The sequence below is a fragment of the Rhodococcus sp. JCM 9793 genome, assembly GCF_055380405.1.
Genome location: NZ_AP043721.1, coordinates 5,627,787 through 5,685,457, shown reverse-complemented (window position 1 = coordinate 5,685,457; position 57,671 = coordinate 5,627,787). Strand labels below are relative to the sequence as shown.

Annotated in this window: 51 protein-coding genes and 2 pseudogenes (2 of these 53 cut by a window edge); 32 read left to right on the top strand and 21 right to left on the bottom strand. The window is 64.4% G+C overall.

The window, feature by feature from the left end; all coding sequences use genetic code 11:
- On the top strand, positions 1-1,193 hold the 3' portion of the coding sequence (locus ACZ46K_RS28435; protein ID WP_054805945.1) for an FMN-binding glutamate synthase family protein. 394 nt of this gene lie to the left of the window's left edge; 1,193 of the gene's 1,587 nt are visible here — the last part of the coding sequence; its start codon lies beyond the left edge, outside the window; the stop codon is at positions 1,191-1,193.
- 6 nt (positions 1,194-1,199) lie between these two features.
- Here ACZ46K_RS28435 and ACZ46K_RS28430 read toward each other — a convergent pair whose 3' ends face one another.
- Entirely contained in the window at positions 1,200-1,850 is a 651-nt protein-coding gene (locus ACZ46K_RS28430) for a class I SAM-dependent methyltransferase (RefSeq protein WP_464746058.1), read from the bottom strand.
- Positions 1,851-2,365: 515 nt separating this feature from the next.
- On the opposite strand from ACZ46K_RS28430, the gene ACZ46K_RS28425 reads away from it, so the two are divergent.
- Positions 2,366-4,204, top strand: a complete 1,839-nt coding sequence (locus tag ACZ46K_RS28425; RefSeq protein ID WP_464746056.1) for a zinc ribbon domain-containing protein — start codon at positions 2,366-2,368, stop codon at positions 4,202-4,204.
- 288 nt (positions 4,205-4,492) lie between these two features.
- Here the strand turns inward: ACZ46K_RS28425 and ACZ46K_RS28420 are convergent, their stop codons facing one another.
- The 3 genes and pseudogenes from ACZ46K_RS28420 to ACZ46K_RS28410 form a co-directional block, all read right to left on the bottom strand.
- Positions 4,493-5,047, bottom strand: a complete 555-nt coding sequence (locus ACZ46K_RS28420) for a hypothetical protein (RefSeq protein WP_464749520.1) — start codon at positions 5,045-5,047, stop codon at positions 4,493-4,495.
- A 49-nt stretch (positions 5,048-5,096) separates the two neighbouring features.
- Positions 5,097-5,477: pseudogene (locus ACZ46K_RS28415) on the bottom strand (LLM class flavin-dependent oxidoreductase); the annotation flags it as partial.
- Positions 5,474-5,842 carry a carboxymuconolactone decarboxylase family protein gene (locus ACZ46K_RS28410; protein ID WP_054807889.1) on the bottom strand — a complete coding sequence of 123 codons (369 nt, stop codon included), beginning with the start codon at positions 5,840-5,842 and terminating at the stop codon, positions 5,474-5,476. The gene ACZ46K_RS28410 and the pseudogene ACZ46K_RS28415, both read right to left, overlap by 4 nt.
- A gap of 83 nt (positions 5,843-5,925) precedes the next feature.
- Between ACZ46K_RS28410 and ACZ46K_RS28405 the strand changes: the two genes are divergently transcribed.
- A complete protein-coding gene (locus tag ACZ46K_RS28405) occupies positions 5,926-7,146 on the top strand; it encodes an RNA-guided endonuclease InsQ/TnpB family protein (protein WP_464746054.1) in 1,221 nt (406 codons plus the stop codon).
- Here the strand turns inward: ACZ46K_RS28405 and ACZ46K_RS28400 are convergent, their stop codons facing one another.
- The 6 genes from ACZ46K_RS28400 to ACZ46K_RS28375 all read right to left on the bottom strand — a co-directional run bounded on the left by ACZ46K_RS28400 (position 7,147) and on the right by ACZ46K_RS28375 (position 13,353).
- Positions 7,147-8,034 (bottom strand): NAD(P)-dependent oxidoreductase, encoded by an 888-nt coding sequence (locus tag ACZ46K_RS28400; protein WP_464746052.1) that lies wholly within the window; start codon positions 8,032-8,034, stop codon positions 7,147-7,149.
- Positions 8,031-8,780 carry an SDR family oxidoreductase gene (locus tag ACZ46K_RS28395; protein ID WP_054805628.1) on the bottom strand — a complete coding sequence of 250 codons (750 nt, stop codon included), beginning with the start codon at positions 8,778-8,780 and terminating at the stop codon, positions 8,031-8,033. Before ACZ46K_RS28395 ends, ACZ46K_RS28400 begins: the two co-directional genes overlap by 4 nt.
- Positions 8,781-8,821: 41 nt before the next feature.
- Positions 8,822-10,291 (bottom strand): aldehyde dehydrogenase, encoded by a 1,470-nt coding sequence (locus tag ACZ46K_RS28390; RefSeq protein ID WP_054805629.1) that lies wholly within the window; start codon positions 10,289-10,291, stop codon positions 8,822-8,824.
- A 188-nt stretch (positions 10,292-10,479) separates the two neighbouring features.
- Positions 10,480-11,310 (bottom strand): oxygenase MpaB family protein, encoded by an 831-nt coding sequence (locus tag ACZ46K_RS28385; protein ID WP_054805630.1) that lies wholly within the window; start codon positions 11,308-11,310, stop codon positions 10,480-10,482.
- Positions 11,311-11,388: 78 nt separating this feature from the next.
- Complete coding sequence (locus ACZ46K_RS28380; protein ID WP_054805631.1) at positions 11,389-12,186, bottom strand: FadR/GntR family transcriptional regulator; 798 nt, start codon at positions 12,184-12,186, stop codon at positions 11,389-11,391.
- Between the two features lie 90 nt (positions 12,187-12,276).
- Positions 12,277-13,353, bottom strand: coding sequence for an NADH:flavin oxidoreductase/NADH oxidase (locus ACZ46K_RS28375; protein WP_054809840.1), 1,077 nt, complete (start codon positions 13,351-13,353; stop codon positions 12,277-12,279).
- A gap of 164 nt (positions 13,354-13,517) precedes the next feature.
- Here ACZ46K_RS28375 and ACZ46K_RS28370 point away from each other — a divergent pair, with 164 nt between their 5' ends.
- From ACZ46K_RS28370 to ACZ46K_RS28360, 3 genes are read left to right on the top strand one after another with little or no spacing between them, the layout of a single operon-like run.
- Positions 13,518-14,504 carry an NAD(P)H-dependent flavin oxidoreductase gene (locus ACZ46K_RS28370; protein WP_054805632.1) on the top strand — a complete coding sequence of 329 codons (987 nt, stop codon included), beginning with the start codon at positions 13,518-13,520 and terminating at the stop codon, positions 14,502-14,504.
- An 11-nt stretch (positions 14,505-14,515) separates the two neighbouring features.
- The gene (locus tag ACZ46K_RS28365; protein WP_464746050.1) at positions 14,516-15,298 is read left to right on the top strand and encodes an enoyl-CoA hydratase/isomerase family protein; all 783 of its coding nucleotides are present in this window, start codon (positions 14,516-14,518) and stop codon (positions 15,296-15,298) included.
- A 27-nt stretch (positions 15,299-15,325) separates the two neighbouring features.
- Positions 15,326-17,635 carry an acyl-CoA dehydrogenase family protein gene (locus tag ACZ46K_RS28360; protein WP_464746048.1) on the top strand — a complete coding sequence of 770 codons (2,310 nt, stop codon included), beginning with the start codon at positions 15,326-15,328 and terminating at the stop codon, positions 17,633-17,635.
- Positions 17,636-17,719: 84 nt separating this feature from the next.
- Here ACZ46K_RS28360 and ACZ46K_RS28355 read toward each other — a convergent pair whose 3' ends face one another.
- Positions 17,720-20,167 (bottom strand): CaiB/BaiF CoA transferase family protein, encoded by a 2,448-nt coding sequence (locus ACZ46K_RS28355; protein WP_464746046.1) that lies wholly within the window; start codon positions 20,165-20,167, stop codon positions 17,720-17,722.
- A 191-nt stretch (positions 20,168-20,358) separates the two neighbouring features.
- Positions 20,359-21,255: an acyl-CoA thioesterase gene (locus ACZ46K_RS28350; RefSeq protein ID WP_054809841.1), complete on the bottom strand. Its 897-nt coding sequence runs from the start codon at positions 21,253-21,255 to the stop codon at positions 20,359-20,361.
- A 61-nt stretch (positions 21,256-21,316) separates the two neighbouring features.
- Here ACZ46K_RS28350 and ACZ46K_RS28345 point away from each other — a divergent pair, with 61 nt between their 5' ends.
- From ACZ46K_RS28345 to ACZ46K_RS28310, 8 genes and pseudogenes are all read left to right on the top strand, one after another.
- Positions 21,317-22,342 carry an aldo/keto reductase gene (locus ACZ46K_RS28345; RefSeq protein ID WP_054805641.1) on the top strand — a complete coding sequence of 342 codons (1,026 nt, stop codon included), beginning with the start codon at positions 21,317-21,319 and terminating at the stop codon, positions 22,340-22,342.
- Positions 22,343-22,369: 27 nt separating this feature from the next.
- Positions 22,370-22,765 carry a nuclear transport factor 2 family protein gene (locus tag ACZ46K_RS28340; RefSeq protein ID WP_054805635.1) on the top strand — a complete coding sequence of 132 codons (396 nt, stop codon included), beginning with the start codon at positions 22,370-22,372 and terminating at the stop codon, positions 22,763-22,765.
- A 104-nt stretch (positions 22,766-22,869) separates the two neighbouring features.
- Positions 22,870-24,027, top strand: a pseudogene (locus ACZ46K_RS28335) (acyl-CoA dehydrogenase family protein).
- 219 nt (positions 24,028-24,246) lie between these two features.
- On the top strand, positions 24,247-25,272 hold the full coding sequence (locus tag ACZ46K_RS28330) for a phosphotransferase family protein (protein ID WP_464746044.1): 1,026 nt from the start codon (positions 24,247-24,249) through the stop codon (positions 25,270-25,272).
- A 57-nt stretch (positions 25,273-25,329) separates the two neighbouring features.
- Positions 25,330-26,634, top strand: coding sequence for an acyl-CoA dehydrogenase family protein (locus ACZ46K_RS28325; protein WP_054809843.1), 1,305 nt, complete (start codon positions 25,330-25,332; stop codon positions 26,632-26,634).
- The gene (locus ACZ46K_RS28320; protein ID WP_054805638.1) at positions 26,631-27,377 is read left to right on the top strand and encodes an SDR family NAD(P)-dependent oxidoreductase; all 747 of its coding nucleotides are present in this window, start codon (positions 26,631-26,633) and stop codon (positions 27,375-27,377) included. Before ACZ46K_RS28325 ends, ACZ46K_RS28320 begins: the two co-directional genes overlap by 4 nt.
- A 57-nt stretch (positions 27,378-27,434) precedes the next feature.
- Entirely contained in the window at positions 27,435-28,415 is a 981-nt protein-coding gene (locus tag ACZ46K_RS28315; protein WP_054809844.1) for an NADPH:quinone oxidoreductase family protein, read from the top strand.
- Between the two features lie 43 nt (positions 28,416-28,458).
- On the top strand, positions 28,459-29,124 hold the full coding sequence (locus ACZ46K_RS28310) for a TetR/AcrR family transcriptional regulator (protein ID WP_464746042.1): 666 nt from the start codon (positions 28,459-28,461) through the stop codon (positions 29,122-29,124).
- A 78-nt stretch (positions 29,125-29,202) separates the two neighbouring features.
- Here the strand turns inward: ACZ46K_RS28310 and ACZ46K_RS28305 are convergent, their stop codons facing one another.
- Complete coding sequence (locus ACZ46K_RS28305; RefSeq protein ID WP_464746040.1) at positions 29,203-31,368, bottom strand: acyl-CoA dehydrogenase; 2,166 nt, start codon at positions 31,366-31,368, stop codon at positions 29,203-29,205.
- Positions 31,369-31,411: 43 nt separating this feature from the next.
- The gene (locus ACZ46K_RS28300) at positions 31,412-32,170 is read right to left on the bottom strand and encodes an SDR family NAD(P)-dependent oxidoreductase (RefSeq protein WP_440123243.1); all 759 of its coding nucleotides are present in this window, start codon (positions 32,168-32,170) and stop codon (positions 31,412-31,414) included.
- A gap of 223 nt (positions 32,171-32,393) precedes the next feature.
- On the opposite strand from ACZ46K_RS28300, the gene ACZ46K_RS28295 reads away from it, so the two are divergent.
- Together ACZ46K_RS28295 and ACZ46K_RS28290 are read left to right on the top strand one after the other, a co-directional pair.
- Positions 32,394-32,702 carry a hypothetical protein gene (locus tag ACZ46K_RS28295; RefSeq protein WP_054805460.1) on the top strand — a complete coding sequence of 103 codons (309 nt, stop codon included), beginning with the start codon at positions 32,394-32,396 and terminating at the stop codon, positions 32,700-32,702.
- Between the two features lie 41 nt (positions 32,703-32,743).
- Positions 32,744-34,255 (top strand): class I adenylate-forming enzyme family protein, encoded by a 1,512-nt coding sequence (locus ACZ46K_RS28290; protein ID WP_464746038.1) that lies wholly within the window; start codon positions 32,744-32,746, stop codon positions 34,253-34,255.
- A 50-nt stretch (positions 34,256-34,305) separates the two neighbouring features.
- On the opposite strand, the gene ACZ46K_RS28285 is transcribed toward ACZ46K_RS28290, so the two are convergent.
- Positions 34,306-35,109 (bottom strand): FadR/GntR family transcriptional regulator, encoded by an 804-nt coding sequence (locus ACZ46K_RS28285; protein ID WP_054805459.1) that lies wholly within the window; start codon positions 35,107-35,109, stop codon positions 34,306-34,308.
- Between the two features lie 187 nt (positions 35,110-35,296).
- Here ACZ46K_RS28285 and ACZ46K_RS28280 point away from each other — a divergent pair, with 187 nt between their 5' ends.
- The gene (locus ACZ46K_RS28280) at positions 35,297-36,577 is read left to right on the top strand and encodes an FAS1-like dehydratase domain-containing protein (protein WP_464746036.1); all 1,281 of its coding nucleotides are present in this window, start codon (positions 35,297-35,299) and stop codon (positions 36,575-36,577) included.
- 101 nt (positions 36,578-36,678) lie between these two features.
- On the top strand, positions 36,679-37,422 hold the full coding sequence (locus ACZ46K_RS28275; RefSeq protein WP_464746034.1) for an enoyl-CoA hydratase/isomerase family protein: 744 nt from the start codon (positions 36,679-36,681) through the stop codon (positions 37,420-37,422).
- 58 nt (positions 37,423-37,480) lie between these two features.
- Here the strand turns inward: ACZ46K_RS28275 and ACZ46K_RS28270 are convergent, their stop codons facing one another.
- Positions 37,481-38,281, bottom strand: coding sequence for a FadR/GntR family transcriptional regulator (locus ACZ46K_RS28270; RefSeq protein ID WP_054809760.1), 801 nt, complete (start codon positions 38,279-38,281; stop codon positions 37,481-37,483).
- A gap of 248 nt (positions 38,282-38,529) precedes the next feature.
- Here ACZ46K_RS28270 and ACZ46K_RS28265 point away from each other — a divergent pair, with 248 nt between their 5' ends.
- The 12 genes from ACZ46K_RS28265 (at position 38,530) to ACZ46K_RS28210 (ending at position 50,383) form a co-directional block, all read left to right on the top strand.
- Positions 38,530-39,723 (top strand): thiolase C-terminal domain-containing protein, encoded by a 1,194-nt coding sequence (locus tag ACZ46K_RS28265; RefSeq protein WP_054805457.1) that lies wholly within the window; start codon positions 38,530-38,532, stop codon positions 39,721-39,723.
- On the top strand, positions 39,720-40,151 hold the full coding sequence (locus ACZ46K_RS28260) for a Zn-ribbon domain-containing OB-fold protein (protein WP_054805456.1): 432 nt from the start codon (positions 39,720-39,722) through the stop codon (positions 40,149-40,151). Before ACZ46K_RS28265 ends, ACZ46K_RS28260 begins: the two co-directional genes overlap by 4 nt.
- A 264-nt stretch (positions 40,152-40,415) precedes the next feature.
- Positions 40,416-41,351: an ABC transporter permease gene (locus ACZ46K_RS28255; protein WP_464746031.1), complete on the top strand. Its 936-nt coding sequence runs from the start codon at positions 40,416-40,418 to the stop codon at positions 41,349-41,351.
- On the top strand, positions 41,348-42,238 hold the full coding sequence (locus ACZ46K_RS28250) for an ABC transporter permease (protein ID WP_054805454.1): 891 nt from the start codon (positions 41,348-41,350) through the stop codon (positions 42,236-42,238). The genes ACZ46K_RS28255 and ACZ46K_RS28250 overlap by 4 nt, the downstream gene beginning before the upstream one ends.
- Entirely contained in the window at positions 42,235-43,257 is a 1,023-nt protein-coding gene (locus ACZ46K_RS28245; protein ID WP_464746029.1) for an ABC transporter ATP-binding protein, read from the top strand. The genes ACZ46K_RS28250 and ACZ46K_RS28245 overlap by 4 nt, the downstream gene beginning before the upstream one ends.
- Positions 43,250-44,137, top strand: coding sequence for an ATP-binding cassette domain-containing protein (locus ACZ46K_RS28240; protein ID WP_464746027.1), 888 nt, complete (start codon positions 43,250-43,252; stop codon positions 44,135-44,137). The genes ACZ46K_RS28245 and ACZ46K_RS28240 overlap by 8 nt, the downstream gene beginning before the upstream one ends.
- Positions 44,138-44,154: 17 nt before the next feature.
- Entirely contained in the window at positions 44,155-44,583 is a 429-nt protein-coding gene (locus ACZ46K_RS28235; RefSeq protein ID WP_054805452.1) for an FAS1-like dehydratase domain-containing protein, read from the top strand.
- Entirely contained in the window at positions 44,580-45,032 is a 453-nt protein-coding gene (locus tag ACZ46K_RS28230; protein WP_054809766.1) for a MaoC/PaaZ C-terminal domain-containing protein, read from the top strand. The genes ACZ46K_RS28235 and ACZ46K_RS28230 overlap by 4 nt, the downstream gene beginning before the upstream one ends.
- Positions 45,033-45,184: 152 nt before the next feature.
- Complete coding sequence (locus ACZ46K_RS28225) at positions 45,185-46,741, top strand: ABC transporter substrate-binding protein (protein ID WP_464746025.1); 1,557 nt, start codon at positions 45,185-45,187, stop codon at positions 46,739-46,741.
- Positions 46,742-46,841: 100 nt separating this feature from the next.
- The gene (locus ACZ46K_RS28220) at positions 46,842-47,699 is read left to right on the top strand and encodes an SDR family NAD(P)-dependent oxidoreductase (RefSeq protein ID WP_054805449.1); all 858 of its coding nucleotides are present in this window, start codon (positions 46,842-46,844) and stop codon (positions 47,697-47,699) included.
- 50 nt (positions 47,700-47,749) lie between these two features.
- A complete protein-coding gene (locus tag ACZ46K_RS28215) occupies positions 47,750-48,559 on the top strand; it encodes an enoyl-CoA hydratase-related protein (protein ID WP_464746023.1) in 810 nt (269 codons plus the stop codon).
- A gap of 438 nt (positions 48,560-48,997) precedes the next feature.
- Positions 48,998-50,383, top strand: a complete 1,386-nt coding sequence (locus ACZ46K_RS28210) for an ABC transporter substrate-binding protein (RefSeq protein ID WP_464746021.1) — start codon at positions 48,998-49,000, stop codon at positions 50,381-50,383.
- 162 nt (positions 50,384-50,545) lie between these two features.
- Here ACZ46K_RS28210 and ACZ46K_RS28205 read toward each other — a convergent pair whose 3' ends face one another.
- The 4 genes from ACZ46K_RS28205 to ACZ46K_RS28190 all read right to left on the bottom strand — a co-directional run bounded on the left by ACZ46K_RS28205 (position 50,546) and on the right by ACZ46K_RS28190 (position 55,004).
- Complete coding sequence (locus ACZ46K_RS28205) at positions 50,546-52,054, bottom strand: AMP-binding protein (protein WP_464746019.1); 1,509 nt, start codon at positions 52,052-52,054, stop codon at positions 50,546-50,548.
- 95 nt (positions 52,055-52,149) lie between these two features.
- Positions 52,150-52,974, bottom strand: a complete 825-nt coding sequence (locus ACZ46K_RS28200; protein WP_464749497.1) for an alpha/beta fold hydrolase — start codon at positions 52,972-52,974, stop codon at positions 52,150-52,152.
- Positions 52,974-53,918, bottom strand: a complete 945-nt coding sequence (locus ACZ46K_RS28195; protein WP_054809774.1) for an LLM class F420-dependent oxidoreductase — start codon at positions 53,916-53,918, stop codon at positions 52,974-52,976. The genes ACZ46K_RS28200 and ACZ46K_RS28195 overlap by 1 nt, the downstream gene beginning before the upstream one ends.
- On the bottom strand, positions 53,919-55,004 hold the full coding sequence (locus ACZ46K_RS28190; RefSeq protein ID WP_464746017.1) for a DUF7065 domain-containing protein: 1,086 nt from the start codon (positions 55,002-55,004) through the stop codon (positions 53,919-53,921).
- Positions 55,005-55,123: 119 nt separating this feature from the next.
- Between ACZ46K_RS28190 and ACZ46K_RS28185 the strand changes: the two genes are divergently transcribed.
- Together ACZ46K_RS28185 and ACZ46K_RS28180 are read left to right on the top strand one after the other, a co-directional pair.
- Positions 55,124-56,518 (top strand): phosphotransferase family protein, encoded by a 1,395-nt coding sequence (locus tag ACZ46K_RS28185; protein WP_464746015.1) that lies wholly within the window; start codon positions 55,124-55,126, stop codon positions 56,516-56,518.
- A gap of 8 nt (positions 56,519-56,526) precedes the next feature.
- Entirely contained in the window at positions 56,527-57,270 is a 744-nt protein-coding gene (locus ACZ46K_RS28180) for an SDR family NAD(P)-dependent oxidoreductase (protein WP_464746013.1), read from the top strand.
- 51 nt (positions 57,271-57,321) lie between these two features.
- Here the strand turns inward: ACZ46K_RS28180 and ACZ46K_RS28175 are convergent, their stop codons facing one another.
- Positions 57,322-57,671 carry the final stretch of an NAD-dependent epimerase/dehydratase family protein gene (locus ACZ46K_RS28175; protein ID WP_464746011.1) on the bottom strand. The gene runs 550 nt beyond the window's last position, so only the last 350 of its 900 coding nucleotides appear in the window; its start codon lies off the right edge, out of view; the stop codon is at positions 57,322-57,324.

The following is a 57,671-nucleotide window of genomic DNA, read 5'->3' as shown; positions in this document are numbered from 1 at the left end:
CGGAACCGGCTGAGCCACCCCGCGTGTTGATCGGCGGACCGGACTGCACTCGCCCGTACTCGATGGCGTTGTTGAACGTGTCGTCGATGAGCTTCGGCGCATTGTCGGGCAATGCGTTGAAGGCGCTGAACAAGGCTGCAGCCCTCGGAGATTTCGCGCACGACACCGGTGAGGGCGGGCTGACGCCATATCACCTGTGTGGAGGCGACCTCGTGTGGGAGATCGGTTCGGGCTACTTCGGGACCCGCACACCGGACGGACGATTCGATCCGAAGCAGTTCGCCGACAATGCCTCGCACGAGTACGTCAAAGTCATCTCGGTGAAGTTGAGCCAGGGCGCCAAACCGGGATTGGGCGGTGTACTTCCCGCAGCGAAGGTCAGCGAAGAAATCGCCAGGTATCGCGAGGTCCCCGCGCACGTGAAATGCGTGAGTCCGTCGGCGCACTCGGCGTTCCGCACACCTCGCGAACTGGTGGAGTTCGTGTGCCGGCTACGGACACTCGCCGACGGGAAGCCCATCGGAATCAAACTGTGTGTCGGCTCTCGCACCGAATTTCTGGCGCTCTGCAAGGCGATGATCGACGTCGATGCCACCCCGGACGTCATCGTCGTCGACGGTGCCGAGGGCGGAACTGCTGCCGCGCCGCTGGAATACGAGGATCACGTCGGACTGCCGCTGACCGATGGGCTGATGACCGTCCACAACGCTCTCGTGGGTTGCGGCCTGCGAGATCGGATCAAGATCGGTGCGAGCGGGAAGGTGGCGGCGGGGAACGACATCGTCAAGCGGTTGATCCAAGGCGCGGACTTCACCAACGCGGCACGCGCGATGATGATGGCCATCGGCTGTATTCAGGCGCAACGATGCCACACCAACACCTGCCCGGTCGGCGTGGCAACGCAGGATCCGCTGCGAACTCGGGCGTTGGACGTGGCGGACAAGAGCATCCGGGCGTGGCGCTACCAGGAAGCAACCGTGCAGCAGGCGGTACAGATCATGGCGTCGCTGGGAGTGAGCGACCCCCGAGAGTTGACTCCGCACATGCTCAGGCGAAAGGTCGACGGCACACACGTGCGGTCGTACGCGGAGGTCTACGAATGGCTTTCGCCCGGTGTGCTGCTCGAAGATCCGCCCGAATCCTGGGCGGTCGACTGGGCAGCCGCGACCCCCGACTCGTTCCGACCGGTGTGAGGGCTCCTACGACCCGACGACGCCCCCGGTGCGTTCCAGTACCCGTAACGATCCGGTGGCCGAGACTTCGGTGAACTCGCCGCTGTCGAGCGCGCGGCAATAGATCTCGTACGGAGGTCGACCACCGTCGGCAGGGTCGGGGAACACGTCGTGGATGATCAGGGCGCCCCCGGGCTCCACCCACCGTGCCCAGCCCGAATAGTCGGCCTGCGCCGCTTCGCTGCTGTGCCCACCGTCGATGAAGACGAAGGCGAGCGGCGTCCGCCAGAACGCCGCGACCTGAGGGGACCTACCTACGATCGCGACGACGTGCGACTCGAGGTCACCATCGGAGAGTGTGTGCCGCAGTTTTCCGACCGTATCCAGCTTGCCGGTGTGCGGGTCGACCAGCGACGAATCGTGGTACTCCCAACCGGGCTGGTGCTCTTCGGAACCGTGGTGATGATCGACGGTGACGATGGTGCCGCCCGTCGCCTTCGCAGCTTCGCCCAGGTACACCGTGGAGCGGCCGCAGTAGGTGCCGATCTCGACGCCCACCCCGTCGCCGAGATAGCGAACAGCTGCGTCGTGCAACGCCGTGCCCTCGTCGATGGGCATGAAACCCGGTGTTGCTTCTGCGAGTTCGATCGCCTCGCGGGGGAGGGTGGTGCGAGTCATCGCGGTCGGTCTCCGTTCGTCGGACGAGCTGAGCGTTCGATGCGCCACATTACCGAGCATGCTCGGTGTGCGATACCGCCGTCATCGGATGACGGCACGCGATACTGCCGTCATCGGATGACGGCGAGGCTCACAACAGTCGACGAGAAATCTGATACTCCCTCACACTCACCGACACTTCCTTCCACCTCATCCGCCACGCGAGGAGACCGTGGAACACCTCGACATCCTGCATAGTGCAGATTCTCACGCACCGCGGCGCAGTCCCGAGTCACTGCTTGCTGTACCGGCTCCGATCTCCGCATCCTCGACGAAGCGAATCTTCGACCGGACCCGACAACCCCGAAACGACCCGCAGTGCACACCCCAGAACGATGCTGCGGCGCGGACCGAACAGAGCATGTCGGTGGCCCGCGTTATCGTCACCGCCGAGACCTGACACCGGCACCGCCGGAAAGGAACACCTGCGGCAGCCTCAACACTGACCGCAACCGGGGACGAAGAACAGGAGCGCGATGACCGGCACCGACCTGGCCGAGCGGCGCCAGTTCGCGTTCACCACCCGCCCCCATGCGGCGGTCGACGACACCAGCGGTGAACCGATCGGACGGGGCGACATCGATGTTCGCGTCGGGTGGCTACTCGACCTGATCACCGGCGCCGAAACAGAACTACTCACCAGGCTGTGGCACCCCGACACTTTCGACATTCTCGCCGCCGGCCGCGACAACCAGGGCCGGGCACTGCCGAAACACGGACACGTCGTCGCCGCCCGCCTCGGCTGGACCCCCACCTACCCCGGCGGGTGTTATGTGCCGTCGCGGGTGAGCCGGGTGGTCACCGCACACGCCACCGCGACGCTTCGGACCTTGACCTACCGCGACACGGCGATCGCGTCGCTGTCGGCCCGGTTCGATCCGGTCACGGGGCGTCTGCGTGCCCCGGCCGATGGTGAGCTGTCTGTGCCGTCGGGGTTCGCCCGCGGTGTGCGACGGCAATTGGTCGCCTGGATCGGCCGCTCGGACGCGGCTGTGGGTCAGGACATCTCGAGCGACGCATCGACGTCCCACGCGACGGCGACGGTGGAAACACAGTCCACGCGGCTGCGGATCACCGACATCCAGACCCCGCCGCAGGTCAGCCCGATGGCCCGCCTCGCCGCCGCCGACAAACAACTCGCCGAGCTCACCGTCACCGCCGACACGATGGTGTTGACCGTGAAGCTCCCGACCGCAGCGTCCCCCGCCAGGCGAGCGCACTGGCGGGCGGTGCGGTTGACCGCCGCGCTCCCACCGCACCTGCACGGCCGGCCGATTACTGCGTGGCATCTGCCGACTCTGACCCTCGACAGGCGGGGACTGTTGCTGCGCTGTGCTGCCACCGAAGCCGTCCCCGCCGGTGACCTGACCGGTGCCACAGTGGCGGTGGGGGTGGACTGGTCACCGGCCACCCTCGGCGCTGCCGCGATCGTCACCGACACCGGCGACGGGCTGGTCTCCGATTTTCGGGGTTACACCTACGACGACCGCGGACTGGGTATCAAGCTGGCCCGGTTGCAGACCGAAGGTCAATTCCTGCACCGGAGATCGGCTCGGCTCAGCACGCTCGCCGAGAATGCTCCGCCGCAGCTGCGGGCGGAGTTGGACGCGACGATCGCCGTGCTCGACGCGAACCGCGCTGCGGTCGGTGTCAAGCGCGGGAAGATCAATCGGGAGTTGGCGTTTCATTTCGCGCGTCAGGTCACCGACTACGCGGTCGCCGCCGATGCGACGGTGATCGCGGTCGAAGATCTCGCGAGTCTCGAACCGCGGGGGCGTGGCCGGGTGAACAACACTCGGGCGGCGCAGTCCGCGCGCCGTAAGGCCGCCGACGCGCTGACCCATACCGCCGCGGGGGTGGGTGCGGTGGTGGTGACGGTGCCGGCGAAGGGGTCGTCGGCATTATGTCCGGGCTGCAACGAGGAACTGGCCCGGCCGAAGGGGTATCACGATGCGTGGTGCGAGTCGTGTCGACTCGGTGGGAATCGTGATCATGTGGCGGGGGTGAACCTCGCCAAGCGTGCTCTCCTCGGCCGAGGTGCCTCGGTCCGCACCCGTGCTGGGGGTCTGGAGATCCGGACCACCGAGCATGCTCCGGTGCGCAAGTGCGGGGACAAGACCGGTCCGACACCGGGCAGGCCGCGGCATCGGCGTGTCCGCCGTAGTGTTCCGACCCCGTCGGCCTCTGAGGGGGTGAACAAGGTGAAGTCTTGTCCTGCATCTGAAGCGTCGGTGTGGGGCACGGTCGAGCCCGCGGTGTCGCAGGATGTTTCGGGTAGCCGTGAGGGACGTGGATCTGGACCGCCTGGCATGTAGGTGGCAGGAAGTATCAGGTTTACGTAGACGCTGTCGAGTTCACGTATCGCTGCACACGAACGTGTCACCATGGCAGCGAACATCCGGTCACCCCGTTCGGTCCGGGTGCCGAAGGCGCACCCGAATACAGCGATGAGCGGACCTTGCAGAGCGCCGAAGCGGTAGTCGTCCCAGCACTCGGAGAACGCATAGCGTTCCACGCCGCGCTCCACGAGCCTGCGGTGGTACGCGGTGACCAGATGGTGTTCGTGTCGCCGTGCAGCACCGTGAAACGCTCACTGCGAGCGGTCATCCACTGTTCGGTGGCATCGACACATGAGCGCAGGTGTCGCTGTCGCTGTCGTCGAGCAGGTCGCCCAGATCCGCGACGAAGGTATCCACCGCAGGCCCGTACAACTCTGAGAGCATGCGGGCTTGCGCCTCGTCGGGCCGTCCGAGCCATTCCAGGCCGAGCAGATCAGCGTCGTTCCACCGCGGGGCGTGCAGGTCGGCGAGATTGCGAACGGCGTCGAGTGCTTCTGCCGGTGTACATCCGCGGATCTGATCACCCTGCCGGGCGGGGGCGAGATCCTCGAGCAGGAGCGTGAAATTCCCGTCGTCGCCGAGTGCCGCGAAGTGACATCGGGGAGCACGGACGGAGACGGTCGCTGCGAGATCGGTGTAGAACCGGACTTCGCCGCGGTACGCGCCGGCGAGCATCGCGCGCATGCCGGTGTCGGCTGCGGGTAGCTTGGCGACGAGTCGTTCCGGCACCCCGTCGCCGGTGAGTTCGAGCCGGTGGCATGTGCCGATCTGCTCCGTCGGCGGTGCGACGCAGGTACGGGAACGTGCCGGCGGGGCCATCGTGGCCGACTGCCGCGTCGCCGCGGAACAGCGTGCGGAGAAGCCCGACGGTGTCGTCGAGCCGTGCCGACGACACCCTGGGAAGACCCATCAGGTCGAACAGGGCATCGAAGCCGCGGCCGAGCCCGAGGGCGTAGCGACCTCCACTGAGCCGGTGTGCGGTGGTAGCCATCGTCGCGGTCACCATCGGATGGCGGGTCTGGGGATTCGTCGCGGCGGTACCTATCCCGATCGATTCGCTGATGGCCGCGGCTGCTCCGGCGAGCACGCCCGCGTCCTTGGTGTCGAATCGTTCGGACAGGAATACCGCTCCGAGACCGAGTTGTTCGCCGTAGCGGATCTCCTGGAGTAATTCGCGTGGGTCGGGGGCGTGCCCGGCTAGCGCATAGAAGCCGAGTTCGGGGAACTCCGGTATGTCGGTCGTGGTCACGACCGCGTCGCGGCTCGGCGTTTGCCGAGCACACTCCCGACTGCGTTGTCCATCTTCGTTCCGAGTGGCCAACCCACATAGTGCGACAGGAACAATGCGATCTCTCGCAGCTGCTCCTCGTCGAGTTCTTCGTTCTGTAGGGCAGCACCGATCTGGATCTCGGCGACGTCGCTGAGCCCTTGCGCGGCGAGGGCGCCGAGCAGCAGCAACCGGCGGTCGCGGATGGTCAGGCCGGGGCGCGACCAGATGTCGGCGAACAGGTGGTCGGCGGTGGCAGCGAAATGTGCGCCCGGCCCGTCCTGGAATTCGAAGCCGTAGACCTTCCCCATCATCTCGAGTCCGCGCTGACGCTTGTCTTCGGTCACCGGGACCTCGCCAGGATGCCCCGTCGTTCACGGCAGGGAGGAATGGCGTTCGACATGTCGGACCCTTCTGTTGTCATAAGGAGATGAGGACCGCGTACAAGGTCCGGGCCTACCCGGACCCCGAACAGTCGGCGCTGCTGCGCCGCACATTCGGCTGCGTGCGCGTCGTGTGGAACAAGACCCTCGCCGACCGGCAACGCCGGTACACCACCGAACAGAAATCGACCTCGTACAAGGACACCGACGCCGCACTGTCCGAGTGGAAGAAAACCGAGGAGCTTGCGTTCCTCGGCGAGGTGTCCTCGGTGCCGCTTCAGCAGACGCTGCGCCACCAGCACACCGCGTTCCAATCGTTCTTCAAGGGCACCGCCAAGTACCCACGGTTCAAGAACCGGCATTCTCGCCAGTCCGCGCACTACACACGCTCCGCGTTCCGCATCAGAACGGACGGGCTGTGGCTGGCGAAGACCACCGCGCCGCTGAAGGTGGCGTGGTCCTGGCCCGGCATCGACCTTGCCACGCTCGACCCGACAATGGTGATCGTCTCCCGCGAGGCGGACGGGCGGTGGTTCGTGACGTTCGCCGTCGACACGACCGACCCCGCTCCGCTTCCGGAGACCGACGAGTCGGTCGCTGTGGACCTCGGGATCAAGGACTTCGCGGTCCTCTCGACCGGGGAGAAGATCGGGAACCCGAAGCACATGGCCCGGCACGAACGCGGCCTGCGCCGCCACCAGAGGCGCCTGGCGCGGATGCAGAAGGGCTCGAACAACCGCGCCAAGCAACGCCGGAAGGTGGCCCGCAAGCACTCCCGTGTCCGCGACGCTCGACGCGACTTCCTCCACAAGACCAGCACGGATCTCGTGGCGCGGTTCGACACCATCGCCGTCGAAGATCTCGCCCCGCGCAATATGGTCCGCAACCGCAGCCTGGCCAAGTCGATCAGCGAATGCGGGTGGGGAGAGTTCCGATCCATGCTCGAGTACAAGGCCGAGCGGGCCGGTCGCCGGTTCGTCGTGATCAACCGCTGGTATCCGAGCTCGAAGACGTGCAGCGCGTGCGGGCATCTGCTCGCCGTGCTGTCCCTCGGGACACGCCACTGGACGTGCCCCGACTGCGGTACCCGGCACGACCGGGACGTCAATGCCGCGAAGAACATCCTCGTCGCCGCCGGGCTGGCGGAGACACCAAACGCCTGTGGAGGCGATGTCAGACGGCACGGGTCCTCCCGTCCGCACTCGCCGGTGAAACAGGAACTTTCGGATGTGAGTCCGAGAATCCCCGTCTTTCAGGGCGGGGAGTAGTCAAGATGTTTCCTCCATGCTGTGGGTGCGTGCGGTGTCGCCGATTCCGACTCCGAGGCCGGGTCCGAGGCCGGCGAGGGCGCGTGCTGCGAGGGGAAGTTCGACGTCGAGTCGGTCGCCGAGCGCCAGTGCGAGCGCCAGATCCTTCTCGCCCAGTGCGCGCACGTGCGAGAAGATCGGAAACCAGGAATCGTCGGATTCGAGTGGGGATGTGTTGTCGCGCCACATGATCGATCCGGCGCCCCCGGTGATCGCGTCGGTGTGCCGGACGACCTTTCCGAGTTCGGTGATATCGAGTCCGGCGGCTTCCGCGAGTCGCTGCGCTTCGGTCGCTGCGGTGAACGACACGAAGTGAAGCAGATTCCGGGCAAGTTTCATCCGGGTACCCGCACCGACCGGACCGGCATGCACCACCAGCGCGGCGAACGCGCTGAACGGCTCTTCGATCTTCTGGAATGCTTCGTCGGACGCTCCGACCATGACGGCCAGCGCGGCCTTCTTCGCACCTGCCGCGCCGCCGCTGACCGGTGCATCGACGAACTCGACTCCGCGTGCTGTGCACTGTTCGGCCAGGTCGACGGCCGTGGTGTCGGAGATTGTCGAGTGCACGGCGATCACCGTGCCCGGCGTCGCGGTGGACAGCAGTCCGTCGGGGCCGGCGACGACGTCGCGTACCTGGGCGTCGTCGAGCACCGTCACGCACACGATGTCACTGACGGATGCGAGTGCTGCTGCGTTCGAGACGGAGTGGGCACCCGCTTCGATGAACGGAGCGACGGCATCGGGCCTGGTGTCGAGGACGCTCAAGTGGCCGATGTGGTCCAGCAGGCGTTTGGCCATTGGCGCGCCCATGTTGCCGAGACCGATATAGCCGATTCGCGTGGTCACGAGCGGATCACCTGGCCTCCGTCGACGTTGAAGATCTGGCCTGTCACCCAGCCTGCTTCGTCGGAGAGCAGGAACAGGCACATGCCGACGAGGTCGTCGGGCGTGCCGATCCGCTTGAGCGGCAACTGCTTCACCATGTCGGCGACCATGTTCGAGGGGGTGGTGGTACGGGTGGCTTCGGTGTCGATGGGTCCGGGTGCGATTGCGTTGATGCGGATGTTCGAGCCGCCGAGCTCCACCGCGAGTTGTTGTGTGAGGCCGTTGATCCCGACCTTCGCGAGTCCGTAGAAGCCCGAATACACCCACGCGGCGGTGGACGACTGGTTGACGATCGACCCGCCGTTGCTCGTCATATGCGGCCACACGGCGCGGGTGATGTTCAGGGCACCGTCGAGGTTGACGCTCATGAACTTCTTGTAGTAATCCCACGGCACGGTGAGCAGGAGGTCGAGTTTCATCCCACCGTAGATCGCGGCGTTGTTGACGACGTGATCGATGCCGCCGTAGGTCTCGACGGTCTTTTCCGCGAGTTCCTTCGCCGAGTCCGGGTCGGAGACGTCCACGGGCAGGAAGGTGGCGGCGCCGCCGTCGGCGACGATCTGCTTGGCGACCTGCTCGCCGAGCTCGGCATCGATATCGGCGACGACCACGCGTGCGCCCTCTGCAGCGAGAGCTCGCGCGTATGCCTCCCCGATTCCTTGGGCGGCTCCGGTGACGATCGCGGTTCGATCGGTGAATCTGGCCATGTTGCTGGTCCTTTCGGATGTGTCGCGGGTCGGCGACGAAGTCAGTTCGCGGGTTCTGCGACGAGCTTGGTCTCCAGGTATTCCTCGAATCCGGCGAGGCCCATCTCGCGGCCTATACCGGACTGCTTGTATCCGCCGAACGGCGCGTCTGCGGCGTACCAGATGCCGCCGTTGACTCCGAGGGTGCCGGTGCGGACACTCGCGACGACGTGTGCGATGCGATCGGGGTCGGTGCCGTAGACCGCACCGGAGAGCCCGTAGGGAGAGTCGTTGGCGATCCGGATCGCGTCGTCGTCGCCGTCGTGGGGCAGGATCACCAGCACCGGGCCGAAGATCTCTTCCTGCGCGGTGCGGGCGGAGTTGTCGAGTCCCGAGATCAGGGTGGGTTCGACGAAGAAGCCACGATTGTGCTCGGCGGGTCGTCCACCTCCGACCACGATCGTGCCGCCCTCCTCGACGGCGAGGTCGATGTAACCTTCGACGCGTTCGCGTTGTCGCGCCGAAATCAATGGGCCGCAGACGGTGCCGGGGTCGCGTGGATCGCCGGGGCGCAGATTCTGCAGTGTCTTCGCGGTGGCCGCGACGGCCTCGTCGTAGCGGGCGCGTGGCACCAGAAGGCGCGTGGTGATCGCGCAACCCTGGCCGGCATGGGTGCATACCGTGAACGCCGCCATGGAGCATGCCGCGCGAAGATCGGCGTCGTCGAGTACGACGAATGCGGATTTGCCGCCGAGTTCGAGGAAGACCTTCTTGAGTGACTCCGACGCTGCCCGCATGACCGACTTGCCGGTGGCGGTGGACCCGGTGAACGAGATCAGATCCACCCGCGGGTCTTCGGCGAGGAGCGCTCCGATGCGGTGGTCGCTCGAGGTCACGATGTTGAGAACACCTGCCGGGATGTCGGTTTCCTCGGCGGCGATCTTGCCGATCAGCGCTGCGCACCACGGTGTGTCGGGGGCAGGTTTGAGCACCACGGTGTTGCCCGCAGCGAGTGCGGGCCCGATCTTGGCGAAGTTGATCTGGTGCGGGAAGTTCCACGGGGTGATCGCGCCGACCACGCCGACGGCTTCCTGGAGCAGATACCGATGGGTGGGAATTCCCATGGGGGAGGCGCTTCCGAGATCCTGTTTCCACGAGTAGTTCTCGGCGAGATCGGCGAACCACAGCAGGTCGTCGACGGGGCCCTCGAGGTGCGCGGCGGATGTCAGGAACCGGGGTGCACCGACCTCCGCGATCGTGATCTCCCGCAGCTCCTCGATGTGATTGCGGATGGCGTCGCGAAGTTGCCGCAGGCAGTGCGCGCGGAAGGCGTGGTCGCGGGACCAGTCGGTGTGGTCGAAGGCGCGGCGCGCAGCGTCGACGGCGGCGTCGAGATCGGCGGCAGTGCCGTCGGCCGCGTGGCCGAGGACTTCTTCGGTGCTGGGATCGAGGATCTCGAATGTACCGCCGCTGCCGGGGACGAGCTTTCCGTCGATCAGGAGCGTGGAACTGTCGGTCGGGCGCAATGTCATCAGACGATTCCCTTACGTTCTGGACAGGTGTCTGGACTATAGTTCGACACGTTGTGAGAACGCAATGGTGTGCGTGGACGTCGTTACGGGGGAAGCAGATACGCCAGGTCGAGTGTGCAGTAGTTGCCGTGTTTTTCGTGAATTGCGACAACTACTGCACACTCGACAGAATGCACGCGGTGGCGCGGTCAGAACACGCGCAGACCGAGCCGGCGTCGTGCGCGCATATCGACCAGATACACGTGCCACAGCAGGCGCCATGCATGAGGCGTCATGCGGTGGACGGCGCGCATCGTCCGCAGATATCTGTCGAATCGTCGCTGATCATCGGCTGTCCAGTCGTAGTGCATGACCTTCCGGAACTCCGGTGGCAACGCTCCTCGGGTGATCAATTCGAAGTCCCGACCGAACACCCGGTGGGCCGCCCGTCCGACGCGGCCCATCCGAACTTCGAGGAAGCTCAGATTGCACAGGCGCACGAGGTAGGAACGCACCCCGTCGTTCATCGAGATGCGATCCACGCCCTCGCGCCACAGGGCGTCGTACTCGTCCCGGGCCGTCGGCCAGGATTCGGGGCGCACGTTCAGTGTGGTCGCCAGGGTGATGCCGTCGCGGAGGATGCTGCGGTATTCGGCTTCGGTCAGCGGGCCGTGCAGGAATTCATGCTGGTCGACGAAGTACTTCAACAGGCACACCGCCACCCACAGCTGCAGCTTCGGTGAGTTCGCACTGTATGAGACCTCGGCGTTCGGTTCGGATACGACCCGGGCGTGGATCTTCCGCAACTCTTCACGCAGATAGGCGCGGTCTGCGTCGGTGCCGAACACCGCGACCGCAAGATAGGTGCCCGTTGTGCGGGCGCGCTTGATGGGATGCAGGTCGGCGCGGCCGGAGTCGACGGAGCTGTCGACCACTCCTTGGCCGACGCCGGGATCGGCCAATTGCATGATCACGTTGGCTGCGTTGATCGTCCCGCCGAGTGGGGACACCAGATCACCGACCGACTCGATTGTACGCACACTTCCTCCATCTGGTGACGACTGTGATCAGTTTATGTCACCACCGTGGAGCGTGAGTACCGGCTTTCGAGCCGGACCTCAGTCGAGGATGTCGCGGACCTGAGTGCCTTCCCTCCCCGCGAGCACCATGTCCTGAGCGACGACCATGTGCTTCTGCCAGTGCGTGAACGCGCCTGCGCCGTCGCGGGCGCGCAGCAGCTTGATCAGCTTTCGTTGGGACCGGACGAACAGCTTGTAGTTCGCGTCGTACTTTTCGACGTCGCTCTCGCTGCGTTCCCGTGTGACGTTGGTGGTGTGCCGCTCATAGATCTCGTGCAGCATTCCCGCGATCAGAGCGAGCGTCGAGTTTCCTGCCAGTTGGACCATGCGGAGATGGAACCTCGCAGCAGTCTGGCCGAAGGTGCCTGCCGCGTACGACGACGGAATGGCTTCGTCCACGATGCGTTCGAGTTCGTCGAAGGCTTCTTCGGTGCCCGTTTCGGCGAGCAGCCGCGCTGCGGCAGGTTCGATCGCTTCGCGGGCGACATACACGTCGGCGACGGTGGCGCCCGAAAGTTCCAGCAACAGCGACGCCGGTCGCGCGACCACCTCGGGGCCCGGCACGCACACTCGGGCGCCGGTACGGGAACCGCGGCGGACCTCGACGAGGCGTTCGGCCTCGAGCACCCGAACGGCCTCACGAAGCGTGGGCCGGCTCACGGAGAAATGCTCCATGAGCTCGGCTTCGTGAGGCAGGTGATCGCCGTCTTTGAGCTCACCGTCGACGATCATGCGGCGCAACTTGCGTGCGACGAGTTCGGCGGTCTTGGGTGTTCGAATTGCTCGTCCCATCGTGCCGGGGGCATCGAAGATCGGAGCCCATGCTTCGTCGGTCACGGGGGACACCTTCCTGCTCTGTTAGAACTTCGCGTACCTAGTAAAGTACCCGACGAGCAGTCCTTGGATGAAACTACTTGTGAAGGTACGTCACGGGATGCTGCCCCGGTAGCGGGCGCTGCTGTATGCAGCGGGCCAGCGTAATTCTGAACGCAGGTCTACAGCCGCGCGGTAGGGCCAATGCGGCTCCCGCAGTAGTTGCCGGCCCATCATGATGACATCGGCAGCGCCGTCGACGAGTATCTGTTCGGCCTGGACGGCTTCGGTGATCAGTCCGACCGCTGCAACGGGGAGTGAACTGGCTTCGCGGGCAACCCGAGCGAACGGAACCTGGTAGCCGGGTCCGACGGTGATCTTCTGGTGCTTGACCATCCCTCCGCTCGAGATGTCCATCATGTCCACACCGGTCCCGTCGAGGAGGCAGCACAGTTTCGCCGTGTCTTCGAGGGTCCAGCCGCCGTGGGCCCAATCGGTGGCGGAGATGCGTACCAGCAGCGGGGTGGTGTCGGGGAGCGCGGCACGAACGGCGGCGACGATCTCGAGTAGGAAACGGCAACGGTTCTCGAAACTCCCACCGTATTCGTCGGTGCGGGTATTTCCCAGCGGGGAAAGGAATTCGTTGATCAGGTAGCCGTGCGCGGCGTGGATCTCGACCACTTCGAATCCTGCGTCGACCGAACGGCGCGCGGAGTCGGCGTAGGCGGTAACGAGCGTTGCGATCTCGTCGCGGGTGAGTGCGTGTGGTTCGGGGAGACCTTCGTAGGCGATCGCCGACGGCGCGACGACCTGCCAGCCGCCTTCCTCTGCGGGTAGCGGAGTGCCTCGGTGGCGGATACTGCCCTTGCGGCCGGAGTGGGCGAGTTGGATGGCCGACGTGGCGCCCATGTCGGAGATGAACCGGGTGATGCGCCGCCACGCGTCGACCTGCTCGTCGTTCCAGATCCCGGTATCGGCGTTTCCGAGGCGTCCGACCGGCTCGACGGCGGTGGCTTCCGTCATGACCAGGCCCGCGCCGCCGCGGGCCATTCCGCCCAGGTGGGCGAGGTGCCAGTCGGTGGGCACTCCGGATTCCGGTGCCGAGTACTGCGCCATCGGGGCGGCCCAGATCCTGTTGCGGGAGGTGATGCCGCGGAGAGCGATCGGTGAGAACAGCAGGCTCTCGGACATAGGTCTCCCATTCCGGTGGTAGGCAGGTGGTCGGGCAGATCCACCGAGGCACTCGGTCATTCCTTGCGCTCACAGTACATAGTGAACTATGTTATCTATGTAAGCAAACGGTATTTCACCGTGAAATCTGGTGCCGGATTGCCGGCGAACTCCGAGGAGCGGCAATGTTGAGGACGCGGTTCACCGAAGAATTCGGTATCGAACACCCGATCGTGCAGGGCGGGATGATGTGGGTCGGCCGGGCAGAACTTGCCGCTGCGGTCTCCAATGGGGGTGGCCTCGGCATCATCACAGCGCTGACGCAGCCCACCCCCGAAGATCTCGCCGAAGAGATCGCGCGATGCCGCGTACTGACCGACAAGCCTTTCGGTGTCAATCTCACCCTCACCTTGTCCATCAACCCGCCGCCGTATGCGGAATACCGGCAGGTGATCATCGATTCCGGAGTAAAGATCGTCGAGACGGCAGGCTCCGACCCGACCGTTCATGTCGAGCACTTCAAAGAGCACGGCATCAAGGTCATCCACAAGTGCACGAGTGTCCGCCACGCCCTCAAGGCCCAACGCATCGGCGCCGACGCGGTGAGTATCGACGGTTTCGAGGCAGCCGGCCACCCCGGTGAGGACGATGTCCCCGGTCTGGTCCTGATCCCTGCATCTGCCGACGCTCTCGACATCCCGTTCATCGCTTCCGGTGGTTTCGCAGACGGTCGGGGTCTTGCGGCCGCCCTCACACTCGGCGCCGCCGGCATCAATATGGGCACTCGCTTCATGTGCACTGCGGAGAGCCCTATCCACGAAAAGATCAAGCAGCAGATCGTCGATTCCAGCGAGCTCGACACCCAGTTGATCTTCCGCCAGCTGCGCAACACCATGCGCGCGGCGAAGAACTCGGTGAGTGAAGAAGTCGTCGACATCCTCAACAAGGGCGGACGCTTCAAGGACGTCAAGGACCTCGTCGCCGGTACCCGCGGCCGCACGGTTTACGAGAACGGCGATCCGGAGGCCGGCATCTGGACGGTCGGTGTGTCGCAGGGTCTGATCCGCGACATCCCGCCGGCCGGTGAGCTGGTGCGCCGTATCGCTGCGGACGCCGAGGAGAACCTGCTCTCCTTGACCCGCACTATCACCGACTCCGTTTCCGTTTCCTGAGGAGGCACGCAATGACCGTTACCGAGGCCAGCGACATCACGACCTCCGAGGAATCCCCGCTGCTCGTCACCAAGGACGGGCCGGTCACGATCCTCACGCTCAACAGGCCCGACCGGCGCAACGCCATCAACCGGGCGATGCGCAAGGCTCTGAAGAAAGAACTCTGGCGCGCAGACGGTGACGACGATGCGCGGGTGGTGGTGATCACCGGTGCCGGGACCTCCTTCTCGTCCGGAGTGGATCTGCCGGAAGCGCTGTCCGGCCCGCCGCCCCGCACCGAGGGTGTGACGCCGACACAGGTTCTGCGAGGGATCACGAAGCCTGTGATCGCTGCCGTGAACGGGCCGTGCTACACCGGCGGCTACGAACTGGCCGTGAACTGTTCTTTCATCATCGCGTCCGATCGTGCCGAGTTCGCCGATACTCACGCCCAGATCGGACTCCTCAACGGCTGGGGCGGCAGCGCCATGCTGCCGCGCATGGTGGGGCTGCCCGCCGCGATCCAGTTCATTCTCAGCGGTGAGCCGATCAACGGAGACGTCGCCGCACGGATCGGCCTCGCAAACGAGGTTGTCGAGCACGACGAGCTCATGGCACGCACGCTCGCGATCGCCCGCAAGATCGCCGACGGCCATCCCGGTGCGGTACAGCGGATGCTGCGTCTGCTCAAGGAAGGTGCAGGCACCTCGCTCGCACATGCGCTCGGCCTCGAGGCCGAAGCAAGCGCGACGCATCGTTCCGACGGCGCCGATATCGGCGCGCGGTTCAGCAAGCGTCGCTCCGAAAAGTCTTGATCTATACACAATCCAAGCTCTGAAATCATGGGAGGTGGCGCGGTGGAACAGAAGACCACAGCGGTACTCGAAGCAACGACCGGCGACTGGCGCGACAGCCTGGCCACACTGCTCGACGACTACCGGAAGCGTCCGCGGCCGGCAACGTCCCGTGAGCGTTTCGAGGCTGCCAAGGCATGGCAGTCCGAGCTCGTCGACGCGGGTCTCGCGGCGCCGGGCTGGCCCCGCGAAGTCGGCGGCATGGAGCTCTCGCTCGAGGACCAGCTCGACTATTACCGGATGACGACCAACGCCGGTGCGCCGAAGCATCCGTGTGGCCTGTCGTTCATCGTCGCGCCGACGATCATCGTGCACGGCACGCAGGAGCAGAAGGACCGGTTCCTCGAGCCACTGTTGCGCGCAGAAGAATTCTGGTGCCAAGGCTTCTCGGAACCGGGCGCAGGTAGCGACCTCGCGTCGTTGTCCACCCGCGCAGTGCGCGACGGTGACGTCTACCGGGTGACCGGTCAGAAGATCTGGACCACCATGGCCGACAAGGCCGATTGGATCTTCGCGCTGGTGCGGACCGGCGCCCCCGGCCGGGGCACGTCCGGAATCACCTACCTCCTGATTCCGATGAATTCACCCGGCATCGAAGTACGTCCGCTGCGCGACGCCGCAGGCGGTCACCACTTCGCGGAGGTTTTCTTCGACGATGTCGAGGTGCCCGTCGCCAACCGGCTCGGCGAAGAAGGCGGCGGCTGGTCGATCATGCGGACCTCGCTCGGTCACGAGCGCGCCACCGCGTTCCTCGCCGACGAATTTCGTTACCGCGGAACGGTCGACAAGGTCTTCACGCTTGCCGCGGAGCAGGGTTACGCGAATGATCCGCTGATTCGTGAGGAACTTGCGAAGGTCGAGACCAACGTCCGCGCCATCGCCGCCAACAGTGCCCGAGCGCTCGACGCCGTGCTGCGAAACGAGGATCCGGGCGGAGTCGCCTCGGTCAACCGCCTGGTCAAGTCGGAGTTCGAGCAGCACATGCACCGCCTCGCGCTGCGCCTGACCGGTTCCGGCGCATTGCTGAATACACGGTCCGAAGGTGTTGTCGAAAAGGGTCGCTGGACATACGGATACGTGATGTCACGCGCCGCGACGATCGGTGCGGGTACCGCAGAGATCCAGCGCAACACCATCGCGGAGAACGTGCTCGGCCTGCCGTCGCATCGCGGCGAGGGCCGTCGAGACCCGGTGGTCGCACCGGGCCGGCCGCTCACCGCTCCCGAAGAGGACGAGGCGGCGCTACGCGAGGTACTCGGCGACCTGGTGTCGTCCTACGTGGACACCGAAAAGCTCCTTGCGCGTGAGTCGACGCCTGGCGATTACGACATCGGCCTGTGGGACGAACTCGTGAAGTTCGGTCTGCCCGGTTTGACCGCGCCGGAATCTCTCGGTGGTGGCGGCCAGTCGTTGCGGCTGCTGTGCGCCGCTGTCGAAGAGGCTGCGTACCATCTCGCTCCGGTGCCGCTCGTACCGACCGCGATCGCACTCGAGGTGCTCGTCGCTGCCGGCGTGAACGACGTTGCCCGCACCGTCATCTCCGGTGCAACCGCTGCGTTCGTCGCTCCTGTCGACGACCAGGGTTGGGTTACCGGTTCGGGTCTGCCCATGCTCGACGGTGGTCGCTTGACCGGCCGGGTCGAGCGGGTCGCGGGCGTGCCCGTTGCCGACGTGCTCGTGGCTCTCGCGACCGACGCGGCCACAGGCGACCGCGTGCTCGTCTCGGTGCAGCCTGCAGATGTCACTGTCACGGTGCAGAACTCGGTGGACCTCACCGCAACCGTGGGTATCGTCACCGCGAACGGAGCACCCGCCACGGTGCTCACGTCCGGGCAGACCGTCGATGACGCATTGGTCCACGCTCGCCGTGTCGCGCAGTTGCTCGTTGCAGCGGACTCGGTGGGTGTCGCCAATCGAGCGCTCGCGCTGGCGGTGGACTGGGCCGGACAGCGCGAACAGTTCGGCCAGGCGATCGGTTCGTACCAGGCAATCTCCCACCGTTGTGCCTACCTGTTGGTCGGCGCAGAAGGTGCACGGGGTCAAGTGCTTTCGGCCGCGGACTGCGGCGAATCCGATCCCGATGCCGCAACCTCCGCGAACCTTGCCACGGCGGCCGCGCTCAGCACTGCGGTGTCCGCCGCGGAGGACTGCATCCAGATCCATGGCGGTATCGGCTTCACGTGGGAACATCCCGCGCATCTGTTGCTGCGCCGTGCCACGGCCAACGAGGCGTGGATCGGCCGGCCGGAGGTACTTCGCGACCGTGCCGTGGGCGAGGTGTTCGACCGGCTGTCCTGACTGGCCGAGCGAGCTTACTGCCACGAGATGAGGCCGGTGTCCCGAAGGGGACACCGGCCTCATCCTGTAACAGGATTCGGACGGTCAGCCGACGACGTCCTTCTCCCTCAACTCGGCTATACGTTCGGGGCTGATCCCGATCTCGGCGAGGACCGAGTCGGTGTGCTCACCGATGGTGCATCCGGCGTCGGCCTTCACCCCCGAGCGGGAGAACCGGGTCAGGGGAGCGAGACGTCGGTGCTCGTCGAAGACGGGACTGTCGGCGAGCACGGTGTATCCCGCCTCGAAGTATTCGTCGCCCTGCAGATGACGCTCGGAGGTTTGTTCGGTCACGACGACACAGCCGATGTCGTGCGCGTTGAGATCCTTCTCCCAGTCGAACTTGGAACGCGTGCGCAGCACGGCTGCGAGCGTCTCGGCGAGGTCCGTATCGTTGGTGGTGCGCAGATCCGGCGTCGAGAACTTCTCGTCTCCGAGGTCGGCGTATGGGGTCAGCGCCTCGACCAGGCTGTTCCACTCGAAATCCCGCGGTGCGGCGAGGAAGATCCAGCCATCCGACGCCTCGTACAGGCGGTACAGGGCGCCGAGGCCGTACATGTCCGGGTCGGAGACCGGCGGCTCGGGACGGTTCGCGTAGTCGGAGTTGCGATCCATGAGCGCGTGGGTGGCGGAGGACAGCATGGTTGCGGTCATGTCGCCCAGCGCGCGGCCGCGTTTACGGGCGAGTAAACCGAGCAGCATCGACGAAGCGACGCCGAGGGCGGCGACGCCGTCGGCCTGGACGGACGGATTGGCGCCTGCGGTGTGCCGGCGCAGGGCGACACGTTTGATCTCCTCGAGATCGTCGCCGTGAAGGTCGAGGCCACCGAGGTCGCTCATGGTCAGGCCGGATGCAGCACCGACAGAGGGCGCGTATGCCGGGCGGCCACCGTAAGGACCTTCTGTGCCGTACCCGGGAGCGTTGAGGTACACCAGATCCGGATTGAGTCCCTTCAGGGTCGCGGCGTCCACACCGATGCGTTTCGCGGCGCCCGCACGGTAACTCTGGAGGACGATGTCGGACTTCTTCGCGAGTTCGTGGACGATCGCGAGGCCTTCGGGGGTGTTGATGTCGAGCGCGACAGACTCTTTGCCCTGCAACACTTTGGCTCCGCCCGCCTCGGGGAATGCAACCAGGTTACGCATCGAATCGCCGGCGAGGGGCTCGACCTTGAGGACTCGGGCACCGAGATCGGTGAGTACTGTCGCGCCGTACGGCGCCGCGAACATCGAGCCGAGCTCGAGGACCGTCACCCCCGCGAGGGGTAGCTCTCCGGTGGGTGCGGCGGCGGCCGACGAGGCGGTCGATCCGGATGCCAGTCCGTCGAGCACTTGCTCCGTGTCGGCCCCGAGGCGAGGCGCCGGTCGCAGTTCCGTCAGTGGTTTGCCATCGACATGGACGAGTGTGGACGGCTGGCGGACCGGGCCGCGATCGGGGTCGTCGATGGTCACCACACGACCGTCGTGCTGAAGCTGTGGATGATCCAGCGCGGCGACCGGATCGCTGAAGATCTCGGCGCTGACATCGGGGTTCGTGTCGAAGACGTGCTGCCATTCCGCGAGGGTGCGTTCACGCACCTTCTCGAGCATCGTGTCCCGCAGTTCGACGCGGCGTTCGACGTCTTCGAAGAGCGGGATGCCCTGCCAATACGGGTCGGTGAAGACGTGGGCGAGGCCGAACTCGGTCATCATCGCGAGGAACAGGCGAGGCTCGGTCTGCGCGAACTGCAGCCAATGACCGTCCTTGGTCTGCGCGACGAGCAGTGGGTAGATCAAGGGCGCAGCGGGGCGGCCCTGATCGTCGAACGCATACATCGCCTGGTAGGCGTCGGGCCAACGCGCACACACGAGTTCGAAGAACCAGTTGTAGGTGTCCATCGAGGCCGCGCCGCGTAGCAGGTCGGCTTCGACATGCTGCCCGACACCACTCGTCTCGCGTTCGTACAAAGCGGAGAGGATGCCCTGGACCGCAGTGTGGGCTGCTCCCCACGACGCCCACGGAGTGGGTGTGAACGACGGCCCTGGACGTTCGGACATCTGCGCCTTGCCGTGGAACACGCCCATGCGGGCGAGGACCAGGGCTTCGTAGCCCTTGTCGTTCGCCCATGGACCGGTCGTGCCCCACCCGGTGATGGACGCGCTCACCAGACGAGGGTTGAGGTCGGCGAGATGTGCGGGAGTAAGACCCAAGCGCTCGAGAGCGGCGGGACGTGACGTGGTGACCAGGACGTCGGCGCCGCGCAACAGGTTGTGCAGCGCGGCGAGTCCGGTGTCGGTATGTAGATCGAGGGTGACGCTCTTTTTGCCACGGGCGAGAGCCGGCCATCCGGTCAGGTCGCGCAGGGCGCTGCCTGCCGGCGGTTCGACCATCACGACGTCGGCGCCGGCATCGGCGAGAAACACGCTCGCGAACGCGCCGGGGGTCGTGGTGGAGAGATCGACAACGGTGAGTCCGTGCAGAGGGGCCGTCGACTGGGTGGAGGCTGCGTTCACGTCAGACCTTTCGAAGGGGTACGGCGAACGAGAAGGTGTGACCTTTATAACTAACGAAGTTCACTACGTCTACAAGTTGACCAAAGTTTGTTAATCTCCCTTTCCCTTTGGTGTGGTAACGATCTCGGCTCCGGCGCGAAAAAATGCACGCCGACCTGGGCCGACGTGCATTTCAGGGAAAGGGGTGAGTTTCAGGCTCGGAAGCGGAGCAGTCCTTCCTGGGCTGTGCTGGCCACCAGGTTGCCTTCCCGATCGAAGAGATGCCCACGCGACAGTCCTCGACCGCTGCCCATCCACGATCCTTCTTGCTCGTACAAGTGCCATTCGTCGGCGCGGAACGGAGTGTGGAACCAGACGGTGTGGTCGAGGCTCGCCAGTTGCAGTCCGGGTGAATCGATGTGCCGGCCGTGCGGAGGCAGTGCCGCGGACAAGAGAAAGAGATCTGAGCAGTACGCGAAGCCTGCGGCTTGGGTCAGTGCGTCGTCACCGAGTGGCTCAGGAGTGCGAACCCACGCGCGTTGCCGAGGTGGGCGAACCTCGCCTCGGCGATTCGCCAATCGTGGATACTCCTCGGGGAAGCGGAACTCCACCCCGATGTTGGACAGAAGCGGGAGGAGCCAGCCGGCTTCTCCCAGCTCCAGGGTGCTCATGCTGTCCTCGAACTGTGGAAGCTGCTCGGGCGGTATCGCGGGCTCGCTCATCGGCTGCTGGTGCTCGAGGCCTGTTTCCGGACGCTGGAACGACGCGGTGGCAACGAAGATCGTGCGGTCGCCCTGTACGGCGCGTACGTGACGCGTGGTGAAGCTACCCCCGTCGCGTAGTCGCTCGACGTGGTACTCCACGGGTATGTCCGAGCGCCCGGGGTGTATGAAGTGACCGTGCAGCGAGTGAGCTTGCCGGTCGGAGTCGACTGTGAGACCCGCTGCGGCCAAGGATTGCCCGAGCGCCTGGCCGCCGTAGATCCGCGGCGCGGCGATGTTCGACTCGCCCCGGAACACGTCGTCGCCGACGCTTTCGAGCGTGAGGATGCGACGCACAGGCGGTCGGGGAATGTTGGCCACGGATTCTGCGGTGACGGCTATAGACATAGATAAATTGTATAACTACGTTGTACCGCGCATGGGTGTGTTGTCATTGGGAGGAGAGATCGTGGACTATCGCTATCTGGGCCGCAGTGGTGTGCAGGTATCCGCGTTGTCGCTGGGGGCCATGTCGCTGGGCTCGATGGGAAACACGGACGTCGACGAATGCACCGGGATCGTGCACCGCGCGCTCGATGCCGGCATCAACATGATCGACACCGCGGACGTCTACTCGCAGGGGCAGTCCGAGGAGATCATCGGTGCGGCTATCGCTGGGCGCCGCGATGACGTCGTACTCGCCACGAAATTCTACAATCCGATGGGGCGCGATCGTAATCGTCGTGGAGCTTCACGTCGCTGGATCGTTCAGGCATGCGAGGACAGCCTGCGTCGGCTGAAGGTCGACCACATCGATCTCTATCAGGTCCACAGACTCGACGAGAACACTGATCTCGACGAAACCCTTTCCGCACTCTCGGATCTCGTTCGGTCCGGAAAAGTGCGCATGATCGGCTCGTCGACCTTCCCGGCCGAAGCCGTCGTCGAGGCGCAGTGGACGGCGGAACGCCGTGGATTCACTGCCCTGCGCACCGAACAGCCCCCGTATTCGATATTCGTGCGTGGTGCCGAGCGTGACGTGTTCCCGACGTGCGAACGGTACGGCATGGGCACTCTGGTGTGGAGCCCGCTGAACGGTGGATGGTTGACCGGAAAGTACCGATCCGATGAGGACCCGGCCGCCGATTCCCGGTTCGCCCGTGTTCCTCGCGGAGCGTGGCGCACGGACTCGCCGGGCGCGCGACGCAAGCTCGAAGCGGTCGACGAGCTCGAAAAGGTTGCGCGCGACGCCGGCACGGACCTCATCGGTCTGTCGATCGCGTTCGCCATGGCACATCCCGCGGTAAGTTCGGTGATCCTCGGTCCCCGTACCCTCGACCAGCTCGAAAGTCAGCTTCCCGCAGCAGAAATCGTTCTGTCCGACGACATCCTCGATCGTATCGACGAGATCGTCTCGCCGGGCACGAACATCTCCCGAGGCGACCTCGCCTTCGAACCCCGGTCGATTCGCCACAAGAAATTGCGGCGCCGCTGAAGTCCGAACGAGCAGAAGGAGATCCGTATGCAGCATCGGGACGCGCCCACCGCGATCCGCGCATGGCACGCTCTCGTGGAACTGCCCGATCCCGATGCGCTGCGAGCTCTGCTTGCTCCCGGCGTCGTATTCAGATCGCCCGCGGTCCATACTCCCCAGGAAGGCGCCGAACGCACTTTCGCCTATCTGTGGGCCGCGATCCAGGTACTCGGCCCCAGCCTCGACTACCGGCACGAATGGTACGACGATAGCTCCGCCGTCCTGATGTTCAGCGCCGTCGTCGACGGCCTGACGATCGAAGGTGTCGATATCGTCCGGTGGGACGCCGACGACCGTATCGTCGAATTCACCGTCATGGCTCGCCCGTACAAAGGTTTGCAGGCACTCATCGGTGCAATGGGCCGGCAGTTGGGAAGCGCGTGACGGCATAGCGTTCCCGCGCTGCCGTCGACGTAGGACAAGGGCGACTCGCACTGCCCTGCCCTTCCACCGTCATTCGATCCACACATCCTCTCGAAAGTTCACCCATGCAGCGCACATTCTTCGAAGGCGATCACGAAGCGTACCGTCACACGGTCCGCGAGTTCCTGGCTCGCGAGGTCGAGCCACACTACGAACGATGGGAGGACGACCGGCTGGTCGACCGTTCCGCCTGGCTTGCGGCCGGGAAATCCGGCATCATCGGCCTGGCTGTGCCGGAGAGGTTCGGTGGTTCGGGCGTCTCGGATTACCGATTCCGCTGTATCACCCGTCGAGGAGATCGCCCGCACCGGCACGACCTCCTTCGGATCGGGAATAAGCCTGCAGGACGACGTTGCACTGCCGTACATCATCGACTTGGGAACGGATGAGCAGCAACGGCGTTGGTTGCCACGCATGGCTGCCGGTGACCTCATCGGCGCCATCGCCATGACCGAACCCGGCACGGGTTCGGATCTGCAAGGCATCAAGACCAGTGCGGTCCGAGATGGCGACCACTGGGTCCTAAATGGGCAGAAGACGTTCATCACCAACGGTATCCATTCCGACGTGGTGATCGTCGTGGTCCGCACCGATCCGGACGCCGGTTCCCGTGGTTTCTCTCTGTTGGTCGTCGAGCGCGACATGCCCGGCTTCAGTCGGGGCGCAAGTTGCACAAGGTCGGTCTCGCGGCGCAGGACACCGCGGAACTCTCCTTCGAGGATGTGCGGGTGCCTGATGCGAACCTGCTCGGCACTGAGGGCAAGGGGTTCGTCCATTTGATGGAACACCTTCCTCTCGAACGCATCTCCATCGCTGTCGCCGCGATCGCCGCAGCGCGCGCGGCCTACGAGTGGACGCGTGAGTACGTGTTCGAGCGCAAAGCGTTCGGCAAGCCCGTCGGAGACCTCCAGAACACCCGCTTCGTGCTCGCCGAGATGCTCACCGAGATCGAGGTGACCCAATCGCACATCGACCGGTGCGTTCTCGCGCTCAATGCCGGCGAACTGACTGCCGTCGATGCCGCGAAAGCCAAGTGGTGGGCCAGTGAACTGCAGAAACGCGTCGTAGACAGGTGCGTGCAATTGCACGGCGGCTACGGATTCATGATGGAGTACCCCATCGGACGCGCGTTCGTCGACAGCCGTGTCCAAACACTCTACGGCGGCACTACCGAGGTAATGAAGGAGATCATCGGCCGAGACATCGCTGCGCGGCCGGCCTGACCCCATACGCGCATGCGCTGGACATGGCAGGGAATGGGATAGCTCCCTTCCCTGCTTTGTCATTGCTGTGGACTGTGCCCAGCAGGCACCCTTTCGTCATGTCGGGGGCCGAGGTTGACAGCAGCTACAAAAGTCAGAATACTGTTCTCAGAATGACAATCTGATTGTGCACCCGAGCAGAATCTTGCAGGGAAGTCCCCAGCGGAAGGGTCCCATCACGTGACGCTCATCGACGACGAACACTTTCGTGCCGACCTGGCCGTGCGCGCCGTGCGTGCCGGACAAGAATGGCGTGAAAACCTCACTGTCACAGACGTACGTCCACTGGCAGGCGGTTCCTCGAGCCTCACCTTCATCGCCGATGCCTCGTCGGCTGCGGGTGAGCAGCAGGTGGTCCTCAAGGTCGCACCTCCCGGGCTCGAACCCGTCCGCAACCGCGATGTGTTGCGGCAGGGACGCCTGATGAATGCACTACACGGTGCACACGGGGTCAAGGTGCCGGAGGTCTACTTTTCTGGCCCGGGACAATCGAAAGAGGCACCGCCGTTCGTGGCCATGGCGTTCGTGGCGGGAGAATGCGTCGAGCCTCTCCTTGCCGACGAGCGCGGTGACGCGCTTCAGGAGCAGACGAGGATGCGGTTCCTCGATGCCGCCCGCATGCTCGGCAATCTGCACCGGGTCATCCCTGCAGAGGTGGGTCTCGGCGACGAACCGGTAGTGACGATCGAAGACGAGATCGATCGATGGACAAAGGCGTTCACGACTGTTCCCGAGGATCTGAGCGGCGACTACGAGAGATGCGCGAAGGCGCTGCACGCGACGATCCCGAAGCCGATGGCTCCCGTCGTGAATCACGGAGACTTCCGTCTCGGGAACACACTCTGTGACGGCACGAGAGTCACCTCGATCATCGACTGGGAAATCTGGTCGGTGGGTGATCCCCGCATCGATCTGACATGGCTGACGTATTTCACCGATGAAGCCCGGCATCCGGCACGCCCCAACGACGAGCCCTGTGGCGCGCCGACGATCGCCGAGGTCGTCAGGGAATACGAAGAGTCGTTCGGTGCGAAGATTCCCGATCTCGAATGGTTCGACGCTCTCACGCGTTACAAGGAAGCTGCCGCGACAGCGCTGCTGATCAAGCGTGCGCGCAAGCACAACACGATGAATCCCTCCTTCGCACGGATGGAGCCGGCACTGCCGGAGCTCCTCCGCGAGGCGCTCGCTCTCGTCGGCGGTTGAGAACCGGACCGGCACGCCACACCAGACCGCACCACGAACTTCACGTAAGGAACGACTATGTGGGATTTCCAGACCGATCCGGAATTTCAGGAGAAGCTCGACTGGGTCGGGACCTTCGTCCGTGAGGAATGCGAGCCGCTCGATCTGCTCTTTTCGCACATCGGCCAGCCGTACAACACGGAGAACAAGGCGGCACGCGCGATCCTGAAGCCGCTGCAGGAACGCGTCAAAGCGCAGGGCCTGTGGGCGTGCCACCTCGGACCCGAGCTCGGTGGCCAGGGATACGGCCAGCTCAAGCTCGGCTTGCTGAACGAGATCCTCGGGCGCTCGATGTGGGCACCGACGGTCTTCGGCACTGCCGCACCGGACACCGGAAACGCCGAGATCCTTGCGATGTTCGGCACCGATGAGCAGAAGGCCCGCTACCTGCAGCCGCTGCTGGATGGCGACATCGTCTCGACTTTCTCGATGACCGAACCCCAGGCGGGTGCAGACCCCAAGGAGTTCATTTGCTCGGCGCGCAAGGACGGCGACGAATGGGTGATCAGCGGTGAGAAGTGGTTCTCGTCGAACGCGCGGTACGCGTCGTTCCTGATCGTCATGGCGGTCACCGACTCCGATGCCTCGCCGTACCGACGGATGTCGATGTTCGTCGTGCCCGCCGAGACGCCCGGTATCGAGATCATCCGCAACGTCGCCGTGATGGGTGATCGCGAGGAACTCGACGAGGGCACCCACGCCTACATCCGGTACAACGACGTGCGTGTCCCGGCAGATGCCATCCTCGGCGGCCCGGGACAGGGATTCGAGGTTGCGCAGGCCCGCCTCGGCGGCGGCCGAGTGCACCATGCGATGCGCACCGTCGGCAAATGCCAGCGCGCCTTCGACATGATGGCCGAACGCGTTCTCTCACGCACCACCCAGGGCGAACTGCTCGCCAAGAAGCAGCTCATGCAACAGTTCATTGCGGACTCCGCGATCGAACTCGAGCAGTTCCGGCTGCTCGTTCTGAAGACCGCGTGGATCATCGATACGCAGCCGCACGGTGCCGCCCGCACGCACATCGCGATGTGCAAGGTGGCGATGGCGAAGATCTATCACGACATCGTTCATCGGGCGATCCAGGTGCACGGCTCGCTCGGTGTCACTATCGAACTGCCTCTGCACGACATGTGGTCGGGTGCATTGTCGCTCGGCCTGGCCGACGGGCCGACGGAGGTGCACAAGGTCGCAGTGGCCCGCGGTGTCCTGAAGGACTACGAACCCGTCGACACCCTGTTCCCATCCGAGCATATCCCCACCCGGCTCGCGGCCGCCAAGGCCAAGCACGCCGCAACTCTCGAGGAGTACGGAATCGCATGACCGACAACTTGTTCGACCTCACAGGCAAGGTCGCCCTGGTGACCGGAGGCAGCCGTGGCCTCGGGCGCCAAATGGTCCTGGCCTTCGCGCGCGCCGGAGCGGACGTGGTGATCACCAGCCGCAAGATCGACGCGTGCACCGAGGTGGCGCAGGAAGTCGAGGCGCTCGGACGCAAGGCACTGCCGGTCGCGTGCCACGTCGGAAAGTGGAGTGACATCGATGCGCTGATCGAGTCTGCCTACGAGACCTTCGGCAAGGTCGACATTCTCGTCAACAACGCGGGTATGTCGCCGGTGGCGCCGTCGTCGGCCGAGACGACCGAGATGTTGTTCGACAAGGTCGTCGACGTGAACTTCAAGGGTCCGTTCCGGCTCAGCGCCCAGATCGGTGAGCGGATGGCAGAAGGCGACGGCGGCTCGATCATCAATGTGTCGTCGTCCGGCGCGATCTTCCCCGCCCCGAAGTTCGGCCCCTATGCCGGAGCGAAGGCGGCTCTGAATGCGCTGACCGGTGTGTTCGCGCGTGAGTTCGGTCCCAAGGTCAGGGTCAACACGATCTCTGCGGGCCCGTTCCTGACCGATATTTCCGATGTGTGGCCCGAGGAATCACGCCGTTCCACCCGCAGTGCGGTCGGTCGGCCGGGTAACCCGGAGGAGATCGTCACCACCGCTCTGTATCTGGCGAGTCCTGCTTCGAGTTACACCACATCGTCATTCGTGCGTGTGGATGGTGGACTGTACTGACGCACCGAGAATTACCGGTGCACCGACAATCTCGAGCTATCAGGAGACGCGCAGCGCATGCGGGCAGCACGATGTGACAGGTACGGCTCACCGGATGTGGTGACGGTGCGCGACGTGCCGGATCCGATTCCCGAGCCGGGTGAGGTGCTGGTCGAGATCCGCGCGGCGGCAGTCAATTTTCCAGACGTCCTGACCGTCGCCGACAAGTACCAGGTGTCCGTTCCTACGCCGTTCACTCCGGGTAGCGAGTTCGCCGGAGTCGTGCGGTCGGTGGGAGCGGACGTCCGGTCGGTCGCGCCGGGCGACGCAGTCATGGGTTCGGCGATGACCGGAGCTTTCGCGGAACTGATCTGTGTTCCCGCAGGTGTGCTCGCTCCCAAACCCGACGGTCTCGACTGGGCTTCTGCGGCGGCGTTCCGCGTGGCGTACACCACGGCCTATCACGCCTTGGTGACCTTCGGTGGAATGCGCGCCGACGACTGGGTGGTTGTGTTGGGCGCCGCCGGGGGAGTGGGTACGGCAGCGATCGACGTCGCGAGCAGGCTCGGCGCCAGGGTGATTGCCTGTGCATCATCGGAGGAGCGACTGGCGGCGGTGTCGACACTCGGCGCGGACGCCGGCGTTTCCTATGATTCGGAAGATCTCAAGACGCGCATCAAAGAGATCACAGGTGGTGGCGCGCAGGTGGTGATCGATCCGGTCGGCGGCAGGTATGCGGAGCCGGCGCTGCGGGCATTGGCTCCTGGCGGCACGTTCGTCACAGTGGGGTACGCGACCGGCGAGATTCCACGAATACCGTTGAATCTTGTTCTGTTGAAGGATCTTACGATTCGAGGAGTCGAGCTGCGCACACTAGCGCAACGACATCCCGACGCACCGGCGCGTGCACAGCAGGCCCTTGCGGCGCTCGTGTCGGAGGGGATGACGCCACTGGTGTCGCAGGTGTTCGGCCTGGACGACGTCGCCAGAGCGCTGACGAGCTTGAACGACCGGACTGCGGTCGGAAAGGTTGTTATCGCGCTCGACGGTGCGTGCTAATCTCAGAACCGCATTCTGCATCGTATGGAGGTGAAAGTCGGCTGTGTCCTCATCTCCTGCCGATTCGTTCGACACGGACATCCTGGTGATCTCCGGGGGTCGCCAACTACGCCGCGCCGCCCACCCAGCCCGTCAAGAAGCGTATGACGCCGAGGTCCGAGCCCTGATCCGGGCGACTTCCGAGGTGATGCTTCGCAAGGGGTGCACAGAGGTGCCGAAGGTCAGCGAGATCGTCCACGAGGCCGGAATCACCAATCAGGCGTTCTACCGGCACTTCCGCAGCCGCGACGACGTCATCGTCGCCACCTACGAGCAGGGCATGCTGTCGGTCTACAGCTATCTACGCCATCGGGTGGGTAAGAAGTCTTCGTGGCGGGACAAACTCGAAGCGTGGATCGACGGGGTACTCGCGCAGATCAAGGATCCGAAGCTGGCTGATCTGAGTACCGTCATTCGGTGGAACGTGGCCCAGATCGCCAGAGAGAAAACCGAAATCGAGCCGATGGGCCAAGAGCGTATTCGTGCCCTGCTGCTGTCCATCCTGACGGAGGCCGGCATGGAAGACCTCGACCGGCAGGCGCTGTTCGTCAACACACTCGTCTCCGGGATTGCAACGCACTATATAGATTCCGGTCGGCGTCCGACGCCCGAGGACCGGCGCGCGCTTCTCCATTTCTGCCTCATCGGCCTCGGAAGTCATCCGGCATAGCCGGCCAGTTGTTCGAGCTCCGGGCGCCGGATCAGGTAGCTGTACCCGTCCCGGCGCCCGGTGTCGACAACTCTCGATCTAGTTCGCGATGTGTTCGCGCGGCAGTCCCAGTATCCGCTCGGCGATGACATTGCGGTTGACCTCGGATGTGCCGCCCGCGATCGTCATGGCCCGCGACATCAGGTAGCTGTACGCGAGTTGCGGCTCGTCCCCGGCCACCACTGCGGGCCCCGCGATGCGCAGCGCCAGCTCGCCGACGTGCTGCGAATGCTCGGCGACGAGCATCTTGCTGATACTGCCCTCCGGGCCGGGTTCTCCACCCGCCACGGCCCGCACGACGTTCCGGACATTGAGAACATCCATCGCCTGCTCGCGTGCGACGAGCTCGGCAACGGCGCGGGTCGTCGTGACATCACCCGCTGCGTACTTCGCAGCGACGTCGAGCAGCATGTAGGCCGAGCGTTCGTCACCGCCTGTGCTGCCGCCGCCGATGGACACGCGTTCGTTGCCGAGTGTTGCGCGTGCGACCGCCCATCCGTTGTCGACCGCTCCCACCACGTCCTCGTCGGGAACGAACACGTCGTCGAAGAAGACCTCGTTGAAGACGGCGTCACCCGTGATCTCGCGCAGCGGCCGTACCGTCACGCCGGGCGCGTGCAGGTCGACGACCACAGCCGTGATGCCCTTGTGCTTCGGAACGTCGCGGTTGGTGCGGACCGTCGCCAGTCCGCGGTTGCAGTTCTGCGCATTGGACGTCCACACCTTCTGCCCGGTGATCCGCCAGCCGCCGTCAACCTTCACGGCGCGCGTCGACACCGCGGCGGCGTCCGAACCTGCGCCGGGCTCGGAGAACAGCTGGCACCACACGAGATCACCCATCAGGCCCGGACGGATCCAGCGTTCGATCTGCTCGGCGTTGCCGTGCTGGGTGAGGGTGAGCAGGATCCACGCGCCGATGCCCAGGTTGGGAAGGTCGATACCCGCGAACTCCTCGTCGATGACGAGTTGTTCGACGGGTGACGCGGCACGGCCGTAAGGCTTCGACCAGTGCGGCATGAGATAGCCGGAGTCCACGAGCAGCGCGCGGCGATCGGCTTCCGATGCGGCCTCGTACTGCTGTACGAACTGCTGGGCCTGGGTACGGAAAGCTCCGGCCTCGGGGGGCAGATCCACCGCGTAGTGGCGGCGCACCCCCGCGGCACCCGACGCTACGATCGAATCGAGCGCGCCCACGGGCTCACCGAACAGTGCCCGCAGCGCCTGTGCACGGCGAAGGAACAGATGGCATTGGTGCTCCCAGGTGAATCCGATGCCACCGTGGATCTGAATGCTCTTCTCTGCGTTGGCCACATAGGAATCGAACGCGAGCGCGCGAGCGACATCCAGCGCGAGGACGGCCTGCTCGCCTTCCGTTCCGGCACGCGCGGCATCCCACGCGACCGCGACCGCGAGTTCACTCGTTGCGAGCATGTTCGCGAGGTGGTGCTTGATCGCCTGGAACGAGCCGATGGCACGCCCGAACTGTTCGCGCACTTTCGCGTAGTCGAGGGCGGCGTCGAGCGTCGCGCGAGCCCCGCCGGCCGCTTCGGCCGTGGCGAGGGCCCGGGCGATGTGACGGACGTGGCTCGCGGCGCCACTCACGACGGCCAGCGTCGGCGCGTTGTCCAGAAGCACGTGCGCCAGACTCAGCGTCGGCTCGAAATCAGGAGTCGGAACGACGGTGACGGCAGCGTCGTCGGGGGAGACGAGCACGAGGTCGTCACCGACGACGAGCGCGAGCACGCTTGCATTGAGGGCACCCACGACGAGGCCGGCATCACCGGAGACCGTGATGTCGGAAGGGCCCGTGCCGGACACAGCGAGCGACCCGGCGATGCCGAGTCCGGCAATAGTCGAGCCGTCGGCGAAACCGGGCAGCCACCGGGACTGCTGGTCGTCGTCTCCGGCGGTGGCAAGTGCCGCGGAGGTCGCGACGGATGCCAGGAACGGGACGGGAACCAGCAGTCGGCCGAGTTCTTCGGCGACGATCGCGACTTCCGGCAGGCCTACGTCCTCGCCACCGAAGCGCGAAGGAAGGTGCAGACCGAGCCAGCCGAGTTCGGCGAGCTGCTTCCAAAAGGAGATTGCATCGGTGTTGGGGTCGTCGAGTACGCGTCGCGCGAGCGTCGCGGCATCGTGGCCCGTGAGGAACGACCGGACCGCATCCGCGATGTCGCGGTGGTCGTCGGTGATCGCGAGTGGCATGAGGGCTCTTCCTAGGTGAGTGGTCGTCGAGTGCTGGTCTCGATCAGCGCGGAGCGAACCGCTGACCGGCATCGAGGCGCAGGCACTGCCCGTTGAGCATGGCGTTGTCGACGATCGCGAGGGCGAGTTTCGCATATTCTTCGGGTCGGCCCATGCGCTTGGGGAATGCAGCGTCCTCGACGAGGGGTGCGACCTGCTCATCGGTGAAGGCTGCGGTGGCGCCGGTGGCGAACAGGCTCGGGGCGATGGCGAGCACGCGGATGCCCTGCGGCCCGAGATCGCGGGCCATGGTCAGGGCCATACCGGCGATGCCGGCCTTTGCAGCGGAGTAGGCGACCTGCCCGATCTGGCCTTCGAACGCTGCGATCGACGAGGTGTTGATGATGACGCCGCGTTCGGCGTCCTCTGGCTCGTTGTTCGCGATGTGGGCTGCGGCGAGCCGGTTGAGGTTGAATGTGGCGATCAGGTTCAGGTCGACGACCTGGCGGAATGTCTCGAGGTCGTGCGGGCCGCCGCGACCGAGGGTCTTCTTGGCCGTGCCGCCGCCCGCGGTGGTGACGATGACGTGGAGGCCACCGAGGTCGGTGACGGCCGCAGCAAGCGTCTCCTCGACACCGGTGAAGTCGGTGATGTCGGCCGGGTAGAACGTGCCGCCGATCGCGCTGGCGACCTCCTTGCCGTTGCTGCCCTCACGATCGAGGATCGCAACCTGGGCGCCCTGTGCGGCGAGCGCCTCCGCGGTGGCCTTGCCCATTCCGGAGGCGCCTCCGACGACGACGGCTTTCTTTCCGCTGATATTCATGCAGACTCCTCGTGTTCGGTATGTCCGGTCCGGGTCGTTACGTGAAGGTGGGGGATCACAGGATCTTCGCGTACCGACTCGGTCGTATGTTAGGTCACTTATAGTACTATCTAAACTATGTGACGAACGCTACTCTGACAATGTCGGTAGCGGTCGGTCACCGAGGTGACATCGCCGGAGCCGCCGAACGGCCCGAGTGCAGAATTGTTCAAATGGAGGAATCGTGATTCTCAAGGTCGGTCAGTCGTTGGCCAGTTCCGTCGACACCACAACTGTGATCGTGGTCCGCGCGCCCAAGGCGGACGTGTCGTTGACCTGCGGTGGAGTCGACATGGTCGTCGGCAAGAAGGGGCAGGGGGACGGCTCGTCGATCGATCCTACGCACGTCGGTGGCGCCGAACTGGGCAAGCGCTATGCAGACGACGAGGCCGGAATCGAAATCCTGTGCACCAAGCCCGGCTCGGGCCGACTCGAAGTCGACGGCCGCGTGTTGCCCCTCAAGGCGGCCAAGCCGCTGCCTTCCTCGGACTGATATCAGGTATCGGTGAATCGATTCCTCGAGCGGAGTGACGAATGAATCTGACGATGTTGCTGGACATGGCGGTCGACGGCTTCGGCGACCGTACCGTGGTCGGAAGCCGTGACCTCGGTATCTCGGCCGCACGACTGCAGGAGCTGTCGGTCGCCGGTGCCGCCGCGATCCGTGAAGCGGGGGCCGACTCCGTCGTGTATCTCGCCGTCAACGGCCCTGCGTTTCCCGTGGCCATGTTCTCGGCAGCGCGCGCTGGTGTTCCACTTGTTCCGGTCAACTACCGGCTGGGGCGCGAACAGCTCGACGGTCTGCTCGCGAACCACCCGCGCGCACTCGGCATTGCCGACCAAGCGCAGTCGGACGCCCTCGAGCGGGCGGGTCTGAAGGTCTTCTCGCCTCAGGCATGGCTTCAGAGCCTCGCATCCTCGGCGAACATCGAGCTCGATGAGGACGATGCTGTCGACACCGACGCGCCTGCTGTCGTGATCTACACCTCGGGAACCACCTCGGCGCCGAAGGGCGTCCTGCTTCGGCATGAGAACCTCACGTCGTATGTGTTCGGATCGGTGGAGTTCGCATCGGCCGAGGAGACCGATGCAGCGCTCGTCAGCGTTCCGCCGTACCACATCGCGGCGGTCGCGAACGTGATCACGAACCTCTACGCGGGGCGGCGCACCATGGTGCTCGAGCAGTTCACTCCGCAGCAGTGGCTCGACACGGTTCGCCGTGAAGAGATCACCAACGCACTCGTCGTGCCCACGATGCTCGCGCGCATCGTGGAGTCCGATGCGGACAAGAGTGTGCCGAGCCTTCGAGGCTTGGCGTACGGCGGTGCTCCCATGCCCGCGAAGGTCATCGAGCGTGCCCTGCAGATGTGGCCCGGCGCCGGATTTGTCAACGCCTATGGCCTGACCGAAACCAGTTCCACCATTGCCGTTCTCGGGCCCGACGACCATCGGGCGGCGCTCGCGAGCGACGACGAGTCGGTCCGCGCGCGGCTCGGCTCTGTCGGGCAAGTGGTGCCTGGTATCGACCTCGAGATCCGCGACTTCGACGACAGTGTGCTCGAGTCGGGTGCGATGGGACGCATCTGCGTCCGTGGAGACCAGGTGTCCGCCGAATACGCAGGTATCGGCCGCATGGTCGACGAGCGCGGATTCTTCGATACCCGCGACAAGGGGTACGTGGACGAAGAAGGTTTCCTCTTCGTGGGCGGTCGTGTGGACGACACGATCATCCGGGGCGCCGAGAACATTGCACCTGCCGAAATCGAGGACGTAATCCTGCGGCATCCGGACGTTTTGGACGTTGCCGTCGTCGGTGTTCCTGACGAGGAGTGGGGCCAGCGCATCGAGGCGGCAGTTGTCCTCCGGCCCGGAGTTTCCGTCGATGGCGATGATCTGCGTGCGTTTGTGCGAGATGCCCTGCGGAGCAGTAAGACCCCCGAACGGATTGTGTACTGGAACGAACTGCCCCGCACCGAGACCGGCAAGCTCGTTCGCAGGCACGTGGTGGACCGTCTCGTCCAGCCGGAGCAGTCCGCGAAGGTATGACGATCACATGCATCGGTCCGGTCGGCTCACGCCGGCCGGGCCGATGCATTTCAGCCGAACAGTTCGACGATCGATGTTCTGCCTGCGCCGCGACCGAACAAGATCTTCCCGACCGAACGTAGGTGCGCGGCCCAATGTTCTTCGGCTGCCGCCCCGTCGCCGATCGCGACGATGCCGACGAACTTCTCGTACGACCGGAGATTGCGGCGATAGGCCGGCCACGTGCCCTCGCGCCGGCTTCCACGATCCAGGGCGGACCTCTGATGCGTCCTGACGATGTCGCGCAGCACGCCGGCCTGGACGCTGAGGGCGTTGTTGCCGCACCGCTCAGTGATGATGGATTGGAAACTGCCGGTGAGCTCGGCCCACATTTCCGGCGCTCCGTTCGATTTCAGGTCTTCCTCGGTGACGTCGCGCATCCGATCGATGCACGCGCGTAGGTCATCGAGGTCGTTGTCGGTGCGACGCTCGGTGAACAGCCGCGCACAAGCAGGCTCGAAAATTATACGAGCCGTATGGATTTCGTCGAGAGTCGTGCCGCTCATCTGCAAGATGAGGCCGACATACCGCGCCGCGACGGAGATGTCGGGGACGGATACGACGGCTCCGCCACGCGCACCGCGCTTGAGTTGAATGAGCGATTCGGCTTCGAGCAGCCGGTATGCCTCTCGCAGCGTGGGACGGGAAACCCCGAATTCTTCCATGAGCGTGGTTTCCGGTGGGAGAGTGTCGCCTTCCTTCAGCTGACCGCGCACGATTTCGGTGCGGAGGCGGTCGGCGACGAGTTCGGCAGTTTTCGGGATGCGCACAGACCCCGACGTTGCGCCGAGGGACGCGGCTTCTCGATTGCTCATGACCCAGAGATTACGTCCTCGTCCTCGAAGATTGTCCGAGTATCCGACCTAAATGGCTTTACATCTATGACTAAGTACACTTACTGTGGGAGGGGACCGGCGAGATGGACAACCGCGCCCGCCCACTCAGCCGCTTCGAAGCGCCGGCCACGGTCACGGCGCCCCCATCGACCCACGGAGGTACTCCATGAGCACGTCGGAGACAACGGAAGCAAAGCCCGAGATCTACACCTTCCGCGAGGAGGATGTTCAGAAGGCAAAGGATCTCGTCGGTGTTTATCACGCCGTGACGCAGCGCGAGCAGTACACGCGCGCAACGCCGGACATCATGCGCAACTTTGCGCGCAGCTACGGTGACGACAATCCGCTGTTCGTCGATGAGGAGTACGGCCTCGACACACGCTGGGGCGGTCAGATTGCGCCTCCGATGATCAACATCGCGCTCACCAAGGATCTGTTCGCGGATCCGGTACCGAAGGACCAGCGTCGTCCGTCGTTCCGTGGCATCCACGTGTTCGTCTCGGGTACCACCACCGACTGGTACCGGCCGGTCTACGACGGCGACACCCTGTATTCGTTCCAGGGCTTCGAGAAGGTCGAAGAGAAGCAGTCCGAGTTCGCGGGCCGCTCGTTGATCGTCACGCGCATCCATGTGCAGTTCAACCAGCGCGCCGAGGTCGTTCAGACCCAGCGTGTGATCACCATCCACACCGAGCGTCACGAGTCGAAGAAACGCAAGAAGTACGACGCGATCGAGCCCGCCTCCTACACTGCCGACGAGATTGCGAAGATCGACGAGATCTACGCGGCGGAACAGGTTCGCGGCGCGAATACCCGTTACTTCGAGGATATCGCGGTCGGTGACACCCTCGGCACGATGGCGAAGGGCCCGCTGACTACCACGGACATGGTTGTATTCCACTCCGGTGGTTACGGTTTCGCGCCGTACACCCCGACGTCCAGCCGTCTGGCATACAAGAATCGTCAGCGCATCGCCCCGTTCTACATCCCGAACGAGCAGGGCGTCCCGGACGTGGCTCAGCGCATCCACTGGGACAGCGAGTATGCCCGTTCGATCGGCCTGCCGGCCGCGTATGACTACGGCATGATGCGCGATTGCTGGCTCTCGCACTTCCTCACCGACTGGATCGGCGACGAGGGCTGGGTCGAGTCCATGTCCAGCCAGATGCGCAAGTTCAACTACGAAGGCGACACTCACGCCTTCACCGGTGAGGTCGTCGGCAAGCGCGTCGAGGGTGATCGCTACCTCGTCGACGTCGAACTGCGCGGCACAAGCCAGCGTGGTGAAGTCACCTGCCCTGCCACCGCCACCATCTCGCTTCCGAGCCGCGAAACCGGCCTGGCTGTCCTGCCGGCCGCACCGGTCGAGTACGAGCGGGTCGCTGCGAAGATGCTCAAGCGCAGCGGCGAGCTCCGTGCGGAAAAGCGCCGCGCCGCACAGGCCTGATCGCTTCACCTGATCGAACCCGCCGGGATGCGTCCTTCACACCACCCGGCGGGTTCTCCCATTTCGGTACCCACACTGAAACGAACGAGGATGCCATGCCGGTGACCACCGAACTCCGTGACGGCGCAGTGATCGTCACATTGCGCTGGACGGACAAGCGCAACGCCCTATCGGCGGACGACGCGGACATCGTGTCCGAGGCCATCACCGCTGCCGGATCCGAGCCGGATGCCAGAGTGCTGGTCCTGACGGGGGAGGGGACTTTCTCCGCGGGCGGCGACCTGCCGTATTTCGCGGAGCTGGGCAGGACGTTGACGCCCGAGGAGATCCACCAGACCATCTACCGCCGTGTGCAGGCAATGGTGCGTGCACTGCGCGACTCGCCGATCCCGACGATTGCTGCCGTGGACGGCCCAGCCGTCGGCCTGGGCATGGACCTCGCGCTCGCGTGCGACATGCGGTTCGTCGGCCCCAAGGGATTTCTCATGCAGGGGTGGGCCCGGGCCGGCCTGATCGCGGGGACCGGAGGCGTGGCACTACTGCACCGCATCGCGCCGGACCTGCTGTGGCGGTTGCTCGCGGAACAGGAACGGATCACGGCGAACCGTGCGGTGGAACTTGGGTTGGCGGAACCCGGCGAGCCGGACGCCCTGTCGGCCGCGCTCGCCCGTGTCGAGGCGCTGTCGTACATCGATCGCCGCGTGCTCGGCGACTATGCGTCGCTCGCACGGAAGGCGGCCTGGCCGGCCGAGGAGAATTTCGACGAGGCGGGCGCGCGCCAGGGCCATCTGCTGTGCTCGTCCGAGTTCCGTGAACTCACGCACCGGCTGCTCGGAAAATCCTGAATTCCCAGCGCTTACGTGACCGGCCGCCTCGCAGGACAATGGCGGCCGGTTGCATATGTCAGTTCAGGATGTCGCGGACCTGAGTGGACTCATGACCGACGAGCAACGAGCCCCGAGAGACCGTCACATGCTGCTGCCAGTGGTCGTAGGTGGCGTCGACGTCACCGGCACGCAGAAGCTTTATCAGGCGGCGGCATGACCGGACCAGCAGCTGATAACTCGCCTCGTACTTTTCACGGTCCTCGAGGCTCTTCTGTGCCGTGACAGCTTCCATGTGCCGTTCGAAGATCTCGTGCATCATCCCGGCGAGCAGCGAGAGGGTGGCGTTGCCGCACAGCTGCACCAGGCGCAGGTGAAACGCTGCGGCTCCCGCGGAGAGCTTGTTTGCGAGATACGACGCGGGAATATCTTCGTCGATCATGCGCGCGAGTTCGTCGAATTCGGTGTCGCTCCCGGTCAGTGCCAGCAGGCGCGCGGCATGGGGTTCGATTGCCTGCCGGACGACGAGCACGTCGGCGACCGTGGCGCCGGACAGTTCGAGGAGTAGCGATGCCGGTCGGGCCACGATTTCCGGGCCGGGCACGCACACCCGTGCGCCGGAACGAGAACCGCGTCGCACTTCGACGAGCCGTTCGGCCTCGAGTACGCGAACGGCCTCGCGCAGTGTCGGTCTGCTCACGGAGAAGTGCTCCATGAGCTCGACCTCGTGCGGTAGCCGGTCGCCGTCGGCCAGTTCGCCGTCGATGATCATGCGCCTCAATCTCAATGCCACCAGTTCGGCCGTCTTCGGGGTACGAATCGGTCGCGACGACGTGGCGCCGAGCGAGTCGAAAATCGGTGCGAACGATTCTTCGGCCACGATTACCTCCTGGAAGGGTGAGGGAGTCGCAGTGGGCTCGCTCGGACAAGTCGATGTAGGCAGGGACGATGGGTCGAATGTCGACTGACGCTGGAGTCCTGACCTTTCATAGCTTACTATGTGATACATGTCATTTGTGCATTTCAGCGTGACATGTGCGTGAAGCCGGTACGGGCTCCATGCGGGCACCGTCGGGTGTTCGCCAGTGGTTCCTCGGCCGACCGGAATTATCGAACGGAGAAGCTGTCTTGAGTAACGGACTGCGGGATGTCGCCATTGTCGGTGTCGGCGCCACCCCCTATTACAAGCGCGGAGGATCCGCGCCCCAGACGATTACCGAACTTGCCGGTAAGGCAATCCTCGCGGCGTGCGACGACGCGGGAATCTCGGTGAAGGACATCGACGGTTTCGCCTACTACTCCGGCGCAGGCGCTGGGTACGGGCAGAAGATGGATACCGCCGACTTCATGGAGACTCTCGGTATTCCGGAGGTCACCTTCACGGCATCACTGACCTCGGGTGGTGGCGGCTCTGCGGGGGCGATCGGCTTGGCTCGCGCCGCGATTACCGCCGGTGACGCGACAATGGTGGTCACGGTCATGGCGCTCCAGCAGGATCAGCAGCGTCTGGGCACGGTGTTCGCAGCGTCGGCGCCGAACCCGACCAACTCGTTCCTGCAGCCCTCGGGACTCGCCGGCCCCGGGCATCTGATGTCGGTGCTCGCGCGTCGTCACATGCACCTGTACGGCACCACGCGTGATGCGTTCGCCGAGATTGCCATCTCCGAGCGGCAGAACGCCCTGACTCGACCCAAGGCGATCCAGAAGAAGCCCCTCACGAAGGAGGACTACTTCAATGGCCGCATGATCGCAGACCCGTTGTGCCTGTACGATTTCTGCCTCGAGACCGAGGGTGCGGTCGCGGTGATCACGACGAGCGCGGAGCGCGCGAAGGATCTCCGTCAGAAGCCCGTGCCGGTCGTGGCGGTCGCGCACGGTGGTCGTCGTGAATGGGGTCGTGCGTTCGCGTGGTACGGCATGCCCGATGAGTACTTCGCCTCGGCCGGTAACGCACCGATCGCGAAGCGGCTGTACGAACAGTCCGGCCTGTCCGCCAAGGACATCGACGTCGCGCTGCTCTACGATCACTTCACGCCCATGGTGCTCATGCAGCTCGAGGACTACGGATTCTGTGAGCGCGGCGAAGGCGGCGCATTCGTCGAGAGCGGCGCCATCCGGTACGACGGTGGTTCGATCCCGGTGAATACACACGGCGGTCAGCTGTCCGAGGCCTACATCATCGGAATGACACACATCATGGAGGCGGTGGAGCAGATGCGAGGCACTGCGATCAACCAGGTCAAGGACGCCGAGTTCGCGCTTGCGACCGGCGGCCCAGCGTCGCTGCCCGTCAGCGGCATGATTCTGGGACGTGCGGCATGAGCGACATCGTAGCTACGCCGTTGCCCGGCGACACTGTCAGGATCACGACCGATCCGCATACCGAGCCTTTCTGGCAAGCCGCCAAGGAAGAGCGTCTCGTCGCGTGCCAGTGCGGCGAGTGCGGGCACTTCCGGATGCCGCCTACGCCGTTCTGCCCGGAATGCCAGTCCACGGAGAAGAAGTGGCCGGAACTGTCCGGGCGCGGCACGGTCTACAGCTTCGCTGTCGTGCACGGTTTCCCGGGTCTGCCCGATATCACCGTCGTCGGAGCGGTGATCGACCTCGACGGCGCCGCCCCGGCCAGGCTGGTCACGAACGTCGTCGACATCGACCCCGACGAGGTCGCGATCGGTATGGAGGTCGAGGTGCGGTTCTCGCCGATCACCGAGGGATGGAAACTGCCCGTATTCCGTCCCGTGCAGGACTGAATCCCACAACAGGTAGCAGTAGCGGCCTGTGCTGCGGATGCTTCGGCGTGCGCAGCACAGGCCGCCTCCGTATGGCGCCGAGTCGCGGAATTCAACAACTTAGTTAACTAAGTGGTGTTGACAACCTAAGTGGTGCACTTCACAATGTGTGTAGGCCGTGGTCGTGTACTCACACCCGGCCGCAACTTTCCCGCTCGGTTCGAAACCGAGTGATGCGCCCACACCGCGCACCAGCCGAACGAAGGACTTTCCATGTTGCGGTTCATGGCATCACGACTACTGACGGTCGTGCCGATGCTTCTGATCCTGACGGTCATCGTGTTTCTTCTCGTCGAAATCGCACCGGGCGACCCCGCCGCGATCATCGCCGGCGCCGATGCCTCACCCGAAGCGATCGAAGCGGTCCGCCAGCGACTCGGGCTCGATCAGCCGGTGTGGCAGCAGTACCTCTCCTACGTATGGAATGCGCTGCACGGAGACCTCGGCACGTCCTTCGCCACCAATGAGCCCGTCACCGACGTCATTGCCCGCCGTCTTCCGAGGACCTTGTCCATCGGCTTGTTCGCGATGCTCATGGTTGTCATCCTGAGCATTCCGCTCGGCATGATCGCCGCCGTCAAGCGCGACAGCCTGTACGACCGGCTCCTGACCGGTAGTTCGGTTTTCCTGCTCGCCATCCCGCCGTTCGTGCTCGCCGCGATCCTCGTGAAGTGGTTCGCCCTCGGTGGCCTGCAGTTCTTCCCGCCCACCGGATATGCGCCGATGAGTGACGGCATGGGGGAGTGGCTCCTGTATGCCACGCTCCCCGCGATCGCCATCGCCACCATCAGTCTCGCCGAACTCACGCGACAGGCACGTGGCTCCATGATCGAAGCCCTCGAACAGGACTACATCCGTACCGCACGCGCCAAGGGACTGAGCAAGATGGCCTTGGTATGCAAGCACGCGGCGAAGAACGCGTCGGTTCCCTACATCACCATGCTCGGCCTCAATGTCGGCCGCGTAGTCGGTGCAGCCGTCATCATCGAGGCGATCTTCAACATCCAGGGTTTCGGTCAGCTCGGCGTCACCGCCGTCATCAACCGTGACATTCCAACCATGCAGGGCGTTGTTCTCGTCAGCGGCGTGATCGTCCTGTTCGTCACCCTGCTCGTCGACATCTCGTACGGCTACCTGAACCCGAGGATTCGAAACCAATGACCACCACAGTGACGAACGCGTCAAGCGCCAAGGCGCTGTTCTCGTATACGCCCGGCCGGACGATGAAGAGGCTACTGCAGGACCGTCTCGGCATGTTCTGCCTCATCGGCCTGCTGTTCTTCGTGTTCATCGGTGCTCTGGCACAGTTCTGGACGCCGAAGGATCCGTCGGCCCAGGATCTGTTGAACCGGCTGGAAAGCCCCAGTGCAGAGTATTGGCTCGGCACCGACGCTGTCGGCCGTGACATCCTGAGCCGGCTCATGATTGCCACCGGTGTCGATCTTGCTGCAGCTGCGCTCGCGGTGGGGATCGGTATCGTCGCGGGCGCGAGCCTGGGTCTGATGGCCGGCTACTTCGGCGGCGCCCTGGACTCATTCACCAGCCGAGTCTCCGACGTGCTGATGTCGTTGCCTCCGCTGCTGTTCGCGGTCGCGATCGTCGGTGCTCTCGGGCCGAGCCTGACGAACGCGATGATTGCAATCGGTGTGCTGCTTGCCCCACGGTTCTTTCGGTTGGTCCGGGTCAGTACGCGGGAGATCATCAGTGAGGACTACGTCGAAGCTGCCCGTTCCGGTGGCGCCGGCCCGATCAGGATCGTGGCGCGCCATGTGGCGCCGAATATCGTTTCCCCGTTGCTCATCCAGATCTCCTTCGGCGCATCCGTCGCCATCGTCGCGGAATCGGGCCTGAGTTTCCTCGGCCTCGGTGTGCAACCACCGACCGCGAGTTGGGGTTCGATGGTCAAAGAAGGTTTCGACAATCTCGCGATCAACGGCTGGACCATCATTCCTTCCAGCGTGATGATCGTTGTTTCGATTCTGCTGCTGTCACTGTTCGGTGACAGCCTGCGGGATGCAGTCGGCAGCCAAGGCGGGAGCAAGGCATGACAATGACCACGGAGAAGGCAGTCGAGCAGGACACCGTCCTTCGGGTAGAAGACCTGTGCGTCGACTTCAAGACACCTGATCATGGGTGGACGAGGATCGTCGACAACGTCGGACTCAGCGTCCGCAAGGGCGAAACCGTCGGATTGGTCGGTGAATCGGGCTCGGGCAAGACGGTCACTTCGCTCGCAATCATGCACCTGCTGGCACGTAACGCACGCATCTCCGGTTCCATCGTCGTCAACGACCGCGATCTGAACACGCTGTCGGAGAAACAGCTCGACGACGTTCGTGGTGCCGAGGTCGCGATGATCTTCCAGGAGCCACGGCGCAGTCTCAACCCTGCCTTCACAGTCGGCGACCAGGTTGCCGAGGCCGTTCGCAGGCACCGCAAGTGCTCGCGGAAAGACGCGTGGGCGCGCGCAATCGAATTGTTCGACCGCGTCGGCATCCCCGATCCGGCAAAGCGAGCGCACGCCTACCCTCACCAATTCAGCGGGGGTATGTGCCAGCGCGTGATGCTCGCGATGGCACTGTCGTGTGATCCGGACGTTCTGATCGCCGATGAGCCCACCACCGCCCTGGACGTGACCGTGCAGCGGCAGGTGCTCGGACTGATCCACGAACTGCAGCTCGAACTCGGGCTCGGTGTCCTGCTCATCACCCACGACCTGAGTGTCGTTGCGGAAGTATGCGACCGGGCTGCGGTGATGTACGCGGGCCGGATCGTCGAGGACGCCCCCATTCTCGAGCTTTTCGACAATCCGCGCCACCCCTACACCGCGGGTCTTCTGCACGCGATGCCCGATCCGGTGCGGCATGCCGAGAAGATGGGCGTGATCCCGGGCCGTGTGCCACCTCCGCACGAGTTCGTCGATTCGTGCCGGTTCGCGCCGCGCTGCCCCTACGCCCAGGACAAGTGCACCGAGGGCTTCATGCCGTTGTCGACCATCGGAACCGATCATCTCGTGCGTTGCGTCCGCACCGACGAGATCTCGCTGGAGGACGCTTTCTATGACTGACACGACCGCGGCCGGCGCACACGCCGACCTTCGGAAGAACGCCGGCGATGTGGCTCTTGCTATCGAGGGCTTGACGAAGTCGTACCCGGCCAAACGAAATCTGCTCGGTCGCGTGACCGAGACTGTCGACGCTGTACGAGGTGTGAACCTCGAGGTGCGCAGCGGTGAGACGCTCGCGTTGGTCGGCGAGTCCGGTGCCGGGAAGTCGACCGTCGGGCGACTGGCATTGCGTCTGATCGAACCCGACAAGGGTTCGATCAAGGTGCTCGGCGACGACATCACCGCGATGGGACGCACGGATCTGCGCAAGGTCCGGGGCCGGGCGACGATGATCTTCCAGGATCCGTTCAAGTCGCTGAACCCCCGTGCCCAGATCAAGTACTCGATCGCCGAGCCCATGCTCTCGCAAGGGGGGTACAGCTCGTCGGACCGCGACAAGCGTATCGCGGCGTTGCTCGATCGCGTCGGTCTGACAGCGCATCACCTCGAGCGGTTTCCCTACGAAATGTCGGGGGGACAGCTTCAGCGTGTCGCCATTGCCAGGGCGTTGGTGACCGACCCGGAGGTCGTCGTGTGCGACGAACCCGTAGCTGCGTTGGACATGTCGATCCGATCGCATGTCATCAATCTGCTGCGCGAACTGCAGGCCGAACGCAATCTTGCGTACCTGTTCATTTCGCACGACATGTCGCTGGTGCGGGTCATCGCCGATCGCATCGCGGTCATGAAGCGGGGCGAGATCGTCGAGTGCGACGAGGCGGCCGCATTGTTCTCGGACTCGGCGAACGAGTACACCCGAACGCTGCTGTCGGCCATCCCGGCTGCTCATCCGAGCCAGCGCACGTTCCGGCCCGCACCCATCGCGCGAATCGCAGGATAGGGTCCGCCGTGGCTGTGATGCCGATCGAGTGGGGCAAGGTCCGTGAGTATGCCGCCGCAACCGGTGCGGCGCGGCCCGAGTATCTGGACGACCCTGCAGCGCCCGTACCGCCGACCTTCCTTTCCACCGTGGTGTTCTGGGAGAATCTCTCGCAGGTCTTCGACCTTCCCGAAACCCGATCCGGATGCGAGGCGATCGGGGTGACGCCGGATGTTCGCCGGCTACTGTCTCTCGAGCAGGAATACGAATTCCACGGAGAGCTCCTCCATGCCAGTGAAACTGTCACGACCGGATTGCGTCTCGATTCGGTTGAACACAAAAACGGAAAATCGGGTCCGATGGCGATGGTGCACTTCACCGTGACATTCACCGATTCCGACGGCGAACTCAGAGCGGAATGCCATTACACCTCCGCTCTTCTCGCGAATCCCGGGGAGCAGACATGACGGTCTCGACGGTCGGTATCGAGGAGGGACAGGAATTTGCCCCGCGCGGGTTCGGGCCCATCACGATGACCGACATCGTGCGCTACCAGGGCGCGAGCGGCGACATGAACCCGATGCATCATGACGACGAAATGGCTCGTGTTGCTGGTTATCCCGCAGCATTCAGCGTCGGGATGCTCGGTGCAGGCTATCTGGCCGCATATTGCACGGATCTCTTCGGAACCCGGTCGGTGAGGCGGTTCCGCACGCGATTCCGCAAGGTCGTCTACCGCGGAGAGGTTCTCACCGCGCGTGCTGTGGTGCGCAGTATCCGAGGGAGCGGAGGCGACGCACGTGTCGAACTCGGTCTGGAACTGATCGATTCGACGGGTGCAGTCGTTATCGACGGATCGGCCGAGTTTCTTCTCGGAGCGATGAAAAATATTGATACCGAGAACATTTCCGTATAAAGCGTTTCGAGCATTATTGGGATCTGTGCCAGCGCGGGCCACTGTCGTCCACGAAAGTCACATTTCGGGTACCGCCGGGCCTCGGACCCCATTTCGGTCTGCACGGTCGTGATCCATACTCGCATTCGCACCCCACCCGCGAAAGGGTTTTCATGTTCGGAAGTCGTTGGGCAGTCACCACGGTTGCGTGTGTGGCTGTCGCCGCGCTGATTTCCTCGTGTGGTAGCTCCGATTCGTCCGTCGGTGCGGGCCAGGGGGCGATCGATACCAACGCGACCCTGTCGGTCGGCTGGACCCAGGCGGTGACCACGCTCGACCCGCATATGGCGACCGCGGAGCTTGCGTCATTCCGTTTCGGGCTCAACAACATCTACGACCGGCTGTTCACAGTGGACCACGAGGGCAACGCCCAAGGCATGCTGGTCACCGACTGGGGATACAGCGACGATGGCACCCAACTCGTGCTCACGCTCCGTGAGGACGCCTCCTTCCGCGACGGATCCCCCCTCGATGCCGAGGTGGTGAAGGCGAACTTGGACCGCGCCCGCACGCTCGAGTCTCCTGTTGTCAAACGGTCACTGACGGCGATCTCGGACGTGACCGCGACGGCACCCTACGAGGTGACCATAACCATGGCCACTGCGACCGACCAACTCCCATATCAGTTGGCCAGCGTCGCCGGACTCATCATGAATCCGCCACTGTTCACGAACGGCGATCCGGCCGACACGGCCGACGGCTCCGGCGCCTACAGCGTCGAATCATGGGCGCCTGGCGAGAAGCTCGTACTGATACGTGACCGCGACGACTACTGGGACACCGAGGCTGCCAAGCCCGCTCGCATCGAACACACTGGCATTCCCGACTTCCAGGCGTTCACCAATGCGGTCGCCGGTGGCCAGATCGATATCGGCCAGTTCCAGCCGGGCAACATTGCAGCCGTCGAAGGCCGTGACGGTCTCGTCACCGTTCCCGTAGATCATGGTGTGGGGATGGAAATCGCCATCAACCGCGACGCGAAGCCGCTCGATGACGTGAGAGTGCGACAGGCACTCAACCACGCGCTGGACCGGGCCGCGATCACTGAAGCCCTGTACCCGGGGTCTCGCGTACGGTGGCAGTTCATCCCGGAAGGATTGCCCGGATTCGACGAGAGCCTCGAGGAGATCTTCCCTTACGATCCAGAGAAGGCCAAGGCACTTCTTGCCGAGGCAGGCCACCCGAATGGGATCGATCTCGGTGAGGTGGCGGTGAATTCGGCTTCGACTCCTGGAGTCGCCGACGTGATCCAGGAGCAGTTCTCCGAGGCCGGTATCCGATTCCAGCCGCGCGTGCTCGACGGTATCGAGGTCTATTCACAGTTCGCGAGCGGACAGTACCCCCTGATGATCGGATTCACCTCGTGCGGACTCAGTTTCGCGTCAGGGCTCACCTCGCGGACCGGAGCACCACAGAATCCGGCCGGTACCACGCCGGAATACGATGCTCTGTATGCCGAGGCTACGGACTCCGGGCGTACCGAGGAGGAGCGTGCGGCGAGCAGGATCGAACTCAACAAGTACCTCACCGAGGACGCGTGGGGAGTTCCGATCGTGTGGGTCACCTACCCGTGGGTGATGAGCGACAAGGTCGGGAACTTCAGTGACGAGATGGACTACGCGACGACGTGGGGTCCCTACGACCTGAGATATCTGACGGTCACCGAATAATCTTGCATCAACGAATTTCGCAGCATCACTGAAGGACCGCGCCGCCTGCCGACTTCGACGGCGGTGCGGTCCTCGTTCACCGGTACGAGAGGCGAGACTCATGAGTGGAACCACGATAGATCTGACCGGGCGGGTTGCCATGGTCACCGGTAGCGGCGGAGGGATCGGCCGCGGCATCGCGCTGTCGCTTGCCGAGGCCGGCGCGAATATCGTCCTCGCCGAGATCGATCCGCAACGCGCAGAACAGACCGCCGACCTGATTTGTGAGCGCGACCGCAAGGTCCTTGCGGTGCAGACTGATGTGATGGACACCGAACAGGTGCGAGCGGCCGTCGCGCGTGCCGATGCCGAATTCGGTCGCCTCGACATCTTGGTCAACAACGCCGGTGGTGTCCGCGGCGGTGCGTTCGTCGATCAGAGTGAGCGGAGTTGGCGGCGCCACATCGACATCAATCTCGTCAGTATGCTCGCAGCGACCTCGGCGGTCGTCCCCCTCATGCAGCGAGGTGGTGAAGGCGGCTCGATCATCAACGTCAGCAGCATCGAAGGAACCCGTGCTGCACCCAACTTCGCGGTGTACGCCGCATGTAAGGCCGGGATGCTCAGCTTCACACGCACGATGGCTCTCGAACTCGCCGCGGACGGCATCCGCGTCAACGCGATCACTCCGGATCAGACCGTCACGCCAGGAAACCACGGGCAGCGTACGGGGCCGATCGACGAATCCGCTTTCCTCGTCCGTGAACCGGAACGCCAGGATGCGATGGACCGGTACATTCCGCTCGGACGCGAAGGTGCAATCTCGGAATGCGGCACGGCCGTCGCGTTCCTGTGTTCGCCTCTCGCCTCGTACATCACGGGCGCGACTCTTCCCGTCGACGGCGGTACGTGGGCTGCGTCGGGTTGGTCGCGGGGGACCGAGGGGACGTGGAACCTGGGGGACTTCCCCATCGGCTGAGTCGTCGGTCAGGTCGATCGGCGATCCGTGGTGGTACGTGAGGAGAAGCCGTGACAGCAACAATCGGGGTCGCTGCGGCGGTGCTGGTCGAACAGATCGACCAGATCCTGGTCGTGACGATCAACCGGCCGCACGCACGCAATGCGGTGTCCGCGGCAGTCACCCAGGGTCTCGTCGACGCCTTGGCGCGGGCCCAGCATGACTCCGACATCCGTGCGGTGGTGGTCACCGGCGCAGGCGACGAGGCCTTCTGCGGAGGTGGCGATCTAAAGGAGATGGCTGCCGGCCGATCGCTGTACCCGAGCCCCGAGATCGAGCGGGCATGGGGATTCGGCGGGTTCTGTCGGCATCCGATCGACAAGCCGATCATCGCAGCGGTGAACGGCTACGCGATCGGTGGCGGTGTCGAGATCGCGATGGCCTGCGATCTCGTCGTCGCGACCGAGTCTGCCTGGTTCTCGCTTCCAGAGGTGCGCAACGGTTTCCTCGCGTCCGGAGGTGGGGCCATCCGGGCTGCACAGTGGCTACCTCGGGCGATCGCGATGGAGATCCTGCTGTTGGGGGAGAGATTCAGTGCTCGGCGGGCTCACGAGTGGGGGCTGGTCAACCGGGTGGTCCCGGACGGTCGGTCACTGTCGACCGCACTGGACCTTGCCTATCGGATCGCGACGAGTGCGCCGTTGGCTGTACAAGCGACAAAGCGCCTCGTCGCGGGGATCGTCGACAGTACTGCCGTGACCGAGGCGGAGGCGTGGGCTCGCAACGACAGGGAAGACGCCGTCGTCAGCGAGACCGAGGACGCGAAGGAAGGCCCGCGGGCCTTTGTCGAGAAACGTCCGCCCGTCTGGAAGCGGCGATAGCGATCGAGGTGCCCCGGCCGGTCGAATTCTCCATGTGGCGAACGCAACGAATGATCCACCTGTCGTGGACTATTGGCCTCTGAGCCGCGCGATCTGCAGGTCGAACAATCTTTTCGCGCCAAACCTAGCCAAGAGACCAATTTGTGAACTAGGTTACACTTGTGTTCTTGGTGATCGACATGATGATCCCGAGCCATGCCCTGCCTGTACGCAATTTTCGACCCGTTCGGCCGGCTCGGCCGAGGCTTGAAGGGACGTGTCATGTTTCGACGACGTTGGCGTTTGGCTGTAGCGATGGTTGCTGCTGTCGGACTGATGACAACTGCCTGTGGCTCAGGAGATTCCAGCGGAAATGGCTCCGGTGGCGGCGGTGAGCCGGATACCACCGCGACGCTGCGTGCGGGGTGGACCGTGGCGCCCAATTCGCTGGATCCACATATGGCAGTCTCCGAGGTTGCATCCTTCCGGTTCGGGATCAATGCGATCTACGATCGGCTGTTCACCATCACCTCCGCGGGTGAGGTGGAGGGAATGCTGGTCGATTCGTGGGAGTACAGCCCGGATGGTCAGCAATTGACCATGCAGTTGCGTGAGGATGCGTCGTTCCGCGATGGCACGCCGCTGGACGCGCAGGTGGTCAAGGTCAACCTCGATCGGGCGCGCACGTTGAACTCGCCGGTGGTCAAGGGTCTGATGGAGCCGGTGACCGAGGTGGCGGCGAGTGCGCCGTACGAGGTGACGTTGACATTGTCGTCGCCGACCGATCTGATGCCGTATCAGTTGGCGGGTATGTCGGGGATGATCATGCATCCGGATCTGATCGCGAACGCTGATCCGAATATGGAGGCCAACGGCTCGGGCGCGTACAGCGTGGAGAGTTGGGCGCCGGGTGAGAAGCTGGTGCTGGTGCGTGATCGAGATGACTACTGGGACGCCGATGCTGCGCAGGTGGCGCGGATCGAGCACACGGCGATTGCGGATTTTCAGGCGTTCACCAATGCGGTGGCCGGTGGGCAGATCGATATCGGGCAGTTCCAGCCCGGAAACGTCGCAGCGGTCGAGGGTCGTCAGGGCCTGAACACCGTCCCGGTGCCGATGGGCATCGGGACCGAGTTGATGTTGAATTGGAACTACGGACCGCTCTCCGATGTGCGGGTGCGGCAGGCGTTGAACTATGCGCTCGATCGTGAGGCGGTCACGGAGGCGTTGTTCCCAGGTTCGGATGCGCGGTGGCAGTACTCGCGTGAGGGTTTGCCGGGTTTCGATTCCGGTCTGGAAGAGCGGTATCCGTATGATCCGGCGAGGGCCAAGGAGTTGTTGGCCGAGGCGGGTTTCCCTGATGGTGTGGATTTGGGTCGGTTCATCATTTCCAATGCGGTGACGCCGGGGTTGACCGATGTGATCAAGGAGCAATTCGAGCAGGCGGGGATCCGCTTCGAGCCCAACGTGATGGATTCTCTCGAGGGAATGACCACGTTTGCAGGAGGTGAGGCGCCGGCGTACCTGAATTTCTCGTCGTACGGTCTGGGCTTCGCTGCCGGGATGGTGACGCGGTCCGGTGCGACGCAGAATCCGGCGGGGCCGACGCCGGAATACGATCGGCTCTTCGCGGGTGCAACGGATTCACGACTTGGTGCCGAGGAGCGAGAGACGAGTGCGGTCGAACTCAACGACTACCTGGTGGAGGAGGCGTGGGGTGTGCCGATAACGTGGGTGACCTATCCGTGGGTGATGAGCGATAAGGTCGGAAACTTCAGTGCCGAGATGGATTACGCCACTACGTGGGGTCCGTACGATTTCAGGTACCTGACCGTTTCGGAGTAACTGCTCGCGCACACTCGATCGTCGGCGTGTGCAGGTAGGTCCCCGCCCCACTTCTGTGGGGTGGGGACCACCACTGGATCACGACTGGAAGGCTTGGTCGAAGTGAGCTGCTGCGGTGAGGTCGTCGACCGCATGGCGTTCGAACCGTGGCAGCAGACCGAGTCAACTTCGTCGATTCGGTGGCCCCCACGCGCCGGTCAGGTCGATCGTGTCGAACATTCCGGTCTTGAGGACCTTGTTGGTGGGAGTGCGCGGTAGCGCATGGGTCAGGATGAGATATCTCGGAAGCGCGTGCTTGGGTAGCTTGCTCGTCAGCCACGTGTACAGTTCCGGCTCGTCGAGAGTGGAGTTCTCGACAATCTCCGCTACGAGCAGGACCTGGTGTCCTGCAACAGGGTCGGGCACACCGATTACGGCGCAGCCGGACAACTGCGGGTGCTCGTCTATCACCGCCTCGACCGCAGTTGTCGAGATGTTCTCGCCCATCCGGCGAATGGTGTCGCCGGCTCGATGGAGGAACTCGAAATTGCCGTCGGGGTGTCGTATGGCGATATCGCCCGTGTGGTACCAGCCGCCGGCCAGTGCCCGCTCGGTCGCCTCCGGCTGGTTCAGATATCCGACCATGATCATGAGACGGTCGTCGGGCCGAATCCAGAGCTCACCCGGTACACCGTCAGCGACAGGCTGTGCGTTTTCGTCCACCACCTGTGCCTGGTAGCCGTCGCGGACGCGTCCGCACCAAGTGTGTTCGAGGTCGGGCGGTGTGTCGCTCAGGACAAGAGGGAATCCGACTTCGGTGGAACCATAGAGGTCGTAACATTTCACGGCGAATCGTTCTGCGAATTCCGCAGCGAGGGCGACGTTGTGTCCGGCGAATACGGCTTCGAGAGGGTTGTCTGCGTCGTCCGGCTGTGGCGGTAACGCCAGCAGGAGAGCGCCATGCAGAGTCGCTGTGGTGCACCCGAACCTACGAGCATCGTTCATGGCGGCCTTTGCCGAGAACCGTTCGCGGAACACGACCTGGCCGCCGGTATCGCACATCGTGACCAGTGGACTCCGTCCGGTGACATGGAACATCGGATGGCAGTTGTAGCTCACGTCTTCGGGACCGAGTGGTATCCGGCCGATCACGCTGGCGAACTGTGCCCAATCGAGTATCACTCCTTTGGCTGGTCCCGTACTGCCGGACGTATAGATCACACAGGCGATATCGGCCGGCGTAGGCAGCGGATCGAGCTCGGTGGTGGCTGTAGCCAGGGATTTCCACTCTCCACGTTCGACGATTCGAATAGCCAAGGCTGGTCGTGTGTCTCGGATTCGGTCGACGAACTCCGGTCTCGCCAAGCACAGGACGGGCGCGGCATCGTCGAGGACATGCTCGAGGAAGGCACCCTTCAGTTCGGGGTTGACCGGTACCTCTACCGCGCTCAGGCAACCGAGAGCGACCCAGATCATTGCCGCATCGATCGAGGGCGGCAACAAGGTCGCCACACGGGATCCCGAAACCACGCCGCGGTCGCGTAGATGCTCCACCCAGCTGCGGACGCCCTCCCACGTCTCTCCGTAAGTTGCATGGCCCCCCGTCACTTCGCGGAGAAATGGCCGGTTCGGTTCCGATCGAGCACGAGAACACAACTGAACCGGCAGCACCGATGCCGGATCGGTTGCCATGGCGGCGAGTGTCGATGAGGTGGGCAATTCTGGCTTCTCTTTCTTGCTTGCGCAGATACGGACATTCGATGACGAGACCACCATCGCGCGGATGGTCACCATCTCATTCGTGCCGCCACCGTCCGGATCACGTCTGCGCATTCGTCCGGTCGTTCCAGCGGGAGATGATGATGTGCGCCGGCCATGGGTCGGATGTCGATATCCGGTTGCCACCCGCGCAGCACCGGCAATGATTCGATCACGGGAGCGGTGCTCAGGGTGCCGTATGCGTATGCGACCGGACACCGTAGCGCCTGCCAGGCTTCATTCACTGGAGTGTCCGAAAATGACGGCGGCCGAGGATCCGCCCGCCACGTCCATCCGTTGGCAGTCTGGTGAACTGCATATGCGGCGACCGGGTCGATGACGTCTTTCGGTAATTCCGGTTGAGGGGGCTCGAGCCGGAATCGCTCACGTATCTCCTCGTACGTCCGATACATTCGTTGGGATCGGACGGTCCGCTGGGCGTCGTCTTGTCGGACCGCAATACGGAAGCCCGTGTCGAGGACGACCAGGCCACCGAACAGTGCCGTCTCGGTGGCGGCGGCTATGACTGAGGATCTACCTCCCATGTTGTGGCCGACCACAAGTGCAGGTCCTGCTCCGACATCGCGAGCAACTGCAGCAAGTTCGCGCGCATGTAGCTCGGGATTGTATGCGCTGCGTCTGCCGCTTCGGCCGTTGCCGCTCAGATCGACAGTGATCACACTGAAGTCGTCGCTCAGCAGCGGAACCACGCGATGCCACCACATCTGATGCGCGCCGAACCCGTGGACAAGTACGATCGGGCGTTGACCGACACCGTGAATCGAGTAGTGAATCGGGCATCCGACCACTTCTATCTCGGCAGACGTGATCGTTTGGGCACTATGGCTTTCCATCACCCACTTTTCCTCTCCATTCTGGAGATCACCGCGTCGCCGTAGTGGTGGAGCGCGTCGATTGCCTCATCCACCGTCGTGGCGGGTGTGTCGAGCACGAACCAGCCGACACCGGCCTGGTTGAAATCGTGCAGGCGGTCGCGGTGCTCGTCGAGCGAGCCGCCGTGGACCAGGACCTTGCTGTCCGGTCCTTCGATCTGCACCTCGACGGCGTTGCGCGTCCGCCCCGCGGCTTCGGTGAGGTCCCGTAGTTCGTCGATTGCTCTCGTCAGCGCAGCCACGGTCGGGATCGGAGTTGTGCGGACCGTCGAGGCTTTCTCCTGATCTATCAGCAGGGGAGCCCAGCCCTGTCCGACTGTGGCCGCTCGCGTGAGTGCCCGCGGGGCGTTCCCGGCGATCCACACCGGAACGCCGCCCTCCTGGACAGGGAACGGCAGTGCCGTCTGTGCCAGGCTCGTGAAGTGCCGGCCCTCGTAGCGATACCCTCGGTGCGTCCAGGCGCCGCGCATCACCTCGATTGCCTCGTCGAAGAGTTCGTGTCGCTCCTCGAAATTCACGCCGACGGCGGCGAACTCCGACTTCAGGTATCCGACGCCGGCGGTCAGGATCGCTCGGCCCTGCGACAGATGGTCCAGGGTGGACATGGCCTTCGCGACGAGGAAGGGGTTCCGATAGGGCAGCACCATCGCGTATGTCATCAGCTTGATGCGGTCCGTGACGGCCGCGCAGAACGCCAGGGCGGTGGTCAGGTCGAAACCGTCGTGGCCGCCGGACCGGATCCACTTCTCCGACGGGATCGGATGGTCGGTGACGGCGATGGCGTCGAAACCTGCCTCTTCCGCGGCACGCGCGAATCGGGTCATCGCTTGCGGTCCGAGGAATTCCGGGGTGTATCCCTGGACCGCGAGCGGGTACTGGACTGTGAACTTCAGGGCACCACTCATTCAGGACAGGATCCCGGCTCGTCCGGTGTCGCGCAGGGCCCGCACGAGTTCGGCGAAGTGGTCTGGCTTCCATCCGTCCTGATCTTCTCCCCAGCCGATCTTTCCGTCGAACTCCCAACGCATCAATGCGTTCGATCCCGTGCCGTGTTCACACATGTGGCTGACGGCGAAGCCTTCGGCTTCCATCGACCGGCCAGTGACGTCGACCAGTTCGACCTCCATGTGCGCGCTCCATCCGGTACGGGGGTCGCGGTAGTTGCGCATGCGGCTACGTGTCTTGTCGAGGCGTTCGAATCGTCCTTCCTTCAGGAGCCACCCGACGTTGAGCGGCGAGAATCCCGCGGCGTTACCGTCCTGGGGACGAACGAAGCTCAAGAAGCCCGTCTCGGCGCCGGCGTGGCCGAAAATGTACTGGATGCGCCCGCGACCGCGTTGCCGCTCGACCTGTCGCCACGAGGGACCACCGGGTTCGCGAACGGTGTATTCGCCACGCAAGTGTTCAGGCTTGCGGCTCTGTAGGTGCGCCCCGCCGCGCGGACCCCACGTGCGGTCCCGCACGGAGTGGCAGTCGATAGTGATGCGCTCGCCGTCGAGAACGAGTTCACCGGTGAGATGGCCGAGCTGATCGAAATGAGGGTTGAACATCGCGGGCGCCTCGCCGGGTGTGAAGCGCTGAGGTGGGTGCACGCTGCGATGTTCGAATTCGATCGCAAACTTCGCAGCCGGGTCGGAGTAGGCGATGTGGTAGTCCATGGTCGGCTTCAGGGCTTTGACGCTGAAACCGCCTGATGGAAAGGTTATGTCGCGCAGGTCGGCGTTCTCGATCATCGGGATCGGTCCGGAGTTGCGGAAGTACGCCAGACGGCCGGGGTCTGCTCCGCGTGGATCCCACGCGAACACGCGCCACGTGACGGTGCCCTGGTTGGGTAGATGTGCCGCGTGGAGCCATCCGCCGATCCGGCGCTCGGGAACGTTGAACGACCACCAAGTCGTCTCGGTCTCGTAGGGGTCGTCGCTGAGCCGGTGGTAGGTGTCGTCCTCGGGGAGAAATGGTGCGTCGGGGTCGGTGACGGTGTTCGAGGTCATGGGCACGCTCCGGGATCAGTCGAGAAGCTTGTCGAAAGCAAACTAAGTGATATAAGTGATCTGTACCATATGTGGTGGCTGACTGCATTCGTGAAACTCTTCGAGGAACAGGACGCACTATGACGACGGCGACAGAAGTTTCGACCGAACTCGAAGCGAATTCCCTTTCCTCCGAGCTCGTGGAGTGGATCGGCGACGCGGCGAGCGGCACCGTGATCTCGTCCGATCGGCGCCCGGGCGGTGGTCGGCGCGAAGCGTGGGTGGTGGAGGTACGTGGTGCGGACGGCGTGGTTCGCCCGTTGTTCTTGCGCTACGACCGTCTCGACCCCGAGGAAAAGGGCGACGATTTCACCCTGCACCGCGAGGCGGCATTCTTCCGAGCGCTGAGCGGCACCGCCGTGCCGGTCCCGGACATCGTCGGCGTCCACCCGACCGAACAGGCGATTCTGTCCGAACTCGTGCCCGGACAAGCGTGGTTCTCCCGCCTTCATGATGAGGATCAACGTGTCTCCGTCGCATCGGATTTCATGCGGATCCTCGCCGAGATGCATCGTGTCGATCCACACCGGCTCGGGCTACCCGACCAGGATCCCGACGCGGATCTGCGTGTGCTCGTGCACCGCGAGATCGATACGTGGGAGAAGGTCTACCGTGACTCCGGAACCAGCGATCCGCTGATCGATCTCGGGCTCGACTGGGTGCGCGGCCACGTGCCCGACGTGGACGCACCGGTGGTGATCGTGCAGGGCGACACCGGGCCGGGCAATTTCCTCTACGAGAACGGCAGGGTTACCGCCGTCCTCGACCTCGAGTTGGGACACCTCGGCGATCCGCATGACGATCTTGCATGGGTCTCGGTCCGCTCGGTTCAGGAACCCTTCACGAATCTCATGGAGCGTTTCGGTGACTACGCGCGTGCGGCCGGCACGGACATCGATTTCGACCGGGTCCGCTACTACCGGGTGCTCGCCGAATTGCGCATCGTGATTCTGGGGCACCGCAAGCGTGCGGAGCCCGATCTGCTGGGCGAGGTCGGCAATTCTCTCGTGTACGGACTGCTGCACCGGAGGTTGTTCCTCGAAGCGCTGGCCGACGTGCTAGGTGTGGAGATCGTCGACGTCGATCCGGTGCCGTCGACGCCGAGCGAGGGTGACTGGCTCTACGCCGCCGCGCTCGAGCAGATCCGGCAGATCATCGTGCCGCGAAGCGAGGATCCGTTCGTGATTCAGCGCAGCAAGGGTCTGGCCAGAATTCTGAAGTATCTGCGTGAGGCCGCGTCCGTGTCAGCGCCCATCGAACAGCGGAACCTGGACGATCTCGAAGCGGTGCTCGAATACCGGCCGTCGTCGGTCTCGGCGGGAACTACCAAGCTGGTGAATCGGTGCCTCGCGGGAACGGTACAGCTCGAGACGGCGGTGGGCGTGCTCTTGCGTCAGGTGGCCGGCGAGACGCAGGCGCTGCGCCCGGCAATGGGCGTACTCGCCGACCGGCACTTCGATGTGATCAAGAAGTGAGCGGCGCGATGGTATTCGACGGGAAGATCGCTGTCGTTACGGGCGGTGCCCGCGGTATCGGTCGGGCGATCTGTGAGAACCTTGCCGATGCAGGGGCCCGTGTGGTGGTGGCCTACCGATCCAGGGCCGACGAGGCGACTGCTGCGGCCGCCGGGATCCGCGACCGTGGGGGTGACGCGGTAACGGTGCAGGTGGACGTGGCGGACCCTGAATCGGTGACGGAGCTCATGGCGTTCGCTCGCCGTGAATTCGGCGGTCCGATCGAACTTCTCGTGAACAACGCTGCCTACTCGCGATTGCTCGACGTCGACGAGCTCACCCCGCAGCGGTGGGATCTTCTGTTCCGCACGAACGCCGGTGGGCCCTATCTCACGACATGGGCGGTCAAAGACGAGATGGCCGAGGCCGGTGGGGGCGCAATCGTCAACATTTCGTCGATCAACGGTGTCTCGGCGAACGCGGCGACGATCGCGTACGGGGCGACGAAGGCCGCGCTGAACAACTTCACCCGTGGCTGCGCGCTCGCATTCGCGAAGGACGGCATCCGGGTCAACGCCGTAGCGCCCGGACTCGTCCTGACGGAGCAGGCACGGACCGTCACGGCGCAGCAACGTGCCGCGATGGTCGAGGGAATCCCGTTGGGGCGCGGCGCACAGCCGGAGGAGATTGCGTCGGTCGTTCGGTTCTTGCTCTCCGACGAATCCTCCTACATCACCGGTGAGACGCTCGTGGTCGCCGGCGGGCGCCATTGAGAGTTGCGCAGCGTCGCGGACCTGATTCCCTCGGATCGGGTGCGCCGGAGGTCAGGTCGCGTCCACCGGAGCGCCGATCTCGGTAAGCACATCGAGCCTGTCGGGATGAGGTAGCCACCCGAGTTCGCCCCGCGCGCGGGGCGCGCGCGTGCGACTGCAGGTCGAGAAGACGATCAAAGCGGCGAAGGCGCCCCAGATCTCGACGCCTTCGGAGAGCTCGATGCTGCGAGCGGGAACGCTCTGCTGCCGTGCGAGGGCCTCGGCGATGGTGCGGAAGTTCGTTTCGCCCGACACTGCGTGGTAGAGCGCGCCAGCCGGCGCCTTCTCTGCGGCAAGGTGGTAGATCTCGGCGACGTCGTCCACGTGCACGTTCGAATACAGATTCAGGCCGCGACCGATAT

Bases quoted from the DNA above. Each gene is read 5' to 3' on its own strand.
- ACZ46K_RS28430 (WP_464746058.1), bottom strand. From the start codon at position 1,850: ATGACTCGCACCACCCTCCCCCGCGAGGCGATCGAACTCGCAGAAGCA.
- ACZ46K_RS28425 (WP_464746056.1), top strand. From the start codon at position 2,366: ATGACCGGCACCGACCTGGCCGAGCGGCGCCAGTTCGCGTTCACCACC.
- ACZ46K_RS28420 (WP_464749520.1), bottom strand. From the start codon at position 5,047: ATGGCCCCGCCGGCACGTTCCCGTACCTGCGTCGCACCGCCGACGGAG.
- ACZ46K_RS28405 (WP_464746054.1), top strand. From the start codon at position 5,926: ATGAGGACCGCGTACAAGGTCCGGGCCTACCCGGACCCCGAACAGTCG.
- ACZ46K_RS28395 (WP_054805628.1), bottom strand. From the start codon at position 8,780: ATGGCCAGATTCACCGATCGAACCGCGATCGTCACCGGAGCCGCCCAA.
- ACZ46K_RS28390 (WP_054805629.1), bottom strand. From the start codon at position 10,291: ATGACATTGCGCCCGACCGACAGTTCCACGCTCCTGATCGACGGAAAG.
- ACZ46K_RS28375 (WP_054809840.1), bottom strand. From the start codon at position 13,353: ATGTCCGAGAGCCTGCTGTTCTCACCGATCGCTCTCCGCGGCATCACC.
- ACZ46K_RS28370 (WP_054805632.1), top strand. From the start codon at position 13,518: ATGTTGAGGACGCGGTTCACCGAAGAATTCGGTATCGAACACCCGATC.
- ACZ46K_RS28365 (WP_464746050.1), top strand. From the start codon at position 14,516: ATGACCGTTACCGAGGCCAGCGACATCACGACCTCCGAGGAATCCCCG.
- ACZ46K_RS28360 (WP_464746048.1), top strand. From the start codon at position 15,326: ATGGGAGGTGGCGCGGTGGAACAGAAGACCACAGCGGTACTCGAAGCA.
- ACZ46K_RS28350 (WP_054809841.1), bottom strand. From the start codon at position 21,255: ATGTCTATAGCCGTCACCGCAGAATCCGTGGCCAACATTCCCCGACCG.
- ACZ46K_RS28340 (WP_054805635.1), top strand. From the start codon at position 22,370: ATGCAGCATCGGGACGCGCCCACCGCGATCCGCGCATGGCACGCTCTC.
- ACZ46K_RS28325 (WP_054809843.1), top strand. From the start codon at position 25,330: ATGTGGGATTTCCAGACCGATCCGGAATTTCAGGAGAAGCTCGACTGG.
- ACZ46K_RS28320 (WP_054805638.1), top strand. From the start codon at position 26,631: ATGACCGACAACTTGTTCGACCTCACAGGCAAGGTCGCCCTGGTGACC.
- ACZ46K_RS28315 (WP_054809844.1), top strand. From the start codon at position 27,435: ATGCGGGCAGCACGATGTGACAGGTACGGCTCACCGGATGTGGTGACG.
- ACZ46K_RS28305 (WP_464746040.1), bottom strand. From the start codon at position 31,368: ATGCCACTCGCGATCACCGACGACCACCGCGACATCGCGGATGCGGTC.
- ACZ46K_RS28300 (WP_440123243.1), bottom strand. From the start codon at position 32,170: ATGAATATCAGCGGAAAGAAAGCCGTCGTCGTCGGAGGCGCCTCCGGA.
- ACZ46K_RS28290 (WP_464746038.1), top strand. From the start codon at position 32,744: ATGAATCTGACGATGTTGCTGGACATGGCGGTCGACGGCTTCGGCGAC.
- ACZ46K_RS28285 (WP_054805459.1), bottom strand. From the start codon at position 35,109: ATGAGCAATCGAGAAGCCGCGTCCCTCGGCGCAACGTCGGGGTCTGTG.
- ACZ46K_RS28280 (WP_464746036.1), top strand. From the start codon at position 35,297: ATGAGCACGTCGGAGACAACGGAAGCAAAGCCCGAGATCTACACCTTC.
- ACZ46K_RS28260 (WP_054805456.1), top strand. From the start codon at position 39,720: ATGAGCGACATCGTAGCTACGCCGTTGCCCGGCGACACTGTCAGGATC.
- ACZ46K_RS28255 (WP_464746031.1), top strand. From the start codon at position 40,416: ATGGCATCACGACTACTGACGGTCGTGCCGATGCTTCTGATCCTGACG.
- ACZ46K_RS28250 (WP_054805454.1), top strand. From the start codon at position 41,348: ATGACCACCACAGTGACGAACGCGTCAAGCGCCAAGGCGCTGTTCTCG.
- ACZ46K_RS28245 (WP_464746029.1), top strand. From the start codon at position 42,235: ATGACAATGACCACGGAGAAGGCAGTCGAGCAGGACACCGTCCTTCGG.
- ACZ46K_RS28240 (WP_464746027.1), top strand. From the start codon at position 43,250: ATGACTGACACGACCGCGGCCGGCGCACACGCCGACCTTCGGAAGAAC.
- ACZ46K_RS28235 (WP_054805452.1), top strand. From the start codon at position 44,155: ATGCCGATCGAGTGGGGCAAGGTCCGTGAGTATGCCGCCGCAACCGGT.
- ACZ46K_RS28230 (WP_054809766.1), top strand. From the start codon at position 44,580: ATGACGGTCTCGACGGTCGGTATCGAGGAGGGACAGGAATTTGCCCCG.
- ACZ46K_RS28225 (WP_464746025.1), top strand. From the start codon at position 45,185: ATGTTCGGAAGTCGTTGGGCAGTCACCACGGTTGCGTGTGTGGCTGTC.
- ACZ46K_RS28220 (WP_054805449.1), top strand. From the start codon at position 46,842: ATGAGTGGAACCACGATAGATCTGACCGGGCGGGTTGCCATGGTCACC.
- ACZ46K_RS28210 (WP_464746021.1), top strand. From the start codon at position 48,998: ATGGCAGTCTCCGAGGTTGCATCCTTCCGGTTCGGGATCAATGCGATC.
- ACZ46K_RS28205 (WP_464746019.1), bottom strand. From the start codon at position 52,054: ATGGCAACCGATCCGGCATCGGTGCTGCCGGTTCAGTTGTGTTCTCGT.
- ACZ46K_RS28200 (WP_464749497.1), bottom strand. From the start codon at position 52,974: ATGGAAAGCCATAGTGCCCAAACGATCACGTCTGCCGAGATAGAAGTG.
- ACZ46K_RS28195 (WP_054809774.1), bottom strand. From the start codon at position 53,918: ATGAGTGGTGCCCTGAAGTTCACAGTCCAGTACCCGCTCGCGGTCCAG.
- ACZ46K_RS28190 (WP_464746017.1), bottom strand. From the start codon at position 55,004: ATGACCTCGAACACCGTCACCGACCCCGACGCACCATTTCTCCCCGAG.
- ACZ46K_RS28185 (WP_464746015.1), top strand. From the start codon at position 55,124: ATGACGACGGCGACAGAAGTTTCGACCGAACTCGAAGCGAATTCCCTT.
- ACZ46K_RS28180 (WP_464746013.1), top strand. From the start codon at position 56,527: ATGGTATTCGACGGGAAGATCGCTGTCGTTACGGGCGGTGCCCGCGGT.